The 52,465-nt window shown below is 62.0% G+C and carries 74 protein-coding genes and 2 tRNA genes (1 of these 76 cut by a window edge); 23 read left to right on the forward strand and 53 right to left on the reverse strand.

Going from position 1 to position 52,465, the window contains the following annotated elements:
* From AN189_RS07155 to AN189_RS07165, 3 genes are all read right to left on the reverse strand, one after another.
* Positions 1-186: hypothetical protein (locus tag AN189_RS07155; RefSeq protein ID WP_216597729.1), on the reverse strand; the 186-nt coding region annotated here is incomplete at its 3' end.
* 13 nt (positions 187-199) lie between these two features.
* Positions 200-1,387, reverse strand: a complete 1,188-nt coding sequence (locus tag AN189_RS07160; protein ID WP_056033337.1) for a hypothetical protein — start codon at positions 1,385-1,387, stop codon at positions 200-202.
* The gene (locus AN189_RS07165; RefSeq protein WP_056033339.1) at positions 1,384-1,803 is read right to left on the reverse strand and encodes a hypothetical protein; all 420 of its coding nucleotides are present in this window, start codon (positions 1,801-1,803) and stop codon (positions 1,384-1,386) included. The genes AN189_RS07160 and AN189_RS07165 overlap by 4 nt, the downstream gene beginning before the upstream one ends.
* Here AN189_RS07165 and AN189_RS19120 point away from each other — a divergent pair.
* Positions 1,772-2,083, forward strand: a complete 312-nt coding sequence (locus tag AN189_RS19120; protein ID WP_172794875.1) for a hypothetical protein — start codon at positions 1,772-1,774, stop codon at positions 2,081-2,083. The genes AN189_RS07165 and AN189_RS19120 overlap by 32 nt on opposite strands.
* 63 nt (positions 2,084-2,146) lie before the next feature.
* Here AN189_RS19120 and AN189_RS07175 read toward each other — a convergent pair whose 3' ends face one another.
* The 36 genes from AN189_RS07175 to AN189_RS19565 form a co-directional block, all read right to left on the reverse strand.
* A complete protein-coding gene (locus AN189_RS07175; RefSeq protein ID WP_083484329.1) occupies positions 2,147-2,917 on the reverse strand; it encodes an N-acetylmuramidase family protein in 771 nt (256 codons plus the stop codon).
* Between the two features lie 65 nt (positions 2,918-2,982).
* On the reverse strand, positions 2,983-3,438 hold the full coding sequence (locus AN189_RS07180; protein ID WP_056033344.1) for a hypothetical protein: 456 nt from the start codon (positions 3,436-3,438) through the stop codon (positions 2,983-2,985).
* Positions 3,435-3,644, reverse strand: coding sequence for a hypothetical protein (locus AN189_RS07185; RefSeq protein ID WP_056033348.1), 210 nt, complete (start codon positions 3,642-3,644; stop codon positions 3,435-3,437). The genes AN189_RS07180 and AN189_RS07185 overlap by 4 nt, the downstream gene beginning before the upstream one ends.
* Positions 3,641-4,420, reverse strand: a complete 780-nt coding sequence (locus tag AN189_RS07190; protein ID WP_172794876.1) for a phage late control D family protein — start codon at positions 4,418-4,420, stop codon at positions 3,641-3,643. Before AN189_RS07190 ends, AN189_RS07185 begins: the two co-directional genes overlap by 4 nt.
* Before the next feature lie 247 nt (positions 4,421-4,667).
* Complete coding sequence (locus AN189_RS07195; RefSeq protein WP_056033353.1) at positions 4,668-4,880, reverse strand: tail protein X; 213 nt, start codon at positions 4,878-4,880, stop codon at positions 4,668-4,670.
* A complete protein-coding gene (locus tag AN189_RS07200; protein WP_083484297.1) occupies positions 4,880-5,317 on the reverse strand; it encodes a phage tail protein in 438 nt (145 codons plus the stop codon). Before AN189_RS07200 ends, AN189_RS07195 begins: the two co-directional genes overlap by 1 nt.
* Positions 5,318-5,326: 9 nt before the next feature.
* Positions 5,327-7,747: a phage tail tape measure protein gene (locus AN189_RS07205; RefSeq protein WP_056033362.1), complete on the reverse strand. Its 2,421-nt coding sequence runs from the start codon at positions 7,745-7,747 to the stop codon at positions 5,327-5,329.
* A 129-nt stretch (positions 7,748-7,876) separates the two neighbouring features.
* On the reverse strand, positions 7,877-8,215 hold the full coding sequence (locus AN189_RS07210) for a phage tail assembly protein (protein WP_056033365.1): 339 nt from the start codon (positions 8,213-8,215) through the stop codon (positions 7,877-7,879).
* A gap of 57 nt (positions 8,216-8,272) precedes the next feature.
* Entirely contained in the window at positions 8,273-8,773 is a 501-nt protein-coding gene (locus tag AN189_RS07215; protein WP_056033367.1) for a phage major tail tube protein, read from the reverse strand.
* 12 nt (positions 8,774-8,785) lie between these two features.
* Positions 8,786-9,979 (reverse strand): phage tail sheath subtilisin-like domain-containing protein, encoded by a 1,194-nt coding sequence (locus tag AN189_RS07220; protein ID WP_056033369.1) that lies wholly within the window; start codon positions 9,977-9,979, stop codon positions 8,786-8,788.
* Positions 9,980-10,019: 40 nt separating this feature from the next.
* Positions 10,020-10,658 (reverse strand): phage tail protein, encoded by a 639-nt coding sequence (locus AN189_RS07225; RefSeq protein ID WP_083484298.1) that lies wholly within the window; start codon positions 10,656-10,658, stop codon positions 10,020-10,022.
* Positions 10,651-11,238, reverse strand: a complete 588-nt coding sequence (locus tag AN189_RS07230) for a phage tail protein I (RefSeq protein WP_056033375.1) — start codon at positions 11,236-11,238, stop codon at positions 10,651-10,653. The genes AN189_RS07225 and AN189_RS07230 overlap by 8 nt, the downstream gene beginning before the upstream one ends.
* A gap of 7 nt (positions 11,239-11,245) precedes the next feature.
* Complete coding sequence (locus tag AN189_RS07235) at positions 11,246-12,124, reverse strand: baseplate J/gp47 family protein (RefSeq protein WP_056033378.1); 879 nt, start codon at positions 12,122-12,124, stop codon at positions 11,246-11,248.
* Positions 12,124-12,456 (reverse strand): GPW/gp25 family protein, encoded by a 333-nt coding sequence (locus AN189_RS07240; RefSeq protein ID WP_056033380.1) that lies wholly within the window; start codon positions 12,454-12,456, stop codon positions 12,124-12,126. The genes AN189_RS07235 and AN189_RS07240 overlap by 1 nt, the downstream gene beginning before the upstream one ends.
* Complete coding sequence (locus AN189_RS07245) at positions 12,443-12,661, reverse strand: hypothetical protein (protein ID WP_056033383.1); 219 nt, start codon at positions 12,659-12,661, stop codon at positions 12,443-12,445. The genes AN189_RS07240 and AN189_RS07245 overlap by 14 nt, the downstream gene beginning before the upstream one ends.
* A gap of 16 nt (positions 12,662-12,677) precedes the next feature.
* On the reverse strand, positions 12,678-13,199 hold the full coding sequence (locus tag AN189_RS07250) for a phage baseplate assembly protein V (protein WP_056033386.1): 522 nt from the start codon (positions 13,197-13,199) through the stop codon (positions 12,678-12,680).
* A gap of 2 nt (positions 13,200-13,201) precedes the next feature.
* Complete coding sequence (locus AN189_RS07255) at positions 13,202-13,960, reverse strand: hypothetical protein (protein ID WP_056033388.1); 759 nt, start codon at positions 13,958-13,960, stop codon at positions 13,202-13,204.
* The gene (locus tag AN189_RS07260; RefSeq protein ID WP_056033391.1) at positions 13,957-14,334 is read right to left on the reverse strand and encodes a hypothetical protein; all 378 of its coding nucleotides are present in this window, start codon (positions 14,332-14,334) and stop codon (positions 13,957-13,959) included. Before AN189_RS07260 ends, AN189_RS07255 begins: the two co-directional genes overlap by 4 nt.
* A gap of 60 nt (positions 14,335-14,394) precedes the next feature.
* A complete protein-coding gene (locus AN189_RS07265) occupies positions 14,395-14,787 on the reverse strand; it encodes a hypothetical protein (RefSeq protein WP_056033394.1) in 393 nt (130 codons plus the stop codon).
* Positions 14,787-15,794, reverse strand: coding sequence for a major capsid protein (locus AN189_RS07270; RefSeq protein ID WP_056033397.1), 1,008 nt, complete (start codon positions 15,792-15,794; stop codon positions 14,787-14,789). Before AN189_RS07270 ends, AN189_RS07265 begins: the two co-directional genes overlap by 1 nt.
* A gap of 14 nt (positions 15,795-15,808) precedes the next feature.
* Complete coding sequence (locus tag AN189_RS07275; protein ID WP_056033400.1) at positions 15,809-16,186, reverse strand: head decoration protein; 378 nt, start codon at positions 16,184-16,186, stop codon at positions 15,809-15,811.
* A 3-nt stretch (positions 16,187-16,189) separates the two neighbouring features.
* Entirely contained in the window at positions 16,190-17,257 is a 1,068-nt protein-coding gene (locus tag AN189_RS07280; protein WP_056033403.1) for a head maturation protease, ClpP-related, read from the reverse strand.
* Positions 17,248-17,490 carry a gpW family head-tail joining protein gene (gpW, locus tag AN189_RS07285; protein WP_056033405.1) on the reverse strand — a complete coding sequence of 81 codons (243 nt, stop codon included), beginning with the start codon at positions 17,488-17,490 and terminating at the stop codon, positions 17,248-17,250. The genes AN189_RS07280 and gpW overlap by 10 nt, the downstream gene beginning before the upstream one ends.
* On the reverse strand, positions 17,483-19,120 hold the full coding sequence (locus AN189_RS07290; protein WP_056033408.1) for a phage portal protein: 1,638 nt from the start codon (positions 19,118-19,120) through the stop codon (positions 17,483-17,485). The genes gpW and AN189_RS07290 overlap by 8 nt, the downstream gene beginning before the upstream one ends.
* 4 nt (positions 19,121-19,124) lie before the next feature.
* Positions 19,125-21,182, reverse strand: a complete 2,058-nt coding sequence (locus AN189_RS07295) for a terminase gpA endonuclease subunit (protein WP_083484300.1) — start codon at positions 21,180-21,182, stop codon at positions 19,125-19,127.
* Positions 21,097-21,555 carry a hypothetical protein gene (locus AN189_RS07300; protein WP_157057413.1) on the reverse strand — a complete coding sequence of 153 codons (459 nt, stop codon included), beginning with the start codon at positions 21,553-21,555 and terminating at the stop codon, positions 21,097-21,099. Before AN189_RS07300 ends, AN189_RS07295 begins: the two co-directional genes overlap by 86 nt.
* A gap of 162 nt (positions 21,556-21,717) precedes the next feature.
* On the reverse strand, positions 21,718-22,413 hold the full coding sequence (locus AN189_RS07305) for a phage tail protein (protein WP_253279573.1): 696 nt from the start codon (positions 22,411-22,413) through the stop codon (positions 21,718-21,720).
* Between the two features lie 578 nt (positions 22,414-22,991).
* The gene (locus AN189_RS07310; RefSeq protein WP_216597730.1) at positions 22,992-24,185 is read right to left on the reverse strand and encodes a DUF4942 domain-containing protein; all 1,194 of its coding nucleotides are present in this window, start codon (positions 24,183-24,185) and stop codon (positions 22,992-22,994) included.
* Between the two features lie 113 nt (positions 24,186-24,298).
* A complete protein-coding gene (locus AN189_RS07315) occupies positions 24,299-26,266 on the reverse strand; it encodes a DNA cytosine methyltransferase (protein WP_056033423.1) in 1,968 nt (655 codons plus the stop codon).
* Between the two features lie 43 nt (positions 26,267-26,309).
* On the reverse strand, positions 26,310-26,558 hold the full coding sequence (locus tag AN189_RS07320; RefSeq protein WP_056033426.1) for a hypothetical protein: 249 nt from the start codon (positions 26,556-26,558) through the stop codon (positions 26,310-26,312).
* Positions 26,558-26,845: a hypothetical protein gene (locus tag AN189_RS07325; RefSeq protein WP_157057415.1), complete on the reverse strand. Its 288-nt coding sequence runs from the start codon at positions 26,843-26,845 to the stop codon at positions 26,558-26,560. The genes AN189_RS07320 and AN189_RS07325 overlap by 1 nt, the downstream gene beginning before the upstream one ends.
* On the reverse strand, positions 26,833-27,174 hold the full coding sequence (locus AN189_RS07330) for a hypothetical protein (RefSeq protein ID WP_172794877.1): 342 nt from the start codon (positions 27,172-27,174) through the stop codon (positions 26,833-26,835). Before AN189_RS07330 ends, AN189_RS07325 begins: the two co-directional genes overlap by 13 nt.
* 128 nt (positions 27,175-27,302) lie before the next feature.
* Positions 27,303-27,743 (reverse strand): hypothetical protein, encoded by a 441-nt coding sequence (locus tag AN189_RS07335; protein WP_056033437.1) that lies wholly within the window; start codon positions 27,741-27,743, stop codon positions 27,303-27,305.
* Entirely contained in the window at positions 27,740-28,276 is a 537-nt protein-coding gene (locus AN189_RS07340) for an MT-A70 family methyltransferase (protein WP_056033440.1), read from the reverse strand. Before AN189_RS07340 ends, AN189_RS07335 begins: the two co-directional genes overlap by 4 nt.
* On the reverse strand, positions 28,276-28,506 hold the full coding sequence (locus AN189_RS07345) for a hypothetical protein (RefSeq protein WP_056033444.1): 231 nt from the start codon (positions 28,504-28,506) through the stop codon (positions 28,276-28,278). Before AN189_RS07345 ends, AN189_RS07340 begins: the two co-directional genes overlap by 1 nt.
* Positions 28,506-30,086 (reverse strand): AAA family ATPase, encoded by a 1,581-nt coding sequence (locus AN189_RS19565; RefSeq protein ID WP_367379433.1) that lies wholly within the window; start codon positions 30,084-30,086, stop codon positions 28,506-28,508. The genes AN189_RS07345 and AN189_RS19565 overlap by 1 nt, the downstream gene beginning before the upstream one ends.
* On the opposite strand from AN189_RS19565, the gene AN189_RS19570 reads away from it, so the two are divergent.
* Complete coding sequence (locus AN189_RS19570) at positions 29,988-30,680, forward strand: hypothetical protein (RefSeq protein ID WP_253279587.1); 693 nt, start codon at positions 29,988-29,990, stop codon at positions 30,678-30,680. The two genes, AN189_RS19565 and AN189_RS19570, sit on opposite strands and share 99 nt — an antisense overlap.
* Positions 30,681-30,907: 227 nt before the next feature.
* On the opposite strand, the gene AN189_RS07355 is transcribed toward AN189_RS19570, so the two are convergent.
* The 6 genes from AN189_RS07355 to AN189_RS07380 all read right to left on the reverse strand — a co-directional run bounded on the left by AN189_RS07355 (position 30,908) and on the right by AN189_RS07380 (position 33,389).
* Positions 30,908-31,453, reverse strand: a complete 546-nt coding sequence (locus AN189_RS07355; RefSeq protein ID WP_056033450.1) for a hypothetical protein — start codon at positions 31,451-31,453, stop codon at positions 30,908-30,910.
* A gap of 107 nt (positions 31,454-31,560) precedes the next feature.
* Complete coding sequence (locus AN189_RS07360) at positions 31,561-31,827, reverse strand: hypothetical protein (RefSeq protein WP_056033453.1); 267 nt, start codon at positions 31,825-31,827, stop codon at positions 31,561-31,563.
* The gene (locus AN189_RS07365; protein WP_056033456.1) at positions 31,824-32,249 is read right to left on the reverse strand and encodes a hypothetical protein; all 426 of its coding nucleotides are present in this window, start codon (positions 32,247-32,249) and stop codon (positions 31,824-31,826) included. The genes AN189_RS07360 and AN189_RS07365 overlap by 4 nt, the downstream gene beginning before the upstream one ends.
* On the reverse strand, positions 32,227-32,631 hold the full coding sequence (locus AN189_RS07370; protein WP_056033459.1) for a hypothetical protein: 405 nt from the start codon (positions 32,629-32,631) through the stop codon (positions 32,227-32,229). Before AN189_RS07370 ends, AN189_RS07365 begins: the two co-directional genes overlap by 23 nt.
* Before the next feature lie 4 nt (positions 32,632-32,635).
* Entirely contained in the window at positions 32,636-33,076 is a 441-nt protein-coding gene (locus AN189_RS07375; RefSeq protein ID WP_056033462.1) for a hypothetical protein, read from the reverse strand.
* 67 nt (positions 33,077-33,143) lie between these two features.
* Positions 33,144-33,389, reverse strand: coding sequence for a hypothetical protein (locus tag AN189_RS07380; RefSeq protein ID WP_056033466.1), 246 nt, complete (start codon positions 33,387-33,389; stop codon positions 33,144-33,146).
* Between the two features lie 97 nt (positions 33,390-33,486).
* Between AN189_RS07380 and AN189_RS07385 the strand changes: the two genes are divergently transcribed.
* From AN189_RS07385 to AN189_RS07465, 18 genes are all read left to right on the forward strand, one after another.
* Entirely contained in the window at positions 33,487-34,146 is a 660-nt protein-coding gene (locus AN189_RS07385) for a helix-turn-helix transcriptional regulator (protein ID WP_172794878.1), read from the forward strand.
* A 29-nt stretch (positions 34,147-34,175) separates the two neighbouring features.
* Entirely contained in the window at positions 34,176-34,640 is a 465-nt protein-coding gene (locus AN189_RS07390) for a hypothetical protein (protein WP_172794879.1), read from the forward strand.
* A 348-nt stretch (positions 34,641-34,988) separates the two neighbouring features.
* On the forward strand, positions 34,989-35,189 hold the full coding sequence (locus AN189_RS07395) for a hypothetical protein (protein ID WP_056033476.1): 201 nt from the start codon (positions 34,989-34,991) through the stop codon (positions 35,187-35,189).
* Positions 35,189-36,136, forward strand: a complete 948-nt coding sequence (locus AN189_RS07400; RefSeq protein ID WP_056033480.1) for a YqaJ viral recombinase family protein — start codon at positions 35,189-35,191, stop codon at positions 36,134-36,136. Before AN189_RS07395 ends, AN189_RS07400 begins: the two co-directional genes overlap by 1 nt.
* Before the next feature lie 92 nt (positions 36,137-36,228).
* Positions 36,229-36,516, forward strand: a complete 288-nt coding sequence (locus AN189_RS07405) for a hypothetical protein (protein WP_157057417.1) — start codon at positions 36,229-36,231, stop codon at positions 36,514-36,516.
* Positions 36,509-37,276: a hypothetical protein gene (locus tag AN189_RS07410; protein WP_157057418.1), complete on the forward strand. Its 768-nt coding sequence runs from the start codon at positions 36,509-36,511 to the stop codon at positions 37,274-37,276. The genes AN189_RS07405 and AN189_RS07410 overlap by 8 nt, the downstream gene beginning before the upstream one ends.
* Before the next feature lie 107 nt (positions 37,277-37,383).
* Positions 37,384-38,235, forward strand: a complete 852-nt coding sequence (locus AN189_RS07415) for a hypothetical protein (protein ID WP_172794880.1) — start codon at positions 37,384-37,386, stop codon at positions 38,233-38,235.
* Between the two features lie 94 nt (positions 38,236-38,329).
* Positions 38,330-38,998, forward strand: coding sequence for an exonuclease domain-containing protein (locus AN189_RS07420; protein ID WP_056033487.1), 669 nt, complete (start codon positions 38,330-38,332; stop codon positions 38,996-38,998).
* The gene (locus AN189_RS07425; protein ID WP_056033490.1) at positions 38,995-39,276 is read left to right on the forward strand and encodes a phosphopantetheine-binding protein; all 282 of its coding nucleotides are present in this window, start codon (positions 38,995-38,997) and stop codon (positions 39,274-39,276) included. The genes AN189_RS07420 and AN189_RS07425 overlap by 4 nt, the downstream gene beginning before the upstream one ends.
* Before the next feature lie 2 nt (positions 39,277-39,278).
* Positions 39,279-39,611 (forward strand): hypothetical protein, encoded by a 333-nt coding sequence (locus AN189_RS07430; RefSeq protein ID WP_056033493.1) that lies wholly within the window; start codon positions 39,279-39,281, stop codon positions 39,609-39,611.
* On the forward strand, positions 39,608-39,934 hold the full coding sequence (locus AN189_RS07435; protein WP_056033496.1) for a hypothetical protein: 327 nt from the start codon (positions 39,608-39,610) through the stop codon (positions 39,932-39,934). The genes AN189_RS07430 and AN189_RS07435 overlap by 4 nt, the downstream gene beginning before the upstream one ends.
* Positions 39,931-40,080: a hypothetical protein gene (locus AN189_RS19125; RefSeq protein ID WP_157057419.1), complete on the forward strand. Its 150-nt coding sequence runs from the start codon at positions 39,931-39,933 to the stop codon at positions 40,078-40,080. The genes AN189_RS07435 and AN189_RS19125 overlap by 4 nt, the downstream gene beginning before the upstream one ends.
* Before the next feature lies 1 nt (position 40,081).
* A complete protein-coding gene (locus AN189_RS18740) occupies positions 40,082-40,639 on the forward strand; it encodes a Lar family restriction alleviation protein (RefSeq protein ID WP_083484305.1) in 558 nt (185 codons plus the stop codon).
* The gene (locus tag AN189_RS07445) at positions 40,636-40,908 is read left to right on the forward strand and encodes a hypothetical protein (RefSeq protein ID WP_056033501.1); all 273 of its coding nucleotides are present in this window, start codon (positions 40,636-40,638) and stop codon (positions 40,906-40,908) included. Before AN189_RS18740 ends, AN189_RS07445 begins: the two co-directional genes overlap by 4 nt.
* A gap of 4 nt (positions 40,909-40,912) precedes the next feature.
* Positions 40,913-41,569 (forward strand): hypothetical protein, encoded by a 657-nt coding sequence (locus AN189_RS07450; RefSeq protein WP_056033504.1) that lies wholly within the window; start codon positions 40,913-40,915, stop codon positions 41,567-41,569.
* Entirely contained in the window at positions 41,566-42,150 is a 585-nt protein-coding gene (locus AN189_RS07455) for a hypothetical protein (protein WP_056033507.1), read from the forward strand. Before AN189_RS07450 ends, AN189_RS07455 begins: the two co-directional genes overlap by 4 nt.
* A 201-nt stretch (positions 42,151-42,351) precedes the next feature.
* Positions 42,352-42,639, forward strand: coding sequence for an AlpA family transcriptional regulator (locus AN189_RS18745; protein WP_083484330.1), 288 nt, complete (start codon positions 42,352-42,354; stop codon positions 42,637-42,639).
* Positions 42,629-43,771, forward strand: a complete 1,143-nt coding sequence (locus tag AN189_RS07465) for a hypothetical protein (protein WP_056033511.1) — start codon at positions 42,629-42,631, stop codon at positions 43,769-43,771. Before AN189_RS18745 ends, AN189_RS07465 begins: the two co-directional genes overlap by 11 nt.
* A 23-nt stretch (positions 43,772-43,794) precedes the next feature.
* Here the strand turns inward: AN189_RS07465 and AN189_RS07470 are convergent.
* From AN189_RS07470 to tgt, 7 genes are all read right to left on the reverse strand, one after another.
* A tRNA-Val gene (locus AN189_RS07470) sits at positions 43,795-43,870 on the reverse strand.
* Complete coding sequence (locus AN189_RS07475) at positions 43,861-44,466, reverse strand: histidine phosphatase family protein (protein WP_056034185.1); 606 nt, start codon at positions 44,464-44,466, stop codon at positions 43,861-43,863. The genes AN189_RS07470 and AN189_RS07475 overlap by 10 nt, the downstream gene beginning before the upstream one ends.
* 70 nt (positions 44,467-44,536) lie before the next feature.
* Positions 44,537-44,611: transfer RNA gene (locus tag AN189_RS07480), tRNA-Val, on the reverse strand.
* A gap of 12 nt (positions 44,612-44,623) precedes the next feature.
* Positions 44,624-45,067 carry an HU family DNA-binding protein gene (locus tag AN189_RS07485; protein WP_056033514.1) on the reverse strand — a complete coding sequence of 148 codons (444 nt, stop codon included), beginning with the start codon at positions 45,065-45,067 and terminating at the stop codon, positions 44,624-44,626.
* A gap of 157 nt (positions 45,068-45,224) precedes the next feature.
* Positions 45,225-47,633, reverse strand: a complete 2,409-nt coding sequence (gene lon / locus AN189_RS07490; RefSeq protein WP_056033516.1) for an endopeptidase La — start codon at positions 47,631-47,633, stop codon at positions 45,225-45,227.
* 266 nt (positions 47,634-47,899) lie between these two features.
* The gene (locus tag AN189_RS07495) at positions 47,900-48,460 is read right to left on the reverse strand and encodes a hypothetical protein (protein WP_056033520.1); all 561 of its coding nucleotides are present in this window, start codon (positions 48,458-48,460) and stop codon (positions 47,900-47,902) included.
* A 16-nt stretch (positions 48,461-48,476) separates the two neighbouring features.
* Positions 48,477-49,607 (reverse strand): tRNA guanosine(34) transglycosylase Tgt, encoded by a 1,131-nt coding sequence (tgt, locus tag AN189_RS07500; protein ID WP_056034189.1) that lies wholly within the window; start codon positions 49,605-49,607, stop codon positions 48,477-48,479.
* Positions 49,608-49,778: 171 nt separating this feature from the next.
* Here tgt and AN189_RS07505 point away from each other — a divergent pair, with 171 nt between their 5' ends.
* The 3 genes from AN189_RS07505 to AN189_RS07515 all read left to right on the forward strand — a co-directional run bounded on the left by AN189_RS07505 (position 49,779) and on the right by AN189_RS07515 (position 51,987).
* Positions 49,779-51,017 carry a glycerophosphodiester phosphodiesterase family protein gene (locus tag AN189_RS07505; RefSeq protein ID WP_056033523.1) on the forward strand — a complete coding sequence of 413 codons (1,239 nt, stop codon included), beginning with the start codon at positions 49,779-49,781 and terminating at the stop codon, positions 51,015-51,017.
* Positions 51,018-51,097: 80 nt separating this feature from the next.
* Entirely contained in the window at positions 51,098-51,457 is a 360-nt protein-coding gene (locus AN189_RS07510) for an SUF system Fe-S cluster assembly protein (RefSeq protein ID WP_056033526.1), read from the forward strand.
* 167 nt (positions 51,458-51,624) lie between these two features.
* A complete protein-coding gene (locus AN189_RS07515) occupies positions 51,625-51,987 on the forward strand; it encodes an iron-sulfur cluster assembly accessory protein (protein ID WP_056033529.1) in 363 nt (120 codons plus the stop codon).
* Here AN189_RS07515 and AN189_RS07520 read toward each other — a convergent pair.
* A protein-coding gene (locus tag AN189_RS07520) for an isopenicillin N synthase family oxygenase (RefSeq protein WP_056033531.1) crosses the window boundary here: on the reverse strand, positions 51,984-52,465 show its 3' portion. The gene runs 439 nt beyond the window's last position; the window shows 482 of its 921 coding nt (coding positions 440-921); its start codon lies beyond the right edge, outside the window; it ends in the stop codon at positions 51,984-51,986. The genes AN189_RS07515 and AN189_RS07520 overlap by 4 nt on opposite strands.

Genomic DNA, 52,465 nt, shown 5'->3' on the forward strand with positions numbered 1-52,465 from the left:
AGTGCCCAGCAGGCTTGGCACATCGCCCGCCGTCTGGTCGATCCGGCCCCGGATCGCATCGCGCGCGGCCTGTGCCGCCGCGCGCGCCTCGGCCTGCGCGATTGCCGCCTCGGCATAGTCCAAGGCTAATGCCTCGGCGCGGGTGACGGAATAGACGGACCGGTCGCCGTCCGTGACGTTCAGCATGATTTCGGGCATATCAGACCGTCCCAACGATGTTGCCGCCAAGGCTGAAGCGATTGAGCATGGCCGCACCGTTTTGCAACTGAACACCCTGCGTTCCTGCCATGACGAATGGATTAACGAGTACTGTGCGACCGATGCCCGTCACGACACCCGAAAGCGTGCCGCTCCTGAGAACCACCCTCGCACACGCCACCCCGTTGAACCCGATCAGGCAAGCTTCCTGCTCACCCGAGAAACCGAAATCATACAGGCTGACGCCGCCGATCCAGCCTGTCTCGCCAGTGTAAACCGACGTATTTTCGCGGAACTTTTGACCCGGAATAGCGAGCGCGCCGTGGGTGTGTTGGACCTCTACTGTGGTCACCGTGCAGGTGTCGAACATACGAAAGCCACAAAGGGCGTTGCGCGACGATATGTCCTTAACAGTGTGGTTCACGACCGCCGGGTTGTTTTTGGGTCCGACAAGGACCAAGTGGCGATTGCCCTCAATATCCACATCAGATGCAAACGGCACTGACCCTGCGCTACCACCGGGCAGGTTCAGAACAACCCGCTGACCCGGTGACGACGCCGCAACCGCGTCGGCAATCGTCGTGTATGTCCCGCCGTTTCCGCCCACCGGGTTGACCGCCGCAGGATCGATGGTCGCGGCGAAATTCAGACCCGCCGCTGCTTGTGCCGCCTGCACTTGAAATTCGGACAGCGCGGTATTCGCATCCGCATCAAAGTCGGTCAGCGCTTGTGCGGTCTGCGCCTCTGCCGCAGCAACAGCCGACGCCGTCTGCGCCTCTAGTTCAGCGATCGCCGCCAGAATGTCATCGCCCGTCTCAGTCACGATCAGCGTGACCGGATCGGTGTCGACCGTCGCAACCTCGGACGTGACGTAGAACACCCGACGCGCCAAGGTATCGCCCTGGCTGACGTAGATGCTCGAGCCCAGAAAATCGGCCGGGGCTGACAGGTCAGCCGCGCGGCCCCAAGCATCCGCCGCCGCGATATAGACGCCATTCTTCTCCGGGTCAGATTGCGCGGGCAACAGAACGCGGTCGCCGTCCGCGATCGCAACACCGTCCACAGAGGTAAGGCCGCTGCGCGGATGATTGATCGGGCTGGCCGCGACCACGGCGGCGCGCGGCTTGGCGACGTTGAATTGCGCAAGGGCCGCTGTTGTCACCAATTCAATTTGCTGGGTGTTGCTCATAGGATTTCCAATTTCAGATTTCCATCCACAAGAGACAGAATTGATTTTTCATCGACGTTGACCGTCACGGTCCCATCGGGATTGACCGTCGCGCTTCGCAGCGCGCTTCCTTGATTCACCGACAGGCGGAAGGTCGCGGTAGAGGATCCGACCGAAACGAATTCGAGCGACGGATCGACGACCAGCGCGTTCAACTGTGAGATTTCCGCCCCGACCTTGTCGGGCGTCACGGTGTAATCGTTGCCCCGTTCGCCCGCGATCGCGACGCCGTCGGCAAGCCAAGGCACCGACGCGGTCGATTGGTAGATTGAGCCCGCGCTGCCATCGCCTGACACCAAGGCAATCAGCGGTCGAAACGGCGGCGACGTGAAACTGGCCTCTCGAATGTCGCTTTTTACGGTCAGCGTGATCGCCATGATCTACCCCTTGAAATTACGGAAACCGCGCCCCGAAGGGCGCGGCGATGCGGAGTCATTCTTTGCGGAACGACAGCCGATTGTTCGGCGCGCGACGCTCGATCCAAAACCACACGCCCCCGGCCAAGCCGAGCAGGGCGTTGATGGCGTTTACGGCCGTTTCCGCGCCGTCCTGGATCGACTCTTCGTTTGCGACAATCTCGGCAGCGATTTCGCCAAGGCCGCCGCCGATCAAGGGGCCGATCAGACCGACGATCGTCAGGGCCGCCGCAAGCGTTGACCGCGCCAACAGGGGATTCAGGGGGGGCAGGCTTTTGTTTGGGTTTGACATTGCAGGCCCTCCTTAGGCCATTGCTGGAACAGGTGTGTCAGGGATGCGCGCCCATTTGGCGTAGGCCGCAGCCAGACGGGTGTGGTAGCCGTGGGTCGCGTAGCTGGAGCCGTTGTAGCCCCGCGCGAAACCACGCCAGTCATGCCGGCGCAGCTCGTCGTCCAGACCCGCCGACACGATGAATTTCACCATCGCGGCAAGGTGCCGATCCTCGTCCTCGGCAAAGTCCTCGACCATCGACCGCGCGTCGGGATATCCGGCCATCAGGCAGTTGAACCCCATGATCTGACCGAGACCCCAGGATGCCGACCGCAGCGCCGCGCCCTCGTTGATCTCGATCGCAGCGAGCAGGCGCGGATAGCTGTCGCGCGGATAGGCGCGCTGTCCCCAACGCGGATAAGCCAAACCAGCTGCAGCGGCGCGGTCACGCTCCGGGCCGGGGCCAAGCTCGCGCCAGAACACATGCGGCTCGAATAGCATCCGCACCCGCCCCTCCCGATCAAACCCGCCGCCAGCGGTCTCGACCTCGATGACCGCGTGGATCTCGTCCTCGCCCACGCCGATCGTTGCGCCGATGCGCGGCAGGTCCAGGTCATCCAGACGCTTGGCCGCCCCTTTGAATTTGACCGGGCGAACCGCTGGGACAGGATCTAGCGACGCGATGAAGTCGCGTGCGGCCGCGTCAGTCAGGCCGCCATACCAGCCGTCGATTCCGCCCGGATCGAAGCCAAGCTCTGCCAGTGCTGTTTGCAGCACCCGCGTGCGTTCGCGTTGTGAAAGCATCGTCATTCTCCCATAAAAAAAGCCCCGCTTACGCAGGGCCGGTGAAAATCGGTGGTGAGTTTCAGCTATTGCTCGCCGGGCACCACGATGATGGTCACGTCGTCGATCGTCGGTGCGGGCCGCTCGCCCTCGACCTCGGTGCGTTGAACCATCTTGCGCAGCGGGATCACGCCAAACAGCAACACGCGCCGGGTCGTGGTCAGGTAGAATGGCGGGCCAGCCTCGATGCACTTGTCAGCCCAAGAACCAAGATCATAGGTGACAGTGTTTCCCGGTATTTGCTGATATGTGGCGACCGCCCACGGGCCGGATGCACACTCAAAACCGTCACCGTCGATCAACGTGATTTCGGCGTGCCATTCTGCCGTTACGTCGCCGAAAGGCGTTTCGCGCACATAGCGCACGGTCCTGCCGTCCACCGTCAGACTGATATCCCGAAGAAACAGGCTGGACGGTATCGCCAAGATAGCGGCACCAACGAGGATCGCGACCGTCAGGGCCGCGTAGAAAAGCCGGTTCATTTCATCCCTCCGAGCAAGCGCAAAACCGCAGCGATGCTGATCGCCGCCCCAGCCAGCCAAAGCACGGCGCGGGCGGTCAGTTTCCCCGCCCGGACGGCCTCAAGCAGATCATCAATCTGCGCCGCCCGGGACGGCTTGCCCGGCGCGCGGGGTTTGAGGAAAAAATCATGCAGATCATCCAGCTTTTGCTTTTCGTCTGGGCTCATATCGTCGTCACCTCGTCTTGCGCCGCCAGGGCGACCGGTTTCACGGTTCCGGTCAGATCCGTTGTGTATCCGTCTTTTCCAAAACGATGCTCGGCACCGGACAGGATGAACTCACGGCCATCCATTCCGACGCGACACCCTGCAAAGACGATGGGTGCGCCGGCCCGGGCTGTGGGGCGACCGACGATAGTGCAGCGAACCTCAAGCAGCGACCGCCGCAATTCATCCGCCTTGGAACGGGCCGCCCGATAGGCCTCGCCCTCGGAGGCAAGAGGCTGGTCGATACGGAAAACCGAAGCGTTTTCCGGGTCGATCTCAAACGACACGTCTTTTCGCGCGGCCCCCGATCGGTCCATATATGACGCAACCACCTTGCCGTAGCTTCCCCGGCTGGACGTGCGGAACATCAGTGATCCCGGGACAATATCGCCGGGGCCAATAACCGTCGGCGTCAGGGGCGCACCGCCCGGCGCGATCCCCGCCCCGCGGATGGCAAAGACCAGCGTTCGCCCCTTGATCGAAAACAGCGCGCCGTGCCGTCCCGCCAAGCGTTCAAGAAAGTGCATCGGAGACTCGCCGATCATTCCGATCCACGAATACAAGAACCCGCCGATCTCCGGCGCGACCTTTGACTCAAGCCCGAGGTCAGTCGCAATGTCGCCGACGATTTGAGAGATGCTGGCGTTGTCCCAATTTCGTTGAACGTGGTTTTTCACCTTTCCGGTCAGATCAGCCGCCGTCGCCGTCAGGCGCAATTTTCCGGGCAAGGCGAACACGTCGACCCCGTCGACGATGTATTGCCCCATATCGACCAGGTCCGCGCCGTATCCCATCCGACAGGAAATCACGTCGCCAAGCGACGGGATTTGCGCGGGGGGATCATCGGTCAGTTCAACCGATAGGCTGTCGGATGAAAGCCCTTCGCGGTCGCTGACGACACAAGCGACAACGCGATCCCGGAACAAGCCCGACACAGGGACGCCGTTGATGAAAATATCGCAGACAGGGCGCACAATGATTGCCTCAATAAAGGGTCACGATTTCGACCGACGCTTGAGGTCGATCGGGAAGGTCGGGAAGCCTGACCGGCGTTCCGACCGGCAGGATTGGGCCCAAGCCGGCAAGTCCCGGATTTGCGTTCAGAACCGCCTCAACGAACCCGGATTCATCGCCATATTGACGGCGGCAGATCAGGTCGACCGTGTCGCCGGCCACGCTTAGAACTTGGCCGGCCATCAGAAGATCAGCGACAGGAGTGAACCCGCCGTCCCTACCCCGCCCGATGGACGCTTTGTCAGGCTGATCTCATAGGCGTTCCGCCCCGCGCGGCCGTTTCGATCAATGAAATCCTCGTCCTCCGATACGCGCGTCACGACATACATGCCGAACACGTTGAACGGAAAATTCCCAAGGGACACCAACGGAAGCGCGACTCCGTTTTGCGCCGACGCCTTGATGCCCTCAAGCGATGCCTGCCCGCCGAATTCAGAGAACAGCACGCCCCGGATCTTCCGGGACGTGCCTTTTCCGCCAAGCCATTGCATTTGATCGGGACCGCCAGCGACCGATATTTCGGCCCAGGGCGTTTCGGTCGCGGTTGTGCGGCCCTGGAAACCAAAGCCCAGCGTCGTAAACGCATAAGGCCCCAGCGCCATAACGGTTGGTCCGGTCATTGCTTACCCTCAATCGGAAAAGTTGTATTGCAGCTGGGCGCTGATTTGGTCGCCAAGCGCCTTCGCCAAATCCTCGACGCTGCCGCCCGGTGCCCCGGTGATATTGATATCGCCGAAACGGACGTTGATCGAACGGGAGGATCCACCCCCGGTTGCCGTCGCTGACGACAAACCAGAAACCCCAGGGCGCGGCGACATTGCCACGCCCTGCATGGTCGACCGCAGCGCCGCCTTGGCCTGCGATACGGTCAGGACCGCCCCACTGGTTGACGGCACCATGATTTCTGACCGCGCGGTTCGCTCGTTGACCAAATAGGGAACGCCCGCCCGCACCGGGCCGCCCGTCGCCCGACGCCGCCGACGAGTGTCCGACCGAACAGATGATCCGCTTGTCGCCCCGATGCTGCCGACGATCGCGCTGCCGAGGTTGATCGACCCGACCGCCTCGCCGATACGCCCCGGGATTCCTTTGACCCAATCGAGCAACTCGGTCAGCTTTTCACGCATCCCGTCGCCCAGCGACGTAATTGCGTCCCGACCGATTTGCAGCAACCGAACCGGAAGCCCGACGATTGCCCCGACAATCCTTGCGGTGATCTCCCGCGCACTGGCCTCGACCCTTGCCTTTTCGCTGTCGGGCAGGATCGTGCGCGACCAGAACGACCCGGAAAACAGGCCCGTGATCGACGACGCCATGCTGTTGAGCCCATCAAAGACGGGCGACAGAATGCCCCGAAGGAACTCCAAACGAGTCTGGACCCCCTCGATCACCGGACGGATCAGATCGAACGCAGGTTTCAGCCCGTCGACGATCCCGCCCGCGACGCCCCGCATGATCGCGGAAATCCGGTCCCAGTTCTTGTAGATCAAGAACCCGGCCGCACCAATCGCGGCGGCAACGGCCGCCACGGTTGCCCAGACCGGTGCGCTGATCCCGGCGACGACCGCCGCCGCAGACCCAAGGCCCGACGCGACAGCCGACATTCCCGTGATCCCGGCAATCCCGCGCAAGACCGCGCGAACCTTGTCCAGCCGCGTGACGGTTGATCCGCCCATTCCCGCAAGGGCCGATTGCAAGCGCAACGACTCCGAAATCGGCACGGCAATGCCCCGGCCTGCGGCGACGATTCCAGATAGACCCTGGGCGGTCAGCCAAAGCACACCGCCCTTGCCCAGCAGACCCGCAAGTTTCAGGCCCAGAAAGCCCAGCCGCAGGCCAAAGACAGCGCCCGTGACCTGAACGATCCGGGCGACCAGTTCCCGGTTCTCCTTTGCCCACGCGGTCGTCGCCCGGATGATTGGCGCGACCGTGTCCATCGTATCGCTAAGGATCGGCAAGAGCGCCTCGCCGATCGTCACCGTCAGTTCGTAAAAGGTGTTCTTGAACCGGGTCAGGTCGGACTCGAAGGTTTCCGAACGTGCCGCAAATTCGGCAAACGCCGATCCCGCAAAGGTCGCCTCGTCACCAACTCGCAAAAGCGTGCTGCGCAAAAGTTCCCTATTTGTCAGAAGCGGCGTCAGCGCGCGCGCCTCGTCGCCGAATAGGTCGGACATTGTCGCCGCCTGCACCGCCTTGGGCAGCGCCGCGATCCGGTCGATCACGTCCAGCGTCGTCCCGACCGCGTCCTCTTGCATCTGACGGGCGACCTCGCCCGCCTCTAGGCCGAGGGCCGACATTGCGTTCGTTTGGCGCTTGGTCGCGCTTTCCCCGCGGGTCAGCGCACGACCCATGTTGCGGAAGCTGGTTGCCGAAACTTCGGAGTTCTTCGTCACCGCGATCATGGCCGCACCAAAGGCGGCCGCTTCCTCGGCGGCGAAACCAAACCCGGCCGCGTCGGCGGCGACGCGGGTCATGAAATCCATCATGTCGGGCGCGGTGGCCGCAAAGTTGTTTGACAGGTCGTTGACCGCGTCGGACAGCAGCAAAGTGTCGTCGAGCGTCAGGTTCAGACCAGCCTGCACGGACGTGATGAAATCACCGGCTGCGTCGGCGGTCGTCCCAAATGCGACCTGTAGTTTCGCCGTCATTTCGACGAATTGCAGGAGGTCGTCACCGCGCAGGCCTGCCTCGCCGCCCTTGGCCGCCAGCGCCGCAAGTTCCTCGACCGCGAGGGGAATGTCGCGGGACATTGCCAGCAACGACGCACGGAATTCGTCGAATTGGGCGGCCGTCTCAAAGTCGGCGACCTTGCGCACGTCAGCCATTGCCGACTCAAAGTTCATGGCCGCACGAACCGGACTGCGCAGCGCAGCCACAACTCCAGTTGCGACCAAGGCCGTGCCGCCGATCTGCCGCGATACCGCGCGAACCTGCTGCCGGTTCTTTTCTACCTCGGACCGGGTCGACGCAAGCGCGCGCTGGACGCGCCCCGCGTTTGGGCTGACCTCGTCGATCAGCCGCAGAACCAGTTCGGAGGTCAGGCGTGCCATGTCAGGTATCCCTTTTTCGTTCGGCGTTCACCAACGCGACAGCCTCGGCGTGAAACGCAAAAAAAACGAGGTCCTCCCATTCGAGAACCTCGTTAATTGGTTGGTGCAGATACCTTGCGATTTCCGCGATCATTCGGATGAAACTGGCATCCCCTCCGGTTGTTCGTCCTGACGGAGACCCCGGATCGTTTCCGTCGTCCGCTTTCCCATCAGGGCCACGGTTTCGTCGGTAATTCGTTCGTAATCCTCGCTGTCAAGTTCAAGGATCACGGGCAACGGAACGTCAGCCATAGACGCCAAAAGTGCCATGTGCTGCTGCGAATCGCCGTTTACCTTTTCCATCGCCACAAGGTCTTTGGCCTTCCGGCGCCGGAACGTCAGAGCGTCGTAGGTCTTGCCTTTGTGTTCGACCGGATCAGCCAGCGGAATCGTCAGCGTTTTGGGCGGGTCTTGCGGTGTCTCGACCATCGTGCGGCCTTTCTTTTCAGGGGGATTGTCCGGGGCGCTTTCACGCCCCGGTATCTATCAAATCGCCAGCGCAGCGCGGCGGCCCGGCATCTGCTCAACGCCGCCGATACGAACCGTGTGATCGTCGAAAAAGAAGATTTCCTCGTCGTCGATGAACAGCGCACCCGAATGAACGGTGCAGTCGTATTCCGTTTCGGACTTGCCGCCCGAGGCCCACGACCCCCCGTCCATCTTGAGAACGTCGGCCCGCATTTCGAACCGGGCCTGATGTTCCCGACCGTCCTCGCTTTGCATGTAGCCCAGGGCGATCAGCTGCTCGTCACGACCGACATCGAGCAGTTTCATCATGGTCGGATCAAACGCCGTTTCCTTGAATGAACAGCCCGTCGCCTCGTAGGCCATTGTCACGAGGCGCGGTTTGATCATCCCGGCGTTTTTGAACTCTTCCGTGACCTTGGCAATGACCGGAATCGTGATTTCCATGACCTGGCCGATGCGGTTTTCGCCGGCGGCGAGGATCGTGCAATCCTTGATGATGTAGGCAGGAATGTTGCTCATGGTCTTTTCCCCTTACGCCGTTTCGGCAATGTCGAAGGTGCCCGTGATCGAATTGAACAGGGCGGTGTAACCGATCTCGATACTGCGGTAGGCGGTGATCCGCAGGTCGTAGATCGGCGCGGGAACCTCAAAGGCCATCCCGAACTTGATGATGCCCTGAACCCCGGTTGTCGGCGTATTCGAGGTGTCCAGACCAAAGCGCGACCCCGGCAGGAGAATGTTCTCATTCTCGAAGTCAGCGAGGGCAAACGCCCCGGCCTGAACCATCAGCGGCAGCGTTGCGCCCGAAATCGGACGCCCCACAAAGCGCATAAATACGCGTTCCAGCGACTCGTTGACGAAATCTGTCGCTCGCACCACGTTTGCGAATTTCCAGATACCGCCCGCCTCTTGGGCAGCAAGCGTTGTCGGCCCCCAAAGGCGGAACCCGTCGCCGCGGTTGATGATCGTATTCACGCCCGCCTCGTTCAGTTCCGTGGCCTCCGTGCCGTAATCGACGGGCCGGTTCACACCGACGACGCCGTTCGCGATCACATTCGTCGCGGGCCACGCGACGTTGCGCGTCCGATCGAGATTGGACTGAACCGCCGCGAACAGCGTCGACGATGGTTTCGCGACGGATTGGCCGGCCACCGCCTTGAGAACGTCAGGATCGGACATGCAGACCCGGCGCTGCGCCCCGATCAAAGCAGCCGCCGCCTTGGCGTCCGCAATGGTGGTATTCGGGCCGTCAATGTAGATCTGCGCCCGAAGATCGTCGGTCAGGCTGATTGCTGCGGCGATCACCGGATCGGCGGTCCCGGTCGTTGCCCGCGCGACGCCGGGCAGGCAGATCAGCTTGGGAACCGACAGGCCCATCGCGGCGGCCTTGCGCAGCGCATGAATGCCTGTCTTGGTCGTTTCGTCACCTGCGGCGTTTGTCGCCTTGGCCGCGGCGTCCTCGCCCTGGTCGACAAAGGTCAAAATGACCTCGCCGCCGTTGTTGTCGAAAACGGTCGCAAGTTCGGCTTTGACCGCATCGGGGAGTTCAGCCGCATCCGAGGGCTTTCGAACCGAGATCGGTGTATTCAGATCGACCCCGGACGGCAGGTCCGACGGGTCGACCGCCTGCAACATGCCGATGGTCGAGGTTTTCACCGACGATACAACGACCGGCTCGTTCGCGTCTTGAAAGACGCGCGCGCCGTGGAAGGTTTCGGTAGTCATGGGGTTTCTCCTTGGGGGATGCCGGTCGCCCGGCTGTTGATCAGGTTTTGATGCAAAGCATCAGGGCGTGGTTCTTGGGGCGGGTTTCGGTGCCACCAAAAAGTTCGGTCTGCGAAACATTGGTGCCGTCGTCTGTTTGTGCTGGCCCCTGCACCGCAGTTCCCGTGTCGGACGCCACCGCCGGGCTGATACCGTGGCGGTGTTCCTTGATCTCGTCGGCCTGCCACGACGCCAAGGTTCGACCTGGATCGACCCCGCGCCCGTTGTCCCAGACCCGCACGAATTGCCCGCGCAAATCGGGCAGCTTGAACGTCGTGGTGCCGTTGCCCGGGCCAAAATGACCATCCAGCGCACCGGTCGGGTCATAAGCCCCCGAAACTTGAGCATACTCCCAGAGGCGCGCGTATGTCGTGCGACTGACAAGCGCCCCGTTTGCCTCAAGCCAACCAGTCGGTGCCGTCTCCCCAAAATAGGACATGGCAAAGCCTGGGGGAATCAGAAGGTCGAGGGCGTCCTTGAGGAACGCCGTTCGCTGGGCAAGTTGCAGGGCCTGAATGTTGGCGAGTCCCTGATCGGCCGCGAGGTCAGGCGGCCCGCCTTGCTGCAATTCGCCGTCCTGGCGTTCGTGGATTTGGTCGACCCAGACAGCGTCATGGGCCAATGGGACTAGGTCAGCCATCGTTCACTCCGTCAAATTTGTATGTTGCGCCCATCGCCGACCCGTCGCCGATGGCGTGTCCGTCACCGATCGTCAGGCCAACGGATGTTGTCAGCCGCACAAGGCGGCATCGGGCCGGGGCGACAGCGTTCAGAATATCCCGCAGGACAGCAGCCTGCGCCAAGTTCAGGGGCGATCTGACCGTGACGCCATAGTCGGCCCAATGGAGGACGTTGCTGATCCGGTGCCCGTCACCGATCCGCGATCCGTCGCCGATCCGGGATCCCGCCCCGCCCTCCTCGATATCAGCGTCGAAATACCCAGCCGATGCGAGGGCACGCCGGATTGAGCCGATGGTTCCTTTTTCGCGATGAATACCGACGCTTGCCGCGATCACCGACCGCTTGGTTTTTGTCGACCATTCGGGATCCCAGAAGTCGACCGACAGGGTCCAGGCGAGATGATCCAGCGCAATTACCGGGCAATTCTGCACGACCCATAGCTGGCTGATCGGCACCGACATTCCAGAAAGTCGCGACCCCACCGCCCGGTCAATCGCCTTCTCTTGATCCGTCGCGTTATCCGGCAAAAGGTCCGTCATTCGTTCCTCACGTCAGATCAAAGTTTCCAGCAAACGGCACCTGCGTCGCCGACGGTTCAACGTCGCCCGCAGGCGATACGAGATCCACGTTCTCCACATCGTCGACAAACAGCGCCGCGATCAGGCCGCTACGCGGCACGACGCGACCAATTCGGCGGCGTGAACGCAGATATCCCGCTACCGACTCTTGCGCTTTCGCGAGAACCTCGGTCGCCGAGGCCGAACCTGACACGGTGATAACCGCCTCAACGTCGAACAGCAGAATTTCAGCGTTGACCACGTCGACCGTATCGCACAGCGGGCGTATCGCCTCGCCGTTCAGCGTTGCGTCGACCGCCGCCACCGGCGCGTCGATCGGGTTTCCGTCCTGATCCTCGGAATAGACGATCACGGACACAAGGCCCGGCGTATCGCTGAAAACGGATACGTCCCGGATCCGCCCATCAACGGATCGGGCGTGGAATTCATAAGCGCCCCGCGGGCCCGCAACGCTCAAGGCCTCGAGCGATGTTTGAACGCGGAGTCGCAGATCCGCGTCGCTTTCCAAAATCGCAGGGATCGGCGGGACCGCCGCAGGATCGGCGGGACGGACGATAAGGCGCGCGACACCAAACAACGACGCGAGGTTGTCCAAATCGCCGCCCTGGGCCGTCGGAAGCATTACGGCGCGCGCCGCGTCGTTGACACGAGCCCGCACCAACAGTTCGCGGTAGGCAAGTGCCTGCAAAACCTTGACGATCGGTTCGCTTTCCAAGGAAAGCGTATCCGAAAGGCTCGGCTCAATCTGGCGAACCGCCTCGACCATTTCCGAAAAGACAGTTTCAAAATCCAGCGCCTCGATCACGTCCAGGGGCGGAAGTTGTGCAAGATTGATTGCGCTGGTCATTACGCCTCCATCGCGATACGCCCTTCGACGGTCTCGCCCTTATATTTTCCGACAATCTGGATCGCGACGACACCGGCGCTCCCGCCCTCGACAGACACGCCCTCGATTTCAAATCGCGGCTCCCATTGCGAAAGAGCGAGGGCGGTTGCCGCGTAAATCTTGACGATTGTTTCCGACGTCGCCGGCCGACCGATCAGGTCAGGAACGGACGAGCCGTATTCCCGACGCATGATGCGGGAACCGATTTTCGTCGTCAGGATATCGCGGATTGATTGCTGGACGTGATCCCATCCGTCGATCGCGCGAAGCGTTGTCTGATCAATTCCCGCCATCGGCCGTAGCCTCTTGCTTCGGTGCCGGTTCCGCTTTCCGTGACCGGCGACCTGCCGCCTGCGCAGTGATCGCTCCCGCCGCGATGAACGGGGCGGCCTGTTCTTTGGTCAGGACGGCGACCTCGTCGGCCTTTTTCCACTGGCCCAGAATCCATGCGCCCTGGACGACCGTGTAGGCCGCCTTTGTGTCGTTCGATTTTGCCATATTGTCCTCGCTTGGTTTAAGGCGTTCCGGTTTGCGACGCGCCGGCGGTCACGCCGCTATGCGTGTGCGTATCGCCGATATTCACGCCGTTGTGGCTGACGCCGTTACCGGTCACGTCGAGTCGTCCGGTGATAGATACATCGCCGACGATGGAGACCCCTTCGGCGGAAAGGACCATTTTCACACCGCCCTTTGCGACGGCGAATTCCCCGGACTTTCCGTGCGGTCGCGGGGCCGCGTCGGAAAACGACGACAGCGCGATTTGCGCATCGGTCAGGTCGCCGCTTTCCGAGGTAACGGTGACAGACTGGCCGACGGTTGGCTCGGCCATGATTTGCACGCCGCCAGACGATAGCGCCTGAACCCGAATCCACGGCGTCGTCAGACCCTCGCCCAGCTGGACGCGGTATAGGCCCGCGCCCGGATCAGACTCGACGACAACGCCCTCGCGGGAACGACCTCGCAGGCGTCGTTCCAACTCGGCGATGCGCCGATCCATTGCCTTGAGAATGCCACCTAGATCGACCGGACCCGCCATCGCTATTCGCCTCCGTCGGGTTCGGTGATGGCGATAGTTTCATCGCCTCGGTTCAGGACGCCAAGGCGATCAGCCGCGACGCGCGACAAACCAAGCCCCTGCGACACGACCTCGTCAATCGGGCCACCGCTGGCGACCATAAACCTGTCGGCGACAGGCCCGAGGGCGGGTTCGTCCTGCCGGATCGCGTCAGACACGCGACGCCAGATCGAGGCCGCCGCGATCGGTTGCCCGGGGATCGGGTCAGGCAAAACGTCCAGCGTCACCCGTATCTGTCGGGCCGCCAGACGAATGCCTTGATCGACCGTTGTCGTTCTGACCCGTTTGATCTTGCTGACCGAATTCGACAGGCCGCGCCATAGATCGGCCCATTCATCGTTTGCCGTCAGCGCCCGGACGATATCCGCGTCGATCAGGTCAAGGGTTGCCTCCATCGTCGCATCCGTCAGCGGGACGTTGATGCCGCTGATGATGGTCCCGCCCGTGTCCGGGTCGACCTCAAACATTGGAGTCGCTAAACCGAACTCGCAGACGAAATCGACCATCCCGTTTTGACGAAGACTCCGCGTTTCGACGCCCTGGGCCTCGCTGTCGTCGGTGTAGATCAGAATGAACGGCCGTTCGCTTTCGGATCGGGCGTCGCCATCGGCACCAAAGGTCAGGGCGGAAAAGTCGCTGTCGAGGACGTTGTCGGCAACAATCGTTTTCCCTTGCATGGCCTTAAGGGCGGTGCGGCGCAGGGCCCATCTTGCAAAACTCATGTCGCACCCAGTTCCAAAACGATACGTTCGGACGGCCCATCGTGGACCGTCAAAATTTCAAAGAATGGCTGACCGACACGGTCAACCAGACGAACCTTGTCGTGCTTGCGGAAATCTGGAATCACCTGCCCGCTGCGCCGCACATGCGCTTGGCCTTTGCCAGCCGACAGACGCGTGCCCCAGCCCCGGCTTGTCCCGCCGGTCACGCTTGAATTGTCGCCGGTTCCAATGCGAACAACAGCGCGCAGCGTAGTCTTTTGACGGGCCGCGTCGGGCGTGTTCCCGGTCAGCGGATAAAAGGCAATTTCCTCCGACAGCAAGTCGTCGACGATCGCCGCAGAGTTTGCCTGTATCGCCTGAAATCGCGCCGCCATATCAGAAAACCCTTTGAACGGAGAAAAGGCCCGGGGCGCTTTCCAGCGCCCCGGGTAAGGTTAGCCTACCGTCACTTGGGCCGAGATCATCGACCACGCGACGTCGCGCTCTGCCGCCGAAACCGGCTCGGAACCATCGGGCATCGCCGCGTTGACGGCCTTCACATCAGGCAAGCCGCCTTGCGTGAAGTCCTCGTCAGGGTCGAGGTTCGAAATCACCTCGACGATCACGCCGAGGCGGTCGTCGTCGGATTCCTGCGTTCCGCCGTCGCCCTCGTCGGATTCCTGCGTTCCGCCGTCGCCGGCGAAAACCGCCAGTTTCAGGTCGTAAAGGTGCGAACCATAGGCCTCCGGCAGATCGACATGCTGGCCCGCCACGACCGTTTGTCCCTCGGGGATTTCGGCCACGTCCTTCGGAATGATCGTGGCCGCCCGGATCAGATACCCGGCCATCAGGTCAGCGTCAGCCGGCGCAGGACTTCGGGGCGCGTGCAGATCGAAATTGCGTTCATCTGCATTTCGAGGTTCACGCCCTTGTCGTTCGGCATCGGAAACTGCTTTGCATACATCGGCAGGCCAACGGTGTTCACCGTTTCGATGTAGTCAGCCGGGGCAAAGCGGGTCAGGAATAGTTCAGGCACACCGACCGGAACCAGCTGAGCCTCGTCGTGGGCGATGTAGGCCGCGCCCGCATCTTCCGAGGCCTTTTTCCCGGTGCGGTAACGCTCCCAGGTCACGCCGCCAAATTCGAACGTATCCGGCACGGCCATGCGCAACGCGACCGCACCCGCGTGCGACAGCAGCGTTTCCTTCACCGACTTGTGACGCCACAGGGCCGTGTGGAAATCGCGGCCGGTGAAAGCGTGCAGGCCCTCGTAAACGTCATCAAGGCTGTCCTCGACGCCGAAACGCACACCGTCGACGACCTTGCCCACGTCGGTCGAATCAACGTCCAGTTCAAGCGAAATTGCTGCGGGCGTTGCGATGTTGAAACGGGTGTAGAGGTTCTCAAGCACCCGCCCCGATTTGGCCGTCACGACACCTTTGATCGCGCCAACGCGCTGGTGTTCGAGCGTCATTTGCAAATCTTGGCCGTGGCGGGCCAGCTTGCGATCGACCCGGCCCTGAACCGTTTCCAGTTCGTCCTCGGTCCCAAACGCACGCACGCCCTGGACTTCGTCGGCCTTGACCGCGTCGTCACGCTCGTAGTGCGGGATGCGGAACGGAATCGCATCGCGATTTTCGTCCGCGGTGGTCTCGCCCGGGCCGCCACGTTCGGACGGCTCGACCAGCCCCAGCTTGCCGTCGCGCTGCTCGATATAGACGGTGGTCGTGGTGACGCCGTCCTCCTCGAAAATGCCGGTCGCACTGATTTGGCCGGGGCGGTATTTCTGGCGGTTGATTGCCGCCGTCATGCCCACGACGCCGAAGGCGTCGTCGTTGAAAATGTCGAGTCTCATGTGAAGGCCCTCCTTTAGCGAACGATCAGGCCGACGGCGGCAAGCTCGTCGATCTGGGTTTGTGTTTTGGCGGCGTCGTCGACACCGTCGTCGTAGATCAGTTCGGGGCCCTTGAGTTGGGCGGCGCGGGTCAGCGCAACGGCCAGCGCATCGTCAGACGACGCATCGACTGAGTAGCCCAAGACCGCGACCGCAACCTGGCTGCCGTCAGTCGCGGCGGGATCGGCGGGAACATATTTCCCGGACTCCGTGATTTTGCCGAGAACCTGACCCGGACGCAGAATGCCCGCACCCGACGCGATCGTAACCTCGTCGCGGCTGCGGCCATGCTCGGCCTCGGAAAGTGCGAAGCCGAGCGAACGCGGCCCCTCTGTTTTGGTTTCGTAGGCCATCTCTTACCCTTTCGTCATTTGTTGACGGCGCGATGCGTAGATCCCCGCCGTGTCGATGGTTGCTTTCGCTTTCCGTTGGGGGGCCTGACCGCTGCCCGCACCGTCGGCCGTCGCGCGATCACCGATCGGCGGCAGAGGCGTTTTGTCGTCCGTCGACGCCTTCGGCGCTGCGGCCAAAATCGCCTTGATTTCGTCGACGCTGGACTCTGTCTCGGTCAGCATGTGTTCGGCCAAGGCCTCGCGGCCCTTTGCCTCGTCCAACGCCAAAACAGCGGTGCGGCGCGCACGATCAGCTTCGACCGCCTCCTTCTTGGCGGCCTCGATCTTTTCGGCTTCCGTCTCTGCGGAGGCCCCGGTTTTGTTGGTCACGATAAATTCCTTTTCCGTGGGTTGGGATTTTGGCGGAGCCGAATTGGCCGTCGCCTTTTGCATCGCGGCGGGATGCCGCCATCCGTTCGCCTGCGCCATCGCCACAAGGGGCTGGGGCGCGCGGGCATACGATTGGTAGGGGAACGCCGCGACGGCGGTCGCCTGTTCGTCGGTGGTTGCGTCGGCAAAACCCGCGGCAACGGCTGCGGCGTCGTCCATCCAGGTCTCGGCCTTCATCATGTCGCGACACGCGGCCTCGGATTGACCCGACCGCTTGGCGTAAACCCGCGCGTAGCCGGTCGCGATGCTGTCCAGCGCGCGCCGGCTTTTGTCGTGATCGTCGGCGGTGCCGAAGGTGAAACCCGACGGGTCATGGATCATCAGCTGCGATCCGGTCGCCATCGTGATCGTTTCGCCTGCCATTGCGATGATCGAGGCGGCGCTGGCGGCGATCCCCTCGATCACAACGTCGGTGCGACCCGACCGTTCGGCGAGTGCGGAACGGATCGCGACGCCATCCGTCGCAATTCCGCCGCCGCTGTTGATCCGCACGGTAAGCGGGGCGTCGTCGTCAATCTGACCCAACGCCTCAAGAACCATCGCCTGGGTGATCCCGTCGATGATCACATCGCCCGCGTATTCCCAATGGTCGCCGACGTATCCGGTCAGCGTCAGGTTTCCGTCTTTCAAAATCACGGCCATCGGCGGTGCCCTCCTGTTGCAACAGCGAACCGACGGGGCGGTCGCTTGCCCTTCTCGATTGCGCATTCACGTTCGGCCTCTTGGATCAGCCGGTTTAGTTCGGCCAGGTCGCCCCGGCCGAATTTGACTCCGTCCTCGCCGAAGCGCGTTTCGGAGACCTGTTTGCCCATCGCGATATCGTCGCGGGCCTTTTTCAGCTGGGCGAGTCGTTCGCACGCCGTTTGTTCAGCCATCGTCGTCCTCCGTGCTGTCGGAATCGTCGTCGTCGTTTTCCGACCCGGAGGGCGAATTGCCGCCACCCACGCCGATCAGCGTCGGTTCAGGCACGCCGTATTCAAGGCGCAGGGTTTGCGCCTCCTCCATGTCGGCCAGCACGTCCTCGTAATCGAACCCGAGGTCGTTGCAGATCATCTGCTCGGACATGACGCCCATCGCGCGCCAAACCGAGTGGGCTTTTGCCTTCTTGGTCTCGTCTGCGATGGGGCGCGCCGCCCCCCGCCAATCGGCGCGGCAGGCCGCCTGACGATTTGTCAGAAACCCGACAATCCCACCCGGGAACGGGATATCGCCACGCTCGATTTCTTCCTCCAACCACGCCTCGTAAAAGGGTTGGCTGAACGGAGCGACCAAGTGCGCGCGCCGCGCTTTCGTGACCTCGAACACTTCCGAATTTCCGTTGTTCAGGCTGGCATACGATGCGTTCGAATGATCGCCCGACGCGCTTTCGTAGGTCATTCCCAGACAACGGGCGATTTCACGAAGAAGCATTTTCGAGAAGTCGGGATAGTTCCCATTCGGGTGTTCAGCTGCTTTAAAATCCAGCTTTTGCCCCGGCATAATATGCGAAACGCGACCGTTCAGCCGGGTATCAAAGATTCCATCGCCATAGAAATCAGCGACGGCCTCAAGATAAACCTCCATCGGGGTAATGCCGTCTGACACCATCCGGGCGCGCTCTTGCGAGGTCATTAGGCCTTCAAGCGCATCCTCGGTCGCACCATCTGATGTAATGGTCGCGGCAAAAAGGGTCTGGATGATCGCCGCCGAAAGCGTTGCGTCGGACAGTTCGTCGAACTGACGGACGACCTGCAGGACGGGTGCCAGCGGGGTAATTCCCCGGCAGGTTTCCGGGGGGCCGCTAAACACATGAACCATTCGCGCACGACCATAAGCCGCCATTGCCGGGATGGTCCGAAAAGCGTTCGGGTTCCATTCCTCGCGGTTCGGCCGGATTTCATAGGACAGCGCGAGGCCGTCGGCATCCATCCGAACGCCGTTAATCAGCCCTTCGTGCAGCGCCGACCGGCGCGACAGCCGGGTCGGACAGATCAGGCGGAACTTCGTTCCCGTCGGCGATTGATCCCGCACCCGCCAAGCAACCTCGCCGAGCATTTCCCCGGTCGCCAGCCAATGGCGGAACGCCGTCGCCTGCATTTCGCCGAATGTGCGCCGCCCCTCGATATCGCAGACGCGCTTGTTTCGGGACCACAACTCGAACCGGCTTTCGACGAGCCGCACCCATTCACGGGCCTCGGCCTTGCTCATTCCGAGAACGACGGTTTCGGGCTGGGGTTTGACGCGGAGACCAGTGCCGACCGTGTTTGCGGTCGCCTGATCAATCGCGCCCGCAAGCCAGCCGCTGTTGTGGATCGAGTCGACCGCCCGGGCAGTCGCCAATTTCCACGACGCGCCGATTTCGTCTTGCGATCGACGCGCGGCTGGATTCCAACGCTGGAAAACCGGGCCGCGGTTGCCCCGCATAAACGAGGCCAACGCGGGGCCGCGCCGCCCGGCTTGGGTCGAAACATCGGCCCCAGCCGTCGCGCGTCCCGCGCGTCCAAATACGCGGCCCATCAGGTTCATATCTTTACCTCTTGTTAATGCGCCCCCCTAGTCCGCGGATACGGGATCGGCGGGAAACCGGTTTGCCCGGATCCGGCTTTTCGGTTGCGGGCGGCGCTTTCGCTTTTGCGGTTTCACGAACGGGAGGGGCCGCCTTTTCAGGTGCCGCCCGGACCTCACTTGCGTCAGGGATGCGATCGACGTTCAGGCCATAGGCCGCCGCCGCCGCCATCGCCTCGCAGTCGAGGAAGTGGTTGTCCCGCTGGCGCTGAATCCAGACCGGTTTCCCGTTCACGATCATGCGCTCCTCGGAAACCAACTGCCGACAATAGTCCTCGGTCACGTCCTCGGGCAGATAGAACGCCCCAGGCGATCCCGGCGGCAAGGCCAGACGATGGAACACAAGCCCTTTGAAGAAGTCAGACGACAGGTGGATCAGTTCGAGCGAACGCTTTGCCCGACTCCCGTCCTTTGCAACTTCGATCTTTGCGACGCGATACGGCTGCGATTGCGTGTCGTGGCCTTTCGTCGCAAAGCAAAGCCAAGCCATCCGGCGCACATAGGAGTAAACCTTGTGTTCCTCGCCGCGATCCTTCTTGTTCGGGCGGAAGCCCGAGTCGATAAACGAACGCTCGATTTGCCATCCGTCGATTGTCGTCATCAGCAACTCGGTCAGATCATTCCAGACCTTGTCCTCGGAGGTCACGCCATACAGCTGGCCGTAATCAACGAGCCAAGACGTGCCCCGCGCCCCAAAGGCGCGCACGACGAAATAGAGGCACGACCCCTGAACGTCGACGCCCGCGACCAGACGCAACGCACCGGCCGGGATTTCGCCCTTCCGATACGGCAGGACTTGGCGACGTTGGACCTCTTGCCACTCGGGCACATCACCCGAACCAGCCATCGCGTAGCACTCGCCGAACGATGCGTTCATCGCCGTTTGGATTCGGTCGTGGTCGCCTGACGCCTTGGCAGTCAGATAGGTTTCCGCGCGCTGCCCGAAACTGACGAACGGCGAACAAAGACCCGACGTCCAAAACGAAAGCGTCGACGTTTCCGCCGGTGCGCCGGTGACGACCGGAACGTCGTTTTCCAGGACGACGCTTTCCCCCGGCGCAACCATAGCGCCACGCTCGTTCATCCACACCTTATCGGACTCAGTGTGGACGCCACCGCACGTCGGACATTCGACCCAGGCGTCGGCCTTGGCCTGCGCCGGTGTTGCGTTCTTGGGCCATTTCAGACGTTCGCGGCGAGGCACAAAATACTCGTGGCAATGCCGACAGGGCCAGCACCAATGGTGGCGCGTGCCTTCTTGCCAAAGACGCCAGATCGGGCTTTCCACGTCCTCGGGCGCGGCGACCGCCCAAAATTCAAGGCCCGTGGCCGCGTCTTTTTCAGTCACCACCAGCCCCCGGCTGCACGTCGACGTCACGCCCGTGACAAAATCGGCGTAGGTTTCGCCGCGGGCCTCGACAAGCCCCAGGACGTCGCCCTGTCCTCGCACGTTGCCCATCATCTCGTCGTATTCGTCGACCAAGGCCAACGCCGCCGGGTCCGATTTCAGCGCCGAGGATGATCCGCCATGTGCAAGGCGGATCGGCACGCCTGCAACCTGCTTCAAGGTCTTTTTCATCTTGCGGCCGCGCACGACCTTGGCCTTCAAAGTATCGGCCTCGTCGAGCAGCGCCATCAGGCGCGGCTCAAACTGGTCACGATTGAAGTCAGCGGTCGGGCCGACATAGAGGATCGGTGCCGGCTTTTGATCCAGCCGCGCGCCGATTACGTCCAGCATTGCCTCCGATTTCCCGGATTGTGCCGATGTTGCCAGCACCGCGCGCTTGTAGGACCGCCCGCGATAGTTGCCGCTGTTATGCAGCGCATCAGAAAATGGAACCGTCGCCGGTGTCAGCCACGGATCACGCGGGCCGGGTATGCCAGCGGTCTGTGGGTAAATGCGGTTTTTTGATGCCCACTTTGCTGGGCTTTCCCGTTCAGCCTTGGTCCAGATCGACGCCGCTAGATCGTAAAGCGTCGGCACGCTGCGATGCACGCTCTTTGATGCGTCTGACGAGGTCATCTGTTGCTTTCTCGATTTCCTTGCGCTGATCAAGGTCGCGCGTGATCCGGGCGGGTAGCCCCGTCAGTTCGGCCAGCACCAAACCTGCAAGGTCAGCAACAACCGCAGATGCGTCCTCAATCGGGATCAGCCGCCGTTCGCGCTCGGCGATACGGAGTTCGATCTCACGAGTCCGAGCATCGCTTGACCTGGTCGCTGCGGCCTTCTGGTTCGATTTTTCGGCAAGGCCCTCGTAGTAAGCCACGACACCCTGAACAAAATCCGAAATCACGTATCGGCCGCGATCCGTTTTTTGCAAATATCCCTCGGTCACGCGCAGCTGCACCCAACGGGTGCTTTTCCCTACCATCGTTGCCGCTTCCTTAAGCGTCACGCTTGGCGGCCCAGCCGGTCTGCCCATAGCAACCTCTTGAAGTGAAACGGATTTGGAAAAACGAAAAAAACGCGCGAATTTCGGGCTGCGGCGCACCGCGATAGGTTGGCCCCGGGGAACGGTCCCTAACGGGGGGGCGGGTCGCGGCGGCTGTGCGGGTCGTCAGTCGACGACACCGTCGGTGATGGCGCGAACCTCGTGGGCGATGCGGTCGGGTAGGTCGAGGGACTTGTCCTCGAACGCCTTTGCGCTTTCGTCCTTGATGATCTCGCGCGGGATGGCGGGTCCGAACATCATCTTGATCGGATAGGAGGCGCTGGTCGTTCGATGGAACACATGGCCGCCGCCGACGAATTGTCCTGAACGATGGTTGCCGGCAAAGATGAACGTGCCTTGGAACCGTCGCTGGTTCCCCCACGGCTTTGCCTTGACGCCATAGGAGAACTGGCGCGCGGAGAATTCCCGGAGGCTGATGTGCCGACCTGTCGAACGGATCGTGTAGGTCAGATTCGAATTATTGGCGCGGATTGTTCGGATGCCACCGAACCGCCTGACCTTTGTCTGGGTCAACCCGACCTGTTTTGCGACGGCTCGGATTGTGTGGGTCCGGGCCGTATCTCCGACGCGGTTCAGGCCGCGGCGGAATGCGGCTTGGGCTTTTTTCGATCCGAGGGTTTCGGCGACGTCCTGGAACCGAATGAGGTTTCCGTCGCGAAAGGAAATCGAGACGTCGGACACTTGGGGGTTCCTGTCGAGTCGATCAGGCCGATGCGCTGTCGTCAGGTAAGGGGTTTGTCTTAGGCCCACTTGAGGTGGGCCACGACAACCCTGCACCGTCTGGACAGGATGCCTTGTCATTGATGGGGGGGGAGATGCGCGCACGAGGCGCTGCTACGCCAGAAAAAAGGGGTTTTTTCGCAAAATCAGCAAATCACATTTTGTTACAGGATTTGGGCAAATGCGGCCTTTGGGCCTTTTTTCTTTGGCTTTTGTCGATCTGAAAAAAATGCAGATGCGGAAACTTACGCAAACGGGATAACGGATAGTCCATCGGAGCGATTTGCCCCGGACAATTCACCGGACAAGCCCGGACATTTTGCGCCCCGTCCTGTCCGTTTTCTCGCTAACGCATTGATATCTTGCCGTTTAACAAAACGGACGCAATTTCCTGATTTCGGACAGGCCGCGATTTTGGGGCATTTTGGCGGGGGCCCGGGCTGATCCCCCGGACATTTTGTCCGAATCGTCCGTCGGGCTGTCCGTCCGTCCGCCTTTGGGGCTTTGGGAGGCCGGGGCATCGCCTAACGCGTCGCAGTCGCAAGGCGTCGGGCGCTCACCCTTTGGCCCCCGATTGAACCAATACGCCGGGCGCGGGCGGCGTTCGGGATAGACCCAAAGCACCCAGCCCTTGCCCTTGCAGTCCTTGCATTTCGCGATCACTGGTCGCCCCAGGTGGTGAATATCCCGGTCGGCACGTTCGTCCCGCTTTCGGCGAAACTTGCGACGGGAAGGTCGCGCCATTGCCCGGCGACGCCCTCGAGGTGGCCGTCATACCAAGCCGACGCGGGGAGAATGCAGCGGATTACGCCCCGGCCCCGATCGCGCTGACGCAGGAACCGCCGCGCGTGATCCAAATGCTTGCGCCAATGACGGCCGACAAACGGCGGATTCATCAGAACCGCGTCGAACGTCGGATCGGGCGGGACGTCCAAGAAATTGCCCGTCGTCACCGCGTAGCCCTTGGAACGCGACAGCGCGGCCCGGCCCGGATCAACCTCGATGCCGCGAATGATCGCGTGGCGATACGCCTTGCGCGCCGAGTCCAATATCCGGCCGCACCCACAGGACGGCTCCAAAATCCGCATGTCGTCGTGCGGATACAGGTCGCCAACCAAACGGTCGGCAACCGCCACCGGAGTCGGGTAATAGGCAAGATCCTTTGCAACGTCCCTGCCCGCGCGGCGCGGCTGATCGCCGTCCTCGGCGTCGGGCAACACCTCGCCGTAGAATTCGGCCAAGGCCATGTTGATATCCCGGCAGGTCGTTGGATCAAACAGAACGTGCATGTTTCCGTTGTTGAACGCGCGCAGGGTGATCCCGTCGCGGGCGGCGTCGCCCGCCTTGCGGGCCTCCTTCTTCCATTCGGACAATTCCGCGTGTTCCAGATGATCCTCGCCCCGATAGACCCGGAGGGCGTTCAGCATGTCCCGCAGGCGATCCGCGCCCAAAGACCCGTAGCTATGGCGCGCCGCCGCGCCGTTGATGATCACCCGCTTTGGCAGGCCCTTGACCCCGATACGCACCTTGCTGTGGCTCTTATAGGCCGGGTCAAGGTCGACAAACGCCTCGGCCAATCCGCGCAGGATCGAGCCACGCTGATCGACGATATAGGCCCCGAACGTCGCGCGGATATTGTCGATGGTGAATTCGGGCGGGTCGTCCATTTCGCGCTCGAACCTCGACCTGTCGCTTGCCGGCGCAATCTTGTCGATATTCAGGCCGCGATAGACGTGACGCCAGGCGCTGGACCGCAGGACGCGCTTGGCGTCGAAAACGGCGGGCTTGCCGCCGCGCCCCCAGATATCCCCGCCATAGGCCCCGCCGATTGAAACGCCAATTTCGCAAGCCATTGCCGCATCGGACAGGGCTTTTTTCAAATTGGGCAAATTCGCCTTTTTCCCATCGTATTCGTCGACAAGGTCAGAAAGCGAAATTCTGAACGCTGGTGCTTGCATATTCATCGTTATTTTTCTCCTTTTGCTTTAACCAATTCATCCGACCAATCGTCTGCCGTGCCTGACGCCAGATGCGCGCAATTCGCTGCGACCAGTGCCTGCGCCAGATCGGGGCAGACGGAATTGCCGCAGCAGCTGACCTGCGTGGATTTCGTGAACGGGTGCCAAGTCCAGTCGCCGCCATCGTCGTTCCAGACGCCTTCGATCACGTAGTCAGGCGGAAAGCCCTGCGCGTTGAACAATTCGCGCGGGGTCAGCATCCGCATTCCAATGTCGACGATCACGCATGTGGTGCCCTGGACCTTGACCGTGACGAACTCGCGGTGGTCCCATGCGTCGTGGGCCCGCAGGAAGGCCGCGACCTCGCGCGCCCGATCGGCCTGTTCTGTGGTAAAGGGTGGCAATCCCGCGCTCGCCTCGACGTGGCCCATGCGGTCGCGCACGGTGACGGTGTGCATCGGTTCGTCTGAACGCGCGCCGTCACCGGTGCCGTAGTATTTCGCGATCCACGGCAGGACGGCGTTCTGATGCGACCCTGACGCGATGATGGTCGACAGCGGCGCGTCTGCCGCCCGGCCGGGATTGATGCCGCCGTCGCGGGCGCTGTTGTGCTGGGCGAGAAAGGGCGTGGCAACGGCGTGTTTGATGCCGCCCGCAACAACGGTTCCCAGCGGTGCGCCAACGTCCAGACAGCGTGGGGCCTGACCCTGTGCCTCGCCATAGCCGCTTTGCACCAACACCGGGGCCAGCATCATGTTCTGATCTTTGCTGGAGGCGCAGATCGTGTGGTGCGGGTCGCGCATGTCGCGGTTGCCGCCGCCTTGCTGGGCATAGGTCAACACAGGTGCTACCAGCGCGTGATGCTGGCCGCCTGCGGTGACGGTTTTCACGGGGCGGTCAACCTGGCCGTCACCGCCTGCCGTGTTCGATGTGTAGAGGTGCGTCATCATCGGGGCGATCAGGCCCAGCGGGGCCGCGCCGCCGGGGCGCTTGATGAAGCTGTTCGCGGTCACGGTCGCCAGCGGGTCGGACAGCGGTTGCCCGGTCGCGCCGCCGTTGAACCGGGTGATGTGTGGGTTCACGATGGCTTTCTCGCCGCGGTTGGCCCCGGTGATGGTGTTGAACGGGCGGGCGGTATCCTCGAGCCGCGCGCCGTGCGTCAGGTTGACGATGAACGGATCCGCGCTGTCGAGGACATAGCGTTTCAGGCCACGGGCGATGCGGGCCATCGTGTTGTTGGCAAGCGGGCGCACGGCGGTCAGGTTGTGCTTTGCCTTGATCGTTGCCTTGTCGTCGAAAATCGACGGACACGGCAGGGACCAGTCGATGCAGTCCGCCGCGGTGCGCCAAGGCAGGCGGTGGCCGCGTTTCACCGACAGGCTATCAGGATCGCCGTGTGAGGCCTTGGGCCAGACGATCGGGCGACCGTCGCGCCGCGCGACCATGAAAAACCGCTTGCGGATCGTCGGTGCGCCAAAGTCGCAGGCGCGCAGTTCTTTCCATGCGACGCGATACCCGGCCTTGCGCAGACGCTTGATCCACAACTCGAACGTGACCCCCTCGAATTCGCGGACCGGGCGGCCATCCTCGTCGACCGGGCCCCAGGTTTTAAATTCCTCGACGTTCTCCATCAGAATAACGTCGGGGCGCACCTTCTCGGCCCAGTCGACCACGACCCACGCCAGATCGCGGATGTTGCGGTCGCGGGGTGCGCCGCCCTTGGCCTTGGAGAAATGTTTGCAATCGGGCGAGGCCCACAGCAGGCCGACCGGGCGACCCGCCGCGACCTCGACCGGATCCACGTTCCAGATATCGTTGGACAGGTGCAGCGTTTCGGGGTGGTTTGCCGCGTGCAGGGCAAGCGCCGCTGCGTTGTGGTTGATCGCTACGTCAGGGCTGCGGCCAAGGGCGCGTTCGATCCCGGTGGACGCACCACCGCCGCCGGCAAAGCTGTCGATGATCAGGGGTTGGGTCACGTTTTTCTCCTTTGCTACAAATCTCAACTTGAGGAATTTTCGATCATTCCGCGGGCCCGCCTTTGAACAGCGCCTCGGCGCGGTCGATTGCGGTCAGGCGCGGTGGCCCGGCCTTTTCGGCCCGACCCCGGATCAGCCGGGCAACGCGGGTTTTCAGGCGCGCCTTTTCCGTCCAAAGCGTTTGGATCAGCCGCGCCTGTCGATCGTTGCGGGCCTGCAATTCGGCAATTTCGCGCCGCATTTCATTATTGGCGCGCATCAGGCGCAGCGTTTCGTTTTTCGCCCATCCCATTATGAATCCCCCATGACATTTTCGCCCGGCACACCGTTTGGCCTTTCGGACTCTTTTTTCCTTTGGTTTCGCCGCGCCCTTTCGGCGATCTGGTCCCTGACGTGTCGATCGCCGCCGTAATGGCTGATCACGGTCAGCGTTTCCGCGGCGGTTTCGATTACGGCGATTTCCTCGACGCTCAATCGGATCAGCCCCTCGCCGTCCTTGCCGGATTTCATTTTCATCCGGCGCGCGATCGAGGCCAAAACGCAGGACATATCGTCCAGCGTCATTTTCACCCTTGCCATAGCGGCACCCCCTTTTCGGATAGTCGGACGGATATGATCGCAAGGCCTCGATCACGCAGGGCGTGGCCGCGTGACCGCGAAAGGCCGAGTTTTTCGAGCATTTTTGCAAACGAGCGATCGGCGGCCTCGGCCAAGCAGGCGGCCGACACGGCCCGCGCCATATCAGGATCCCGCATCCCGCCTTTCGTCAGGTATTCCGACGGCCAGCAAAGCGCCTCGTAATATCGACTGACGTCCTCGGGCGTGACCGGGATCGGCGCGGCCGCCTCCAATTCGTCGACAGGAACAACGGAGTCCCAGCCCTCGGCTAGTCGGTCCTCAATATCCATCTGTATCGCCGGCATGCCGCTGGATATCCCGCGGGGGCCGTCCTTTGACGGAACCCGCGCCTGCCAGCGCATCGCCTCAACGATTGCCTCGCGCACAAGGTCAGGCGTCCAGGTTTCGACCGGTCTGCTCATGGTGTTGTCACTTTCTTGATTGCCTCTTTTGCGGGCGTCCCGGTCGCGACGAGGGCCGCCGCACGGTCGGATTGACGAACCGTCATTCCCGCCATCGGCGTGCCGTCAAATCGCTTGCACGCCCGGTCGAACCGCAGCCCATAGGCGGCCGACATGTGCTTTACGGCGCGGATCGAACGGGAAAGGTGCCGGGCGGTCTGCTGGCGCGTCAGCCCGGCCTTGGCACACGCGCGGTAATCTTCGACCGTCAGACAGTTCGGCATATACGCGCGTCGCCCGCATTGATCGCGCGCGACCTTGATGCCGGCGCGGCGCAAAAGGCTGAAGGTCACATTATAGGACTGCCCGAACCGCCGAGCGATTTCGCGCACGGTGTGGGTTTCGGCGTTGTCGCGGGCAAAGGCGACGATTTCGGCGTTTCGGGCGCGCACGTTCATTCTGACGCCCCCGCGGCGCTGAATTTGTCGACCTCGTTCCCCCATGACTCCCAACCCCGACGGGTCGTTCGGGCGAATAGTTCCAGCTTGCGTTGGCAAGGCCACGCCGCCTCGATCCGGCGCACAATTTCGTCGGGCTTCCGGCTGTGTTCGCGCTGCTGACCGCTGATCACCGAGTCTGGAAACGGGCAAGGCTTTGGCAACGGGAGCCGGCCGCGCTTGCAGATCAACAGCAGCTCGTGGCGATTGCGCGCCCAATATCCGGTGCCGATCCGGTCTTTGATCCAGACGACTTGGCTCACGTATTTGAAGCCCCAGGCAGGCGGCACTGCCATCGACCGGGCCAACATCGGGGCGGTTGTCCACATCAACAGAAGTGCGTCCTTGGCCGCCCAATCCCTGACAGGCAAAGCGCATATTTCGGCGTCGCTCATACAGGCGTAGTGCCGACGCGGGTTCCGTCCGGGCTTGGCCGCGCTGTTGCTGGCAAATTTCCAAGGCGGGTCAGCATAGATCAGATCAAACGGGCCCATCACCAATAACCCGCCCGCACGTCGATCTCTTTTTCACCGGAGAAACCGGGCAGTCTGCGCGTGGACGCTGCAATGTCGTCGTTTCGGACCGCGTTTGACTTGGTGTTCACATAGGCCAAGCCCACGCCCAGGCGGGCCGCGATATCCTTTGCGATTTCGCCGGCGCACCGCAGTTTCAGTATTTCCAGAACGCGCTCGTCGTCGTTGCGACTTGGGGTGGGGCTTGCCATCAGTGGAATTCCTCAACATCGAATGGAAGGTCGTTTGAAACGGGGGGCTGATCGCCGGGGCCGTCGGCGTGATCGTTGTCGATCGCGGCGCGCCGACCGTTTGGCCGCGCGAACCCCATCACGGGCTTTCCGGTCAACCAGACCAGATCCTCGGACATGCCGATGATGCCTTTCCCGTGCAGGTGATCGCGGGCCCGCGTCGCCGCCTTGCGGTTTGCGTCCAGATGCCGCGCGCGCGCATCTTCCTCGCTTGTCCCTTTCGGGCGGTCAGCGATTGCGGAGGGATCGTTCATCACCGCTTTGAGGTGGGCCGATACGTCCTTTTTATCGACGACCCGGACGCTGTCGGGCAGGCCAAGCATTGACGGCGCGGGGCGACCCCGGTCGTTTATGACCTCGTGGATGGCCCGCAGAACCTGCATATTTGTGCCCGAGACCCGCACCGCGCCGTCGCCCTGCGTCGCCGCCTCCTCGGCCCCGATCGGCGGGGAAACGACGCAAGACGTGATTTCGTCGCCGTCCTCGTCGTGGCCCAGCACGACCTGCGGCAAAACGAACTTGCAGGACACACCGTCCTCGCCCTCTTTCATCTTGGAAATCGACCACTCGCGCACCTGACGGCCGTTCGAGTCGAACATATCCTCGACCTTGCGAACGTGGATCGTCGAGTCGACAGCGGCGAAAAGCGATGTATGCCCGCGGGCCTTGGTCCCGCCGGCATTCATGTGGTGGACCAACATGACGTGGGCACCCGTTTTGCGCCGGATATATTCGCAACGCTCGATGATCGCGCCCATGTCGCGGCCGTCGTTTTCGTTCGCGCCTGGCGTTGCCCGGTTGAACGTATCAATGACGATCAGGCGCAGCGGTTCATCGCGATACGCGGCCCATTCCAAGGCCTCGGACGCAAGGTTTTCCGCGTCGGCGTCGCTGTTGAAAAGGTCTATCTGCGATTGCAACAGGATTAGCGGCAGGTCTTGATCGTCGCATCCATTATGCAGCGCGTAGGCCGGGAGGCGACGCCGACGAAGGCCGGCGGCGCTTTCCCCCGCCTGATAGACGACCGCGCCGCGCGAAACGCGCCGGTCGTTGAATTTGACGCCACGCGCGACAGCCATCGCGATATCGACCGCAACAAAGGACTTTCCCGATTGGCTTTCGCCGACAAGCAGGCTGATCTCGTTCTGCGTCAAAATTCCTTTGATCAGCGGCTCGACCTTTGGGCCCGGGTCAGAAAGGTTTTTGAACTGAACCGCGCCAAACTTGGAAAAGGGCGGCAGAGGTTTCCAAGGGCGCGCGATTTCCCGGCGCAGCCTGAACAGCTTTTCAGCCGTGCCACCGGCCGGAATCCAATCGTCGACGCTGCCCGAAACCGGAACGCCGGGCAGTTCGAGTATTTCAACGCTTTCGGCGATCCCCTTGAGCATACCGCCGACCGATTGCGCGTGATCCTGACCCGGGAAAACCGGGCGACCGTCTGAATGGAACCGGAGCGAACCGTCAGGTTTTCGGGCCTGGGCATCGTTGTCGGGAATGATCGTGACGTTCGCGCCCTTAAACCACTTTGCGTGTTCGGCCATAAATTTGCCCGCCCCGCCGTGGTTTGTCGTCGCCGGGACGCCGATTTCCCGAAGCATGTCGGCCTTCTTTTCGCCCTCGACGACAAAAACGCGCTGACCGGCCTTGATCGCCTCCAAAAGTTCCGGGAGGCGATAGGGCAACGGCTTGGCCGCGGCATTCTTGTAAACAAACTGTTCGGGCTTTTGTGGGTGCGGCCGCCGCTGCAGAAACGTCTTTCCGCGCCCCTTTGCGCTGTTCTGATCGTCCCATTCATAGCGCACGACCTGATACGCCAAGACTCCCTTTTCGTTCGCATATTCGTGGATGGCGGTCAGTCGGGCCCCGTCGGGAATATGCGGCGGGATCCAGTTTCCGTCGGTGTCCCGATGAACAGGCCGCTGATCGTCGCCTTGATGGAACCCGCCTCCCTGGGCCACGTCCTCGTAGGCGTCGACCGGCGGCAGGGGCGGCCCCTCGTCGCGATCAAATCGGTCGCGAAGATTGGTCGCGTCTTTGACCGGGTCACGGCGTTCGCTTTGCCTTTGCACCGGCGGCTCGCCCGATCCTATGTCGAACCCGTTTTCGCGCATCCAGCGGGCGGCATGGCCGCCTGAAACGCTTTGTCCGGTTTCGCGCTCGATAAACCAAAGAACGCCGCCGCCTTCGTTTTGCGCGTGGTCGAAAAACTGCCCGGTCTCCAAATCAACCGATAGGCTCCCGCCCGGCCAGAAGCGCAGCTCTTTAGGCTTTGACAGCGCCTTATTCGGTTCCCCCATCAGCAGGCGCGCGACGGCCTCGGCGTGGCGCGCAATGCTGTCAACTTTGGTCGTCGACATACCCCCTACCCCCGGCCCAGCGGCAGCGGCGTGGCGATATCTTTCCCGGGCTCAAGGATGGCGCTGGCAAATAGCGCAATCGCGATCGCGTCGGCCTCGTTGTCGTCCGTCGGGCGATAACCAAGGATCGACAGCATACGAGCCACCGCGATTTTGGCCTCGCCCTTTGGCGGGCGGCCTTTTAAAAGGTGCTTCCGCACAGACTGAACGGGGGCCTCGAAAATACGCGGGATGCCGCAAATGCGCGACCGCGCCTCGGTGACAGCGCAAAGCCCAAGAAGAAGCCGGATCGTGTCGAAGTTTGTCGTCGCCCTGCCCGTTTTCGGGTTTTTCATGTGGCGCGGGTCCATCGGCTGCTCGTAAACGACCGCCGTGATTTCATTTTCTCGAAAGATATCGTCCAGCCATTCGGAATACCGGGCAAAGGCCATCGCCTGATCCTCTTTCGGACCGGCAAAACGAACGGAACCCGACCGCATGGAAACGCCCGGCGTGCAAATCGCCCAGCCGGTTGTCGTTGCAAGGTCAAGGGCAAGGATTTTCGTAGGCATGCAGACTCCGTGCGGGGCCTTCGCCCCGTCAAAATTGGCTGACGGTTCAGATCGGTGTTTTGCGCCTGGGGCGCGTCCCGCCCGAACAGATCGGGCGGGAAAAGGGATTAGGGTCGGTGGCCTTTGAAAAGGCGCGGGCGACTGATGCGGGTGACGTTTCCGTCGTCGTCGAACGCAACCGCGTGCCGCGACGCCCGGGTGATGTGCTTGCGCGCCGGCGTCCCGCGATTGGCGTGCGGGGCTTTATAGTCGCGGAGGGAATTCCCGCCGTCGACGATATCGAGGATCAGACGCTGCGCGTCGTTCAGGTCAAAGCGATCACGGCCCGCCAGATCCCCAGGTCGCGTTGCGACCTTGTAGGACGCCGGGATCATTGCACGACGCTCATTGCTGGCGCGGCCTTGGCCGGGACCGGATCGCCACCGTTTGCGTTTGTGGCCTGCCGCTGGGCCTCGCGTTCGCGTTCGCGATCGACGATCCGGCCCATGACGGAAATCAGGTCGTCGTCAAACGCGTCGCGATGGGCAAACATTCCCATAAAATCCGCGCCCTGAATCAGTTCCCGCAGGAATGTGGTCTGGGTCGGCGGTTCCTTCTTTGACAGCTTGGCGACCGTTGTCAGCGCCTGCTTGTCGAGGGCGTGATCGTCGGCAAAGGTCTTTGTAGCCGACGCGGCGACGCCGTTATGTTCCTTGGCCTTTTCCTTGGCCGTGTTGATCTGGCCGATCGCGTCGCGATACTTGTCGCGGGTCAGCGTCACGGTTTCGACCGTGTCAGTCTTGAGTGTTTTCGCCATCTTTGGAGTCCTTTTCCAATTTTGCCGCGCGTCGCTTTTTCAGCCACGCCCGGATTTCGGTCGATTGAACGTCGTCGTCGAAAGGGAGAGGTTCGCAGCGCGGAACCTCGGCAGGCCAAGGCAATTCGCTGGGCCAAATTTGCGAAATCAGGCCGAGGGCCCGATCCATGCGATGCGAGGAAAATTTGAAGGGCGTTCCCGAAATCACCGAATAGCGCGCGGTCTGAAAAAACCGGGTGTCGTTCAGCAAAATCGAGGAAAGGGCCGCGGGACCGGTGCCGTAAAAAATACAGAGGTCCGAGACCAAGATCGAAAGGTCAAACGCGACGCGCTGGGAATAAACCCGCCGGGACGCCGCAACGTGCTGGAAGCCTTGTCCCATATCGTCAGCCCCCCGCCTCGATCGTTGCGCGGGCGGTTCGCAGCGCCTCAATCGCTTCGTCAATCTCGGAAAGGGCATCCGCCCGGCAGTTGTCCTCGGCGCTGGATTGCGCCGAAAGGATCGCCGCGACAGCCTCGCCACATTCTTTGGATATCGCGCCCGCCTGTCGCGTGATGCAAAGGCTCGAACCGGCACCGGTTTCCTTGAGGCGGCGCGCCATCATCCGCGTGACCGGATATTTCCCGGCGGCATCCTCAAGCGCGAGAATGTCAGCCAGCGGCCAATCAAGCGAACCGGAGCGTCGCCGGGAAATTGTCGCCTTTGAAACCCCGTTGCCCAATCGGGCGACGATCGTATCAGCGGCCGCGTCGTAGCACTGAAACGTGCCGTCGATCAGGGCCGACACAAGGGCGTTGATCTGCGCCCGTGGGTTCCCGCCGATCATCGTGCAACCTCGTTGCTTTGCCCTGCCCGCGATTGGCGACCATGTTTGAGGCATGAAACAAAAAACATCATCCCGCCTCCCGCAAAGCGTCGATCACGCTCTCAGGGTAGAAATCCGCCGGGCTCAAACCCCAGCCCCTGGCGGGCGAGGCCGCCAAAAGCAGCGCGGCACACTCGGGCGGGATAAATCCGCCAGTGCCGCGCTTTTCTTTCGAGAAGGTCCACTTTCGGACAGACGACACCGCCCGTCCGGTGACTTCGGAGACGGCCTCAAAGCCGCCGCAGGTCGCAATGATTGATTTAGCAGGTTCCATAGCGCCACATATTCCGATTATCGGAGATTTAGTCAAGCGCGAATGTTCCGATTTTGTGAGGTTTCCCGTTTTGCGGAAATCGGAAAGAATGCACGACATGGAAATCGTCGACGCCGAATGGATCAAAAAACGCCTGACAGGTGCGCGCGGCGAGAAGTCCCGCCTTGCCGATTGGCTAGGCATGCCCGCAAACAAAGTGACCAAAATCCTAACCGGCGAACGGCGCGTTCAGGCGGCCGAGGTCCCGGCCATCCTTTCCTTTTTCGAGGAGGAACAAGCCAACCGGTCAGCCGACGACGCGCTTCCGTTTCGGATCAACGAAAACACGGGGCCCGCATCGGACTCGACGATGGTTCAGCTTTTCCAGGTCGAGGCGTCGGCCGGCAACGGATCGGTGGTCGACGAATCCGACGAGGTCGCAACCGAATTGACCCTGCCCCGTGGATATTTGCGAAAAATTACGGCGTCGCACCCGCGGCATTTGGCGATTATCAGCGTTAAGGGCGACAGCATGAGCCCGACACTACGCGACGACGACCTAGTCATGGTCGACCGCAGCAAGACCGATCTGTCATTCGACGGCCTGTTCGTTTTGCGCTTTGACAACGCCCTGCACGTCAAAAGGATCGGCCGATCACCTGTTCGCGGCCACGTTCGAATTATATCAGATAACGCGGTTTACGGGGCGCAGGACTATCCTGCCGACGACGTTGCCGCGATTGGGAAAGTCATCTGGTCAGGAGGGAAAATAGGATGAAATCAAAGTGTTTGGCGGCAATTTTGTCGGTGATAGCGACCGCCGGATCGGCACAGTGGATGCACGAGGAGTCAGGCGGCGCATTTGACGGATCACCTACGCAGCTGGCGATGGCGGCAAACCTCGATTACGGCTTTGGGCTGCGATGCACCGACGAATTTGATCTGGTCGCGATATTCGTGACCCCGGAACAAATCGACCAGGATACCCTGGACCGCATGACGGCGTTGCTGCCGACGGTGCTGATCAGGGTCGACGACAACGAACCCTTTGAATTGCCATCCGAAGGGCTCGTGGCTCCACAAGGCGCGTCCTATCTTGGCGACGCGCCCGCCGACCTTGCGGTTCAAATCGCAGGCGCGAAAACAAGCGTATCTGTCGCGATTTCCTTGCTGGGGGAGATTTACCACGAAACCCGGTTCGGATCATCGGGATCGACCCGGGCGGCAAATCTTGTGATCGAAAACTGCGGATTGGACCCGGCGGATAGCTGATCCTCTACCCCCGCGCGCGCGGTGATTGAGAACGCGCGCACGCGCATGGAATGACCGTTCCGCTTGTTGATACGTTGTCTCATTCTATCGTTGCAATTTTTTACAAACGTCAGTCAAGAGGAAAAAAAGCGACACGGTTGATGGGGGCGGCCCTTATAGGGGCCGCCCCCTTTCTCTACCGACTCGCCTGATCAGCACCAGCGCCTGACGGATTCGCGCAAGGACGTCCGCACGTCCGCAAGCGTGAGTCGCAACGGCGGCACAAAGAAATTTCCGATCATCGGAATTTTTTGGGTTGACCTTAGTTCCGATATTCGGATTAAGTCGGTTCCAACGAAGGAGCCAAAAATGCTGATTTCCCGATTTGCAAACATTCGCGACCAAGACCTGCTGCCCTGGTCGCCGCCCCGCAGGGGGCGCATCCGAGGCGCGATCAAGGAGGCGTTTTACGCCGTCGCCTTTGTCGTCGTCGTCATGTCGTTGGTCTGGGTCTTGGCTGACGTCGCATGGACCTACCTCGTGTTTTGCGAACCCTGCGAGGCGCGATAATGGGGCGGATCGAGGCGCATTATCCCAAGACCCGCGACGCCTGGCACGCCCTGCGCGCAAAGGACGTGACCGCGTCGGTCGTCGGAGCCCTTTTCGGGGCTCACGAATACACGACCCGGTTCGAACTTTGGCACCAAAAGGCGGGAAATCTGACAACCGCGCGCGAGGAAACCGCCGCAATGCGTCGGGGCACGCTTCTTGAGCCGGTCGCGGTTGCCATGCTTGCTGATGCCCGGCCGGATTGGCGGATCAGCTACAGCACATCGCAGATGGTCTATTTTCGCGATGCCGAGGTTCGTCTTGGCGCAACGCCTGATTTGATCGTGGATTGCCCCCAGCGTGGACGGGGAACGGTTCAGATCAAAACCTGCACCGCTGGCGACTTCGCAAAGAAGTGGCGCGGCGACGATGGCGAACCCGAGGCCCCCCTCTGGATCAATCTGCAAACCGAGGTCGAGCGATATCTGACGAATTCGCAATGGGCCGCCGTTGCCGTTCTGACGCTCGACACAAGGGCTCAACTCGAAATCGAAATTGTCGACGTTCCGCGCGTCGACGGGGTGATCAGTTCAATCAAAGGCGCTTGCCGCACATTCTGGGCCGACGTCGCGTCGGGCCTTGAGCCTGATCCAGATTTCACGCGCGACGCCGACGTCATATCCGCCGCCTACCCTGCCGAGGATCCTGAAAAGCATCTCGACCTGACCACCGCCGCCGATATTGAAACACTGATATCGGAGGCGCAGGAGGCGTCCCGGCAGCGCCAAGAGGCCGACGCCCGGCTCAAATCATTGCGTGCGGAAATCAAGCACCGGATGGGCGACGCTGATACGGCGCACCTATCGGGCGGGCGTCAAATCACACTCCGAACCGAGCATCGGCCTGGCGCATTTACGGGGCCCAGCAAGTTCCGGCGCCTACGCCTTCCGCGGGCGATCCAGCAATGACGCGCCAACAGAACATAAAGGCCGCCGCCCCGACCCGCTGGGTTCTGGCGGCGCGGTTCGATCAAGATATCGACACGCGCGGGATGCGTCAGATGTGGGCCAAGGCCCTGATGCTTGCGCTTTGCGATATTGTGAAGCCCCCCGCGCTGACCGGGACCAAAGAGAAAGACACGCGCAATCACGTCGAATGGCAAAACGGGTTTTCCTATTTGGACAGCCGCGATTTTCGCGAAGTCGCCAGCCTTGCCGGGTTTGAACCCAGCGCGATTGCAGATCGGATCCGCCCTCTTGCCAACGACCGAAAGGCCGCCGCGCGCATGGCGAAAGACTTTTACGCAGACCGCAACCACCAGAAAAAAGGGAAAATCAAAGATGCCTGATGGAACAACAACAGCCCGCCGTCGCGCTGTCGACCAAGTGTTCGGCGACAACCGCGCGCCGATCGCGGAGGTCCTGCCCGCCGACCACGCCGATCTGGTCGCGGAAATCAACCGCGCTTGCGTCGACGCCAAAAACCGCACGCCGGCAAAAATCACGACGGAAAATGAACTGACAGACGCGGGGAAGATCATCACCGAACTCCGCGCCTTGGCGAAAAAGGCCGACGGCGTTCGATCGGATGAAAAGGCCCCGATCATCGAAACGGGCCGCGCGATTGACGGATTTTTCCGCGATCTGATCCAGATGATCGACGGCGCGATCACGCCGTTGCGCAGCGCCGCCGATGATTTTGCGCGCCGTCGGGCGGCCGAGGAAGCCGCACGCCGCCGCCGCGAGGAAGAAATCGCCCGGGAAAAGGCCGCCGCCGCCCAGAAACGCGCGGAGAACGCCAAATCGCCCGAGGCCGCGGCAAAGGCCGCCGCCGAACAGGAGGCGCAAGAGGCCGTCGCCAGCGGCGCGGCACAGGCCAAGACGCAACCGGTTCGCGGGAATGGCGTCACCGCCGGCACGCGCAAAACCTGGGACTTTGAAATCCTGGACTCGTCGGCCTTGCGCCAATCGCTGGGGGCCCTTGGTCCGTTTCTCGACGAGGCGTCGCTTGAAAAGGCGATCCGATCCTTCGTGAAAATCCACAAGGGTTCGACCGCCCTGCCCGGCGTTCGCGCCTTTGAAAAAACCACCACGCAATTCCGCGCCTAAGCGCGACGAAAGGGAACGACATGAACGACCTAGCGACAACAACGGCCACGCAACAACAGGCCCCGACGCGAAAAGCCGACCTCCGGTCTGATCGTCCGGGCGGCGCGATGCTCCCAAGCACGTTCGAGGAAGCCTGGCGCTTGTCCGAGGCGCTTGCCAAGGGTGGTGGCGACATGATCCCGAAGCATTTTCAGGGCAACGTCGGCGCGGTCTTTGCCGCGATCCAGCGCGGGGCCGAATTGGGCTTTGCCCCAATGGCCTCGATGCAACAGATCGCGGTGATCAACGGTCGCCCGTCGATTTGGGGCGACGCCCTCCCCGCCTTGGTCCTTCGGGCCGGCCATCGGCTCGACGAGGTCGTCGAGGGCGAGGGCGACAAGGCCGTGGCGACCGCGACCGTGACCCGTGGCGATACCGGGCACCAGATCACCCGCACGTTTTCGATGGCTGATGCAAAAAAGGCGGGCCTCGCCGGGAAGCAGGGCCCTTGGCAGCAATACCCAAAACGGATGCTCCAAATGCGGGCCCGTGGCTTTGCTGTTCGCGACGGCTGCGCCGACGTTTTGCTGGGCTTGTCGGTTGTCGAGGAGGTCCGGGACGCGCCGCAAATGCGTGACGTGACCCCGGCCAGCGCCGCCCAGAAAATGCAGGCAATCGCAAGCGCCGGGACCGCCGATCCCGCGCCCGCTGACGATCAGATTGATGATCACGGTGCGCAAAACGACGCGACACGGGAAACCACCGACGATCACCGCCAAGCGGATCCGGGCGAAACCGCCAAGGAGCCCAGCGAACCGACCGGAGACGAAATCGAGGCGGCGCGGAGCCGCGGGTTCGAGTCTTTCGACCTGGGCGTTCCCTTGGCGGCAACGCCCCCCGAATACGCCGATTTTCCCGCGCTGACGAAGGCGTGGAAGGCCGGATGGAACGAAGGCGAGAAGGCCGCAAAGGCGGGCTGATCCCCACGAAATAGGTCGCCGCGACCTCCTCCCCGCGTCGATCTAGGGGCGATCCAAAAGATCGCCCCGCCAACAACCCCCGAAAGGAATCCACATGATCCCGACCTACCTTGTTTTTGACACCGAAACCACCGGCTTGCCCGTTCGTTCCGCGCGCGGCGAACCGCCGGTCCCTGCCGATGATCCCCGCCAGCCCCGCGTGCTGTCGTTTGCCGCTATCGTTGCCAACGCAGACGGACACGAAATCAGCCGGGACAAGATTTACGTGCGGCCCGAGGGTTTCACGGTCGCGGAATGCGATGCCCGCGCAATCGCTGACGGCAAGCGCCCCGCTTCTGAAATCAATGGTCTAAATGACGATTTCCTTAACGAATATGGCCATCCGATTGGCGCTGTTCTTGATATCTGGAATCAGGCGATAGACGGGGGCCTGATCCCGGTCGCCTTCAACGCGCAGTTCGACACCAAGATGATGCGGGGCGAATTGCGTAGCGCAGGGATGCCGGATCGGTTTGAAGAAACGCCCAACATCTGCGCCATGAAGGCACTATGGCCCTACCGCGCCGAGGGCCTGGACGTAAAGTCTGGCGGATTTGTTTCCCTCGCCATTGCCTGCGAATACTTCGGGATCGTCAACGAAAACGCTCACGATGCAATGGCCGACGCCGAGGCCGCGCGGGCAATCCTTGAACGATTGATCCGCGATGATCGCCTGCCTAATCCGACGCTCCGGACAGCCAAGAATCACGGGGCCACACTATGAACCGCGCCCTTATCAAAACCGAGACCAAGGTCATTGAAATCCTGACCGAGCATCTTTTTGCGCACTCGGAACACAAGATCCGCATCGTTCCGACAACGACCCTTGGCGACATGGACACCGACAGCCTCGATCACGTCGAAATCGCGATGCTGATCGAGGAAGAATTCGAGATGGAATTCAGTTCGACCGTGATCGACACGGTCTTTAACGGCTCGGCCACGGTCGCAAGCATCGCGGCAGCAATCGACGCCCATCGTTCCGAAAAGGGGGCGGCATAGTCATGGGCCGCGCATTGAACGACACGGTCGTCATTCGCTTGGCCCGCAGCGAGGCGGAATCCATCCGGCTTGGTCTTGCCGATATCCTTTGCTGGATATCCGGTTTCAGGGCCGCACGGGAGGGCACGGACCTTGCCGGTCACGAGCCGCTTGGCGTTGACCGGGCCCGCGATATCAGCCGCAAGCTACTTGGTGCCTTGGAACCGTTGGATTTGGCCCAGATCGAACTGCAATCCTTGATTGCGGCGACGCACACGAGACTCAAGGCCGCGGGCGACCATCAGACCGCCCACCTGCTCCTGACCGTCGCCCGCGAGGCAGGGTATGACCTATGACATACCGACCCAAAACGTTCCGCGATGAAACCGCCCGCCAACAGTGGCTCGCAAAGCAAAGGCGCAGTCCTGACGGCCTCGGCCCCGCGCCGGATGCCGATTTCCGCGCCCTGCTTGATGCGAATACCGAACAGCGGGTGCTAGAAACCAAGGCGCTGCACGCGGTTCGCGATCTGCGCCAAGCCGCCAGCGCCGCAATCGAGGCAATGGACAAGGCACATCCGAACTCCGACGCGACCGCGCTGGTGCGCTCGATCCGCGACCAGATTGACACGCTGTTTATGTCCGGCCGGCGTGCCGTGTCTCGGGAGCCACGCGAATGAGCCGCCCGCGCATGTGCTGGCCTTGCCGCCTGTTCTGGCAGGCCGTGGTTGTATTTGTCGCGGTTGGGCTTGTGGCGATTGCCGTCCTGCTGATCGCCGTGGCCGCTGACGCGCTGTTTTACCTGACAACGATGAAAGGAAAGTGAGATGGGTGATGCACTGAAACCATGCCCGTTTTGTGGGGGGAATGCCGCGATATCGAAAGACTATGACCCAGACGGCAGTGGCGCATTCTATGCAATTCGATGCAACAACTGCCGCGCCCAGTCATCGAACGTTTACGCGGTTGAGACATGCCCAATTCACTTCGCGCAAGTCAGGGGCGCATGGAACACCCGCGCCGAGGCCGACGCCCTGCGCGCAGAGGTCGAAAGGCTGCGGGGGGAACTTCGGAGCGTTGCAAGGCTCGCGCATAGCGGATTGCAGTCTGGCAAGCGAATATCAGAGCAATCTTGCCTTGAACTGATTTTGAAGGACGCCCGCGCCGCCCTCGCCCCGACAGGTGATGCACAGAAGGCCCCTGCCGATACCGTAGAGGTGATGGCGGTGGATTGCGTCGGCTGCGGCAAACCAGCGACCGGGCGATGCATGGTCGATTGCGGTATGTCGCTTTGCGGCTATCCGGTCTGCGACACATGCGCTCATGTTGATGAAGGCTACGGGTGGTCGCACAAGCCCCGCCGCACGACTGGCGGTGACGCATGATCGACGGCAACACCCGCGCAATCGACGCACACCTCGCAGAACACGACGCCAGGATCGGGACCGAGGAAGGTGAACGCTGCAACCGTCAGGGCTGCGACGGGACGATGGTTTTCGAGGACGTTGAGGGCTGTTCCTGCCACATCAACGCGCCGTGCCACGGCCACGAGAACCAGCAAATAATTTGCGACGGCTGCGGCTACGGCCCAGACGATGAACCCGCCGACGATGATCGCGGCGACTATCTCCGCGACAAGGCACAGGACAGGTGACGAAATGACCGACCGCCCGATCCCCTTTTCCCCAGACATGATGCGCGCGGTCCTGCGCGAGATCGCCGCGCCTGGCACCGGCAAGACGCAGACGCGGCGGGTGCTGAAACCGCAGCCCGAACCGGGCGGCGAGGCGCGTTTATGGACGCCGCCCAACCCGTCGATGCTTTGCGTCCAAATAGACAAGCGGCACATACACGGCAGCACAGTGGCAATTACCGTTCCTGCCCCCAGCGACCGGCTCTGGGTCCGCGAGGCGTGGCGGACCACCACGTTTTACGACGACCAACCGCCGCGCGACATGGGAAGCGAGACACCGATCCGCTACGAGTGCGACGGCGCATGGGAAACATGGGGATGGAAGCGAGACCACAACGAAGGCCGCTACCGCCCGCCGATGTTCATGCCTCGCTGGGCCAGCCGCGTGACGCTGACCGTCACCGACGTGAAAGTGCAGCGCGTGCAGGACATATCCGAGGCCGATGCGTGGGCGGAAGGCGTCCACAGACAGCCGTTCGACACCGGAACCGAAATGTTCCGTACCCTCTGGGACAGCCTGAACGACAAGCGCGGATTCGGCTGGGACGTGAACCCGTGGGTCGTCGCCGTCACCTTCCGCCCGGTGGCGGGCAACATCGACCAGATTGGAGAGGCAGCATGATCGACGCATTCCCTTTGCAATGGCCGCACGGCCGCGCGCGCACAAAGGCCCGGTCGGATTCCCGGTTCAAGGTTTCGCATTCCAAAGCGTTCGAGGAAATGGTGTCAGAACTGGACCGGTTCGACGTTACACACGTCGTCGTCAGCACAAACATTCCCCTGCGGCGCGACGGCACGCCATACCGCGACGGCCTAAATGAGCTGCTCGAAGATCCGGGCGTTGCGATCTACTTCACCCGCAAGAAGCGACAGATTGCGCTGTGCTGCGATACCTACCGCCGCCCATACGAAAATATCCGGGCGCTGGGACTGGCGATCAAATCTCTGCGCGACATGGACCGACACGGGGCAGGCCAGATCCTAGATCAAGCGTTCGAGGGTTTGACTGCGCTGCCCGCGCCCGGCGCGACGGACGAGGCCGACAACCGCGCGTGGTGGGTTGTGCTGGGATGCCAACCCAACGCCAGCGCCGACGAGGTTCGGGCCGCCTACAAGAAGCAAGCCCGCGAGGCGGGCGGCGCATCGGTTGAATTGAACGCGGCAAAGGATGCCGGGCTGATAGCAGCGGGAGAGGCAGCATGATTTGGCGCGGTGAAACCCAGAAGCAATGGATAGAGCGGATGGCAACGTGGCAGCGATGGTTCGCCTGGCATCCAGTCCAGTTGGATGATGGGTGCTGGATTTGGTTAGAAACGGTCGAACGAGTCGTTGATCACTACCGGGGGCCGTATTTGCGGCTGGATCGCGTCTGGCGCTACCGGAAAATCGCAGCGGGAGGATCCGATGGGACATAACCGCCGAACAGATCACGCCCTCGCGGCCTCTGCCGTCCAGACGCCCCCGGCCCCTCGACTGCTTGGATACGTCAGCGTCAGCACCCTTGCGCAGCTGCTCGACGTATCCGAAACGACCGTCTGGGACTTGACTCGCAAGGGCCACATACCGAAGCCTGTCCGCTACGGCGGTTCAACCCGCTGGCGCTGGTCGGACGTCGAGGCCCACATCGAGGGGCGACAGGGCGCGCCGGCCGTCGACGACGATCCGATTTTGAGGGCAAGCCGTGGCAGCTGATCTGACGCTTGAGGCCTACGTGCAGCGCAAGAAGCGCGGCGCGCGGGAATACTTCTATTTTCGCGTGGTGCGCGACGGGAAAGAAACCCGCCTGCCATTGCCCCACCCGTTCAGCGCAGACTACCGCGCCGCCTATGACGCAGCACACCGCCAGGTTTTCGGGTCGGCACCTGGTGATTTCGACAGCCCTACCGGGGTGCGCGCCTTGGTCAAGGCGCATCGCGCCAGCGCCCGCTACGAACGCCTGCCGAAGCAGTCCAAAACGATCCGCGAATACGCCCTGACCCTGATCGACGATCGCTGGGGCGATTTCGAGGCCCGCGATATTCGCCCGATCCACGTTCAGGCGCTTTACGACACCCTTGCCGCACGCCCGGCCAGCGCCAACCGACGGCTGGACGATATCAGCGCCATTTTTGGCTGGGGGATCCCGCGCGGGTTTGTCGACGAAAACCCCTGCCGCGGCGTCGAACGGGTCCAAAGCACCGACAGCTATGAGCCTTGGCCCGACGCGGCCCTTACGATCCTGATGGAGCAAGGCCTGCCGCATATCGTGCGGCCCGCGCTTGTCGCCACCTACACCGGCCAGCGGCGCGGCGACGTTCTCAAACAATTCTGCGACCACCAGATCGACGGCGCGACGTGGTATCTCAAACAGGGCAAGACGCAGAACGAGGTTCCGGTCCCGCTGCACCCGGTTGTGCTGGCCTTGGCAGAATCCGAACGGGCCGCCCGTCGCGCGGCCGCCGTGGTCGATCCCAAGCGCCCGCTGCTGACGAACAGCAAGGGCGACGTCTGGACCGATAGTGGATACGGCGCGTCATGGCGCACCGAACTGATCCGGCTGGGCCTGCGCCCCGAAAAGAATGACGATTACGAGGACGGCCAGTTTCGCCCGACATTCCACGGGCTGCGCCATACGACGGCTACGATGATCGCAAACGCGGTCGCCCGGAACCCGGATCTATTCGGCGGAATCGGTCGGGTGAAAACGATGCTCGACCACCTGTCCGAGCGCATGGCCGCGCACTACGCGCGCCGCGCTGAGGTCGAACACATGAACGCCGAAACGATTCTGCTCTTGCCTGACATTGGGAACACAGGGGCAAAAATTGGGAACGCGCCGCGATGAAAGGTCAGAAAACGCCTTATTTATGGTGGGTGGTGAGGGGCTCGAACCCCCGACATTTTCGGTGTAAACGAAACGCTCTACCAACTGAGCTAACCACCCGCTGCGGATGGATTACCTAATGCTGAGGGCGAGCGCAACTCCTCCTGGTGACCCTGGCTGAGGTAAAACACGTTGCCCTGCCCCCCCGGCAGATCCGCCAGCGCCTCGGGCCCCAGACCCAGCACCAGACGGCGCAACACGCGGCTGATGATCCCGTGACACACGATGACGGCTGGACCGTCCAGATCATCCAGAAACGCCTGTGCACGGGCCGTCAGTGCCGCCAGCCCCTCACCCGGTGCCCGTGCATAGAGCGTGACATCCCCGTCCGGTCCTTCGACCAGGTCACCCGTCACGAGGTCGCGGCGCAAACGGCCCTGCCACGCGCCCACGTCGATTTCCATCAGGCGGTCATCCGTGCGGATCGTGGTGGCAAGCGGTCCCAACGCGATCGCCGCCGTTTGCACAGCGCGGCCCAACGGGCTGGTGTAGAAGGCAAATCCGGTCAGATCCACACCCGCCAACAGCGCCGCCTGCGCTTGCGCCTGGGCCATACCACGTGGTGTCAGCGGTGAATTCAAGTGCCCCTGCATGCGACCCTCGGCGTTCCAGACGGTTTCGCCGTGCCGCAGGATGTAGAGGTCCGGATAGGTCATAGCGTTGATCCCGTGTTCATGCGCCGACAATGCAAAAAGGCGCCACCCTGCGGTGACGCCTTTTGTATTCTGGTGGGTGATAAGAGATTTGAACTCCTGACATCTTCGATGTGAACGAAGCGCTCTACCACTGAGCTAATCACCCGCGAGTGGGGATTTAGCCGTCCTCGTCGTCGTCTGCAACCCCGGTTTTTGAAGTGTTTGGCCCTGCGCCCTGACCAGCGCCATCCTTCATCGTGCGCAGCTTGAGCGTCAGCATCTGCGCGCCCTCGCCCAGATCCTTGGATTTGATGGATTTCAACTTGCCCATCGGTGGCAATATCACCTCTCCACCGGCCAGCAAAATGTCCGCAAGTTCCGCCATGGCGGCCTCGATGGCGGGTTTGGCGTCCTTTTTCTTGACGCCGGACCGGGCCACGGCGCGGTCGATGAATTCGGGTTTCTTGATTGGCTCGCCTGCGTCCAATGCGGTCGCGGTCCCGACCACCTTGGGGGCCGGTGCGGCCACTTGCGCCCTGGCTGGGGTCGTGTCGACCTTTGGCGTCGCAGCCTTGAGTGTGACGGTCTTGCCCTCGGTGGCGGGGTTCGTTTTCGTTGACATCGCAGGCTCCGATTCCGGTGTGCGCCAACCTTAACGAAACTTTGCGGCCTGACCATGACCGATCCGCAGGAATTCACGACCTGTGACGACCGCGCCGCCAAAACGAAAAACAGCCCCGCCGGTGTGGCGGGGCTGCATTGGCTGTCTGGTCAAAGGGTCAGTGGAAACCGGTCGATGCCTCGAGGCCGCGCCGGGCCAGCGTGGCCGCAGCGGCGGCATCCTCTGCCTCTTGGTCCCATTCGATCGGCTCTGGCTGGCGAACCAGCGCATGTTCCAGAACCTCTGACACATGCGTCACCGGGATCAGGGTCAGACCTTCCTTCACGTTGTCGGGAATATCGGCCAGATCCTTTTCGTTTTCCGCAGGAATCAGCACGGTCTTGATTCCGCCGCGCAGGGCGGCCAGCAGTTTCTCCTTGAGCCCGCCAATCGGCATCGCGTTACCGCGCAGGGACACCTCGCCGGTCATGGCGATATCCTTGCGCACCGGAATCTGCGTCAGTACCGATACGATCGACGTGACCATCGCCAGACCGGCGCTGGGGCCGTCCTTGGGTGTGGCCCCGTCGGGGACGTGCACGTGAATGTCCAGCGTGTCGAACTTGGGCGGCGCAACCCCGATCTGCGGTGCTACCGACCGGACATAGCTGCTGGCGGCGTCGATGGATTCCTTCATCACGTCGCCAAGTTTCCCGGTCGTCTTCATGCGGCCCTTGCCCGGCAGGCGCAGCGCCTCGATGCTCAGCAGTTCGCCGCCGACCGACGTATAGGCCAGTCCTGTGACAACGCCGATCTGGTCCTCTTGTTCGGCCAGACCGTAGCGATGCTTGCGCACACCCAGGTAGTCGCCCAGATTTTCGGCCGTCACATCAATGGATTCGACCTCTCTCTTGACGATCTTCGTCACTGCCTTGCGGGCAACCTTGGCCAGTTCGCGTTCAAAGTTACGCACACCGGCCTCGCGGGTGTAATACCGCGCGATGTCGGTCAAGGCGCTGTCATCGACGGAAAACTCCTTGGGCTTCAACCCATGGTTTTTCATGACCTTGGGCAGCAGGTGCTGGCGCGCGATCTCGCGCTTTTCGTCCTCGGTGTAGCCGGACAGGCCGATGATTTCCATCCGGTCCAAGAGTGGCCCCGGCATGTTGTAGGAGTTCGCCGTCGTCAGGAACATCACGTTCGACAGGTCGTATTCGACCTCGAGGTAGTGATCGACAAAGCTGCCGTTCTGTTCCGGGTCCAGCACCTCGAGCATGGCAGACGCAGGGTCGCCACGGAAATCCTGACCCATCTTGTCGATCTCATCCAGCAGGATCAGCGGGTTCGTGGTTTTCGCCTTTTTCAGCGCCTGAATGATCTTGCCCGGCATGGACCCGATATAGGTCCGACGGTGACCCCGGATTTCGGATTCGTCGCGCACGCCACCCAGCGAGATGCGGATGAACTCGCGGCCCGTCGCCTTGGCCACGGATTTACCCAGCGAGGTCTTGCCCACACCCGGCGGGCCGACAAGGCACATGATCGGGCCCTTCAGCTTCTTGCTGCGCTGCTGTACGGCCAGATATTCGACAATACGTTCCTTGACCTTTTCAAGGCCATAGTGGTCGTCATCCAGCACCTTTTGCGCGTGACCAAGGTCCTTCTTGGTGCGCGATTTGGTGCCCCATGGCACGGCCAGGATCCAGTCGAGATAGTTGCGCACGACAGTCGCCTCTGCCGACATGGGCGACATGTTCTTCAGCTTTTTCAGTTCGGCATCGACCTTTTCACGGGCTTCCTTGGACAGCTTGGTGTCGTTGATCCGCGCTTCCAGCTCGTCGACCTCGTTCTGGCCGTCCTCGCCGTCGCCCAGCTCCTTCTGGATCGCCTTCATCTGTTCGTTCAGATAGTATTCGCGCTGCGTGCGCTCCATCTGGGTCTTGACGCGGGTCTTGATCTTTTTCTCGACCTGCAGCACGGACATTTCGCCCTGCATCTGGCCGTAAACCTTTTCCAGCCGGTCGGACACGGACAGGGTTTCCAGCAGTTTCTGCTTTTCATCCACCTCGATCCCCAGATGACCTGCGATCAGGTCTGCCAGCTTGGCAGGCTCCGTCGCTTCGCTGACGGCGGCCATTGCTTCTTCGGGGATGTTTTTCTTGACCTTGGCATAGCGTTCGAACTCTGCCGCGGCCGTGCGCGTCAGCGCCTTGAGCTCGTCCTCCTGACCGGGGACTTCCTCCAGGTAGCGGGCCGATGCCTCAAAGAACTGGTCGTTCTCGTGGAATTCCGTGATTTCGACGCGCGCACGCCCTTCGACCAGCACCTTGACTGTGCCGTCGGGCAGTTTGAGCAATTGCAGCACATTCGCCAGAACGCCGGTCCGGTAGATACCGTCGATCGCGGGATCATCTTCGCCCGGATTCATCTGGCTGGACAGCAGAATCTGCTTGTCGTCGCGCATCACCTCTTCGAGGGCGCGCACCGATTTTTCGCGGCCCACGAACAGCGGCACGATCATGTGCGGGAACACAACGATATCGCGCAGCGGCAGGACGGGGTATGAAGTCGCAAGTGGCTCTTGCATGGTATTTTTCCTTGTTTTGGCAAGACGGACCGGCCCCAATGCGGCGGCGCTCGTCCATCTCCTCGGATACAATATCTGGGGCATCAACGGATGCATTTCAACCAGACGATTGCAGCGCATTGGTGGCAATGATGAAACCTGCGCCGCAGAATAACAACCCACAGATGGCGATGCAGCGCGCGCGCCAAGATCGCGCCGCACAGCCCATCAGGCCTGCGTCACACCGCAGTCACCGACAAGGTCGGCAATGCGGGCCGCGCGACCCGTTATTCGCGGGTCAGCACCGAAGCAACGGTCACGAACAGGACCATCTCGCCCGTGTTCACGTCAAACTGATCAAGGCGCAGGATGCGGTCGTCGAAATAGGGGATCAACACCACCTGCCCGTCGAAACGCACGCCATCGGTATCTGCCTGATCGAAACCGAATGTGGCCACGAACTGCGGCAGCTTCTCTGGTCCGCAGGGCGTGTCCGACAGCACATCGGCCAGCGCCTCGGCCTGTGTGGTCTCCAGCAGATCATCCACCTGATCCACGTTGTAGACGGGGGTGGGTGACAGGACCATCGGCAACCCCTCGCCCCCCATCGCCGCTGCGATCGCCTCGACACTCAGGATACCGTCCGTCCCGATCGTGACACGTTCGGCCTCGGCGCGGGGCTGGATTTCCGTCTGGTCGATGACCGCGTTGACCCCCGACAGATAGGTGTCACCGCGCCAATCACCCGCCAGCCTGTCCAGCAGGGCTGCATTGTCGGTGACGCCGCACAGACTCTCCGCGCGCAAGCCAGCAGGCAGCAGCAAAAGTATGGCAAGAATGAAACGCATGGCTTGGCTCCTGAATTTATAGCGGGTCGATATCGCCCTGTGCCCGACCCGCGTGAAAGCCGGCCTCCCATTCGGCAAAGCTGCCCGCCGCGATGGCCGTGCGCATCTCCTGCATGATGACTTGGAAATAATGAAGGTTATGCCATGTCAAAAGCATGCCCGAAATCATTTCCTTGGCCCGGAACACGTGGTGCAGATAGGCGCGGGAATAGCCTGTGCAGGCCGGGCAGCTGCATCCCTCGTCCAGCGGGCGGGGATCGTCCTGATGGCGCGCGTTCTTGATGTTCACGACGCCGTGGCGGGTGAACGCCTGCCCCGTGCGCCCGGAACGGCTGGGCAGCACGCAGTCCATCATGTCGATCCCGCGTTTGACCGCACCCACGATGTCGTCGGGTTTGCCCACCCCCATCAGATAGCGCGGCTTGTCCACCGGCAGCATGTCGGTCGCATAATCGAGGCATCCGAACATGGCCTCCTGCCCCTCGCCCACGGCAAGTCCGCCCACCGCATAGCCTTCGAACCCGATGTCGATCAGGGCCTTGGCGCTTTCGGCGCGCAGATCGCGTTCCAGACCACCTTGCTGGATGCCGAACAGCGCATATCCCGGCCGATCGCCAAAGGCCGCGCGACTGCGCGCAGCCCAGCGCATCGACAGCCGCATGCTGTCCTCGATCCGCGCACGGTCCGCCGGCAAGGCGGGGCATTCATCAAAGGCCATCACGATGTCCGACCCCAGCAGGCGCTGAATTTCCATGCTGCGTTCCGGAGACAGATGATGGCGCGATCCATCCACGTGACTGCGAAAGGTCACGCCGTCCTCGGTCAGTTTGCGCAGCTCTGCCAGCGACATGACCTGAAACCCGCCACTGTCGGTCAGAATGGGTTTGTTCCAGTTCATGAAACCGTGCAGGCCGCCCAGCCGGTCGATGCGTTCCGCAGTGGGGCGCAGCATCAGGTGATAGGTATTGCCCAGCAGCACATCCGCCCCGGTCGCCGCCACACTGTCCGGCAGCATCGCCTTGACCGTAGCCGCCGTCCCTACCGGCATGAAGGCCGGTGTGCGGATGTCGCCGCGCGGCGTATGGATCACACCCGTGCGGGCCGCCCCGTCTGTCGCGTGCAAATCGAATGAAAAGCGGTCTGTCATTGTATTGGCCCCGGTCATGTCGCCCCTCCTTAATGCGAAGTGCGCGCGGATGGAATGCATGGGCGAAGACCTGCCACTCAGAGGATTTCATCTGGCCGTCACAAACCTGATGCGCCAGCGTTACAACTACAGGTTTTAGACCGCCTGCGATAACCAATTAGGGAGAACCCGATGAAAACCCGCATGCTGACATGTGTTGCAGCCCTCGCCGCAACATCCGCCCTGGCCGAGACGCACAGCGCCGCTGGACCGCTGGATGGCTACGGCCCGCGCCCTGCATATCTGATCAGCCAGATGCAGGACGGCCCGCTGAAAGACGCGCTTGCCGCCTGCGAGGGTCAGCAGATCGCCCGCACCGATTTTTCGATCGGTCACCGCGGCGCGCCGCTGATGTTCCCCGAACATACCGTCGAATCGAACCGCGCCGCCGCTGGCATGGGCGCAGGCATCCTTGAGTGTGACGTGACCTTTACCGCCGATCACGAACTGGTCTGCCGTCACGCGCAGAACGACCTGCACACGACGACGAACATTCTGGCCACCGATCTGGCCGAAAAATGCACCGCACCCTTTACCCCCGCCAGCGGTGACACCTCCGCCAGCGCGGAATGCCGCACCTCGGACCTGACACTGGCCGAATTCCAGACGCTGCGCCCCAAGATGGACGCCGCTGATTCCACCGCCACCACGGTCGAGGCCTATCTGGGCGGCACCGCCGACTGGCGCACGAACCTTTACGACGACAACGCACAGCTGATGACCCACGCCGAGAGCATTGCGCTGTTTGCCGACCTTGGCGCAAAGTTCACGCCCGAACTGAAATCCGCCAGCGTGCCGATGCCCGACGGTGATTTCACCCAAGAGGCCTACGCCCAGAAGCTGGTGGATGAATATGTCGCAGCCGGTGTCGATCCCGCAGATGTCTGGCTGCAATCGTTCAATCTGGACGATGTGAAATACTGGATCGCGAACACCCCGGAATTCGGCGCGCAGGCCGTTTATCTGGACGACCGCTATGAGGCATCGGACGAAGACGAAGGCATGATCGACCCACTGGACACGGCAACTTTTCAGCCGACGATGCAGGAACTGGCCGATATGGGCGTGAACTATATTGCACCGCCGCTGTGGATGCTGATCACGCTGGACGACGCAGGCCAGATTGTCCCCTCGCCCTATGCCACAGCGGCCAAGGACGCCGGTCTGAACATCATCGCATGGAGCTATGAGCGCAGCGGTCCGCTGGCCAACGGTGGCGGATGGTATTTCCAGTCCGTTGCAGACGCGATCAGCAGTGACGGCGACTACTACGAAGTGCTGGACGTTCTGGCACAAGATGTCGGCATCGAAGGCATGTTCAGCGACTGGCCCGCGACGGTCACCTATTACGCCAACTGCATGGGCCTGTAATCACGGCGGCGCGGGTCACCCTTTACGGCCCGCGCCGCTAATCCTATATGATTGGTCAGGAATAGCCGGGAATCGAAGACATGACCGATCAGACACCGATGGAAGGCACGCCACTGATTGCGCCCTCCTCTACCGATCATCCACTGCACGAAAAGATCGTCGAGGCCTGCCGGTCCGTCTATGATCCCGAAATCCCGGTCAATATCTACGACCTGGGCCTGATCTACACGATCGCGATCGACGACGAAAACGCGGTGAACATCACGATGACGCTGACGGCACCGGGTTGCCCCGTGGCAGGCGAAATGCCGGGCTGGGTCGCTGATGCGGTCGAACCCCTCGAAGGTGTGAAACACGTCGATGTCGAAATGACGTTCGAGCCGCAGTGGGGCATGGACATGATGTCGGACGAGGCGCGTCTGGAACTGGGGTTCATGTAACCCCGCCTGCCTGCGGTAATAGCAGACATTTTCGGCGGGCCGCGACGGCGGCGCACCCCCGTTCGTACGGTGGTACAGGGCAGCGGCTGCCTGCGCACCTCCGAACCGCCCCCTTGAGACACGGTGCCATCCCGCCTACATTGATAAGGCATCAGAAAGGACACCCCATGTTCGGCATTCCCGGCAAACAGGCCGTCACCATCACCGACAAGGCCGCGCGCCAGATCGCGAAACTGATGGCCAAGGACGGGTCGCAGGGCCTGCGTATCGGCGTCAAGAAAGGCGGATGCGCTGGCATGGAATACACGATGGACTACGTGTCGGAGGTCGATCCGATGGACGAGGTCGTGGAACAGGACGGCGCACGGGTGATGATCGCGCCCATGGCGCAAATGTTCCTGTTCGGCACCGAAATCGACTATGAAACCACCCTGCTGGAAAGCGGTTTCAAGTTCCGCAACCCCAATGTCGTGGATGCCTGCGGCTGCGGCGAGTCGATCAAGTTCAACGAGGCGATCACGACCACCTAGGCCTTTTGCAGGTGGATATAGGTTTCGTTGAACCGTCTTTGCAGATGATCCATAGCCATGACAGGTGCGGCACCCGATGGGGCCACATTGGCATCATGGTCAGGGTTGAAAAACAACGGCACTGAAATCCGTTCATCCTGCGTGCCGATGACACGATGCGGCGTCGCCTTGACCCGGCCGGCTGTCCAGATTTCCAGCATTTCACCGAAATTGATCACGAATTCACCGGGCGGTGCACTGACCGGTATCCAGCCGCCACCGCGCTGGCGGACCTCCAGACCGGGCGATCCGTCGGTCGCCAACAAGGTCAGGCAGCCATAATCGGTATGTGTGGCGATCCCGAAATCCTTGTCCCCCGCCGAGGCCGGACGCTGAGGGTAGAAATTCCCGCGCAACAACGCCATCGGCGTGCCGAACTTGTCCGCAAAAAACGGGCCGTCCTCGCCCACGGCATTCAGGATCGCGACCAGCAGATCGC

The organism is Loktanella sp. 3ANDIMAR09 (assembly GCF_001420005.1).
Classification (GTDB): Bacteria; Pseudomonadota; Alphaproteobacteria; order Rhodobacterales; family Rhodobacteraceae; genus Loktanella.

Excerpts from the sequence above, each read along its gene's own strand:
- AN189_RS07160 (WP_056033337.1), bottom strand. The coding sequence starts at position 1,387 with ATGAGCAACACCCAGCAAATTGAATTGGTGACAACAGCGGCCCTTGCG.
- AN189_RS19120 (WP_172794875.1), top strand. The coding sequence starts at position 1,772 with ATGTCGCTTTTTACGGTCAGCGTGATCGCCATGATCTACCCCTTGAAA.
- AN189_RS07165 (WP_056033339.1), bottom strand. The coding sequence starts at position 1,803 with ATGGCGATCACGCTGACCGTAAAAAGCGACATTCGAGAGGCCAGTTTC.
- AN189_RS07175 (WP_083484329.1), bottom strand. The coding sequence starts at position 2,917 with ATGCTTTCACAACGCGAACGCACGCGGGTGCTGCAAACAGCACTGGCA.
- AN189_RS07180 (WP_056033344.1), bottom strand. The coding sequence starts at position 3,438 with ATGAACCGGCTTTTCTACGCGGCCCTGACGGTCGCGATCCTCGTTGGT.
- AN189_RS07185 (WP_056033348.1), bottom strand. The coding sequence starts at position 3,644 with ATGAGCCCAGACGAAAAGCAAAAGCTGGATGATCTGCATGATTTTTTC.
- AN189_RS07195 (WP_056033353.1), bottom strand. The coding sequence starts at position 4,880 with ATGGCCGGCCAAGTTCTAAGCGTGGCCGGCGACACGGTCGACCTGATC.
- AN189_RS07200 (WP_083484297.1), bottom strand. The coding sequence starts at position 5,317 with ATGACCGGACCAACCGTTATGGCGCTGGGGCCTTATGCGTTTACGACG.
- AN189_RS07205 (WP_056033362.1), bottom strand. The coding sequence starts at position 7,747 with ATGGCACGCCTGACCTCCGAACTGGTTCTGCGGCTGATCGACGAGGTC.
- AN189_RS07210 (WP_056033365.1), bottom strand. The coding sequence starts at position 8,215 with ATGGTCGAGACACCGCAAGACCCGCCCAAAACGCTGACGATTCCGCTG.
- AN189_RS07215 (WP_056033367.1), bottom strand. The coding sequence starts at position 8,773 with ATGAGCAACATTCCTGCCTACATCATCAAGGATTGCACGATCCTCGCC.
- AN189_RS07220 (WP_056033369.1), bottom strand. The coding sequence starts at position 9,979 with ATGACTACCGAAACCTTCCACGGCGCGCGCGTCTTTCAAGACGCGAAC.
- AN189_RS07225 (WP_083484298.1), bottom strand. The coding sequence starts at position 10,658 with ATGGCTGACCTAGTCCCATTGGCCCATGACGCTGTCTGGGTCGACCAA.
- AN189_RS07230 (WP_056033375.1), bottom strand. The coding sequence starts at position 11,238 with ATGACGGACCTTTTGCCGGATAACGCGACGGATCAAGAGAAGGCGATT.
- AN189_RS07235 (WP_056033378.1), bottom strand. The coding sequence starts at position 12,124 with ATGACCAGCGCAATCAATCTTGCACAACTTCCGCCCCTGGACGTGATC.
- AN189_RS07240 (WP_056033380.1), bottom strand. The coding sequence starts at position 12,456 with ATGGCGGGAATTGATCAGACAACGCTTCGCGCGATCGACGGATGGGAT.
- AN189_RS07245 (WP_056033383.1), bottom strand. The coding sequence starts at position 12,661 with ATGGCAAAATCGAACGACACAAAGGCGGCCTACACGGTCGTCCAGGGC.
- AN189_RS07250 (WP_056033386.1), bottom strand. The coding sequence starts at position 13,199 with ATGGCGGGTCCGGTCGATCTAGGTGGCATTCTCAAGGCAATGGATCGG.
- AN189_RS07255 (WP_056033388.1), bottom strand. The coding sequence starts at position 13,960 with ATGAGTTTTGCAAGATGGGCCCTGCGCCGCACCGCCCTTAAGGCCATG.
- AN189_RS07260 (WP_056033391.1), bottom strand. The coding sequence starts at position 14,334 with ATGGCGGCGCGATTTCAGGCGATACAGGCAAACTCTGCGGCGATCGTC.
- AN189_RS07265 (WP_056033394.1), bottom strand. The coding sequence starts at position 14,787 with ATGGCCGGGTATCTGATCCGGGCGGCCACGATCATTCCGAAGGACGTG.
- AN189_RS07270 (WP_056033397.1), bottom strand. The coding sequence starts at position 15,794 with ATGAGACTCGACATTTTCAACGACGACGCCTTCGGCGTCGTGGGCATG.
- AN189_RS07275 (WP_056033400.1), bottom strand. The coding sequence starts at position 16,186 with ATGGCCTACGAAACCAAAACAGAGGGGCCGCGTTCGCTCGGCTTCGCA.
- AN189_RS07280 (WP_056033403.1), bottom strand. The coding sequence starts at position 17,257 with ATGGCCGTGATTTTGAAAGACGGAAACCTGACGCTGACCGGATACGTC.
- gpW (WP_056033405.1), bottom strand. The coding sequence starts at position 17,490 with ATGGCTGAACAAACGGCGTGCGAACGACTCGCCCAGCTGAAAAAGGCC.
- AN189_RS07290 (WP_056033408.1), bottom strand. The coding sequence starts at position 19,120 with ATGAACCTGATGGGCCGCGTATTTGGACGCGCGGGACGCGCGACGGCT.
- AN189_RS07295 (WP_083484300.1), bottom strand. The coding sequence starts at position 21,182 with ATGACCTCGTCAGACGCATCAAAGAGCGTGCATCGCAGCGTGCCGACG.
- AN189_RS07305 (WP_253279573.1), bottom strand. The coding sequence starts at position 22,413 with ATGACAAGGCATCCTGTCCAGACGGTGCAGGGTTGTCGTGGCCCACCT.
- AN189_RS07310 (WP_216597730.1), bottom strand. The coding sequence starts at position 24,185 with ATGGCTTGCGAAATTGGCGTTTCAATCGGCGGGGCCTATGGCGGGGAT.
- AN189_RS07320 (WP_056033426.1), bottom strand. The coding sequence starts at position 26,558 with ATGGGATGGGCGAAAAACGAAACGCTGCGCCTGATGCGCGCCAATAAT.
- AN189_RS07325 (WP_157057415.1), bottom strand. The coding sequence starts at position 26,845 with ATGGCAAGGGTGAAAATGACGCTGGACGATATGTCCTGCGTTTTGGCC.
- AN189_RS07330 (WP_172794877.1), bottom strand. The coding sequence starts at position 27,174 with ATGGATATTGAGGACCGACTAGCCGAGGGCTGGGACTCCGTTGTTCCT.
- AN189_RS07335 (WP_056033437.1), bottom strand. The coding sequence starts at position 27,743 with ATGAACGTGCGCGCCCGAAACGCCGAAATCGTCGCCTTTGCCCGCGAC.
- AN189_RS07340 (WP_056033440.1), bottom strand. The coding sequence starts at position 28,276 with ATGGGCCCGTTTGATCTGATCTATGCTGACCCGCCTTGGAAATTTGCC.
- AN189_RS07345 (WP_056033444.1), bottom strand. The coding sequence starts at position 28,506 with ATGGCAAGCCCCACCCCAAGTCGCAACGACGACGAGCGCGTTCTGGAA.
- AN189_RS19570 (WP_253279587.1), top strand. The coding sequence starts at position 29,988 with ATGGAACCGGAGCGAACCGTCAGGTTTTCGGGCCTGGGCATCGTTGTC.
- AN189_RS19565 (WP_367379433.1), bottom strand. The coding sequence starts at position 30,086 with ATGGCCGAACACGCAAAGTGGTTTAAGGGCGCGAACGTCACGATCATT.
- AN189_RS07355 (WP_056033450.1), bottom strand. The coding sequence starts at position 31,453 with ATGCCTACGAAAATCCTTGCCCTTGACCTTGCAACGACAACCGGCTGG.
- AN189_RS07360 (WP_056033453.1), bottom strand. The coding sequence starts at position 31,827 with ATGATCCCGGCGTCCTACAAGGTCGCAACGCGACCTGGGGATCTGGCG.
- AN189_RS07365 (WP_056033456.1), bottom strand. The coding sequence starts at position 32,249 with ATGGCGAAAACACTCAAGACTGACACGGTCGAAACCGTGACGCTGACC.
- AN189_RS07370 (WP_056033459.1), bottom strand. The coding sequence starts at position 32,631 with ATGGGACAAGGCTTCCAGCACGTTGCGGCGTCCCGGCGGGTTTATTCC.
- AN189_RS07375 (WP_056033462.1), bottom strand. The coding sequence starts at position 33,076 with ATGATCGGCGGGAACCCACGGGCGCAGATCAACGCCCTTGTGTCGGCC.
- AN189_RS07380 (WP_056033466.1), bottom strand. The coding sequence starts at position 33,389 with ATGGAACCTGCTAAATCAATCATTGCGACCTGCGGCGGCTTTGAGGCC.
- AN189_RS07385 (WP_172794878.1), top strand. The coding sequence starts at position 33,487 with ATGGAAATCGTCGACGCCGAATGGATCAAAAAACGCCTGACAGGTGCG.
- AN189_RS07395 (WP_056033476.1), top strand. The coding sequence starts at position 34,989 with ATGCTGATTTCCCGATTTGCAAACATTCGCGACCAAGACCTGCTGCCC.
- AN189_RS07400 (WP_056033480.1), top strand. The coding sequence starts at position 35,189 with ATGGGGCGGATCGAGGCGCATTATCCCAAGACCCGCGACGCCTGGCAC.
- AN189_RS07405 (WP_157057417.1), top strand. The coding sequence starts at position 36,229 with ATGTGGGCCAAGGCCCTGATGCTTGCGCTTTGCGATATTGTGAAGCCC.
- AN189_RS07410 (WP_157057418.1), top strand. The coding sequence starts at position 36,509 with ATGCCTGATGGAACAACAACAGCCCGCCGTCGCGCTGTCGACCAAGTG.
- AN189_RS07415 (WP_172794880.1), top strand. The coding sequence starts at position 37,384 with ATGCTCCCAAGCACGTTCGAGGAAGCCTGGCGCTTGTCCGAGGCGCTT.
- AN189_RS07420 (WP_056033487.1), top strand. The coding sequence starts at position 38,330 with ATGATCCCGACCTACCTTGTTTTTGACACCGAAACCACCGGCTTGCCC.
- AN189_RS07425 (WP_056033490.1), top strand. The coding sequence starts at position 38,995 with ATGAACCGCGCCCTTATCAAAACCGAGACCAAGGTCATTGAAATCCTG.
- AN189_RS07430 (WP_056033493.1), top strand. The coding sequence starts at position 39,279 with ATGGGCCGCGCATTGAACGACACGGTCGTCATTCGCTTGGCCCGCAGC.
- AN189_RS07435 (WP_056033496.1), top strand. The coding sequence starts at position 39,608 with ATGACATACCGACCCAAAACGTTCCGCGATGAAACCGCCCGCCAACAG.
- AN189_RS19125 (WP_157057419.1), top strand. The coding sequence starts at position 39,931 with ATGAGCCGCCCGCGCATGTGCTGGCCTTGCCGCCTGTTCTGGCAGGCC.
- AN189_RS18740 (WP_083484305.1), top strand. The coding sequence starts at position 40,082 with ATGGGTGATGCACTGAAACCATGCCCGTTTTGTGGGGGGAATGCCGCG.
- AN189_RS07445 (WP_056033501.1), top strand. The coding sequence starts at position 40,636 with ATGATCGACGGCAACACCCGCGCAATCGACGCACACCTCGCAGAACAC.
- AN189_RS07450 (WP_056033504.1), top strand. The coding sequence starts at position 40,913 with ATGACCGACCGCCCGATCCCCTTTTCCCCAGACATGATGCGCGCGGTC.
- AN189_RS07455 (WP_056033507.1), top strand. The coding sequence starts at position 41,566 with ATGATCGACGCATTCCCTTTGCAATGGCCGCACGGCCGCGCGCGCACA.
- AN189_RS18745 (WP_083484330.1), top strand. The coding sequence starts at position 42,352 with ATGGGACATAACCGCCGAACAGATCACGCCCTCGCGGCCTCTGCCGTC.
- AN189_RS07475 (WP_056034185.1), bottom strand. The coding sequence starts at position 44,466 with ATGACCTATCCGGACCTCTACATCCTGCGGCACGGCGAAACCGTCTGG.
- AN189_RS07485 (WP_056033514.1), bottom strand. The coding sequence starts at position 45,067 with ATGTCAACGAAAACGAACCCCGCCACCGAGGGCAAGACCGTCACACTC.
- lon (WP_056033516.1), bottom strand. The coding sequence starts at position 47,633 with ATGCAAGAGCCACTTGCGACTTCATACCCCGTCCTGCCGCTGCGCGAT.
- AN189_RS07495 (WP_056033520.1), bottom strand. The coding sequence starts at position 48,460 with ATGCGTTTCATTCTTGCCATACTTTTGCTGCTGCCTGCTGGCTTGCGC.
- tgt (WP_056034189.1), bottom strand. The coding sequence starts at position 49,607 with ATGACAGACCGCTTTTCATTCGATTTGCACGCGACAGACGGGGCGGCC.
- AN189_RS07505 (WP_056033523.1), top strand. The coding sequence starts at position 49,779 with ATGAAAACCCGCATGCTGACATGTGTTGCAGCCCTCGCCGCAACATCC.
- AN189_RS07510 (WP_056033526.1), top strand. The coding sequence starts at position 51,098 with ATGACCGATCAGACACCGATGGAAGGCACGCCACTGATTGCGCCCTCC.
- AN189_RS07515 (WP_056033529.1), top strand. The coding sequence starts at position 51,625 with ATGTTCGGCATTCCCGGCAAACAGGCCGTCACCATCACCGACAAGGCC.